This is a genomic window from Flavobacterium sp. SP2, from assembly GCF_057626655.1.
In genome coordinates, this window is the sequence record NZ_JBVHBT010000006.1 from 57,672 (window position 1) to 115,342 (window position 57,671).

Genomic DNA, 57,671 nt, shown 5'->3' on the forward strand with positions numbered 1-57,671 from the left:
TAAATCGAATGAAACTGTCACATCGGCATTAATAACAACTATTGCTTTTTTCTCGAAAGAAATAATATCTAGTAAATATTTTTTTTGATCTTTATAGGTCATAACTTCTGCAAAATGGCCTTCAGTTACAACTAATTTTCCCACATTTTTTATTTGTTGCTGAATAAGATTGGTATCATATTCTACCGTTGAATTTTCGCTACTTTTGGTAAATAATTGATAGGCTAAATATACAATTACAGCAATCAAAATTACAAAAACCCATTTGCGAGATTCGGTTAAAAACTGCATCAAATTTTGAAAAAAAGAAGGTTTATTGTTGGGAGTAATTGCTGGCATAAAATACTTATTAGTTTATACGAAAGTACAAAATCTTATGCCAATAATAGAGACTAACTATTATATTAAATTGTTGTTTTTAGCTTTTTGAATGGCTTCCAATTTATTATGAACTTGTAATTTCGAATAAATATTTTCGACATGCTTTCTAACTGTTCCAGACGATAGAAATAAATTATCTGCAATAGCGCTGTATTTTAATCCTTTGCTTAGTTGTTCTAAAACTTCAATTTCTCTAGTGGTTAAATTTATATCTTCCGCTTTACTACTAACTTGAAAATCGATTGGGTTTCTAAATAATTTTAAAGTTTTCATAGCAATAGAAGGTGTCATCGTTGCGCCACCATTTAAAGTTTCTAAAATTCCTTGATGTAGTTCTATGGGGTTAACTTCTTTTAGCAAATAACCATCTGCGCCTGCTTTTATTGCATTGAAGATATTTTCATCGTTGTCAAAAACGGTAAGCATTATAATTTTTATCTGCGGATATTTATTTTTAATAATACTTGTAGCTTCAATTCCGTTCATAATTGGCATTTCGATATCCATCAAAATCATGTCTAAATTATGATTTTTATCTACTTTTTCAACTGCATTTTTCCCATCGTAAGCGGTAAATTTCACATCGAAATCTTCAAAAAAAGAAAGTTTTTCCTGAGTAGATTTTACTAAAAAAGAATTATCGTCTACAATAGCTAATTTTATCATAACAAAGAATTTATTATTGTAAATGTACCGTGTTTTTTGACTTTTAGAAATACGTACTTTTTCGTATTTACCTATCCTTCGATTATTATTTCGATTTTTGTTCCTTCAGTAGTTGATGTTAATGCAAACTTACCTCCTATTTCTTCAATTCGCTTTTGCATATTATTTAGACCGTTTCCTTTTTCAATTTCATTTTCGTTAAAACCTGTTCCATTGTCCTTTATAATAATATTTATTTTTTCGGATTGCAATCTTACATTCACAGAAATTACTTGGGCTCCAGAATATTTTATAGCATTATTTATTGCTTCTTGAATGGTTCTGTAAACATTTATTCCCTCAACAGCAGTCAATATTTTGGTTTTTAAATCGTCATCAATGGCAAACGAAAAACTAATATTCTCTTGAGCTTCTCGAGCTTTTTCTATATAATTATTAATTCTGTTTTCCAAATCTTGAAACGTAATCTGATCGGAATTCATTGCCCAAATAGTATCTCGAAGTTCAATTATTGTATCTTTAGCAAACGTACTAATGTTGGATAATTTAGATTCTAACTTCTCATTATTAATATCAAAACCATATTTCACATTATCTACAGATGAAATTATAAAGGTAAGTTGCGATCCAATATTATCGTGCAAATCTCTAGATATTGAAAGTCGTTGTTCCTGCAGTTTATTTTGATTTTCGATTTCCTTAATTGCTGTTTTCAATTGAAATTCTTGCTCTTGTTGACGGTTTTTAAGCTTCTGCTGACTGTAAAGCAAATAACCTAAAACTGCTATGAATAATGTAATGACTGAAATTATCAACAACCAAGTATTCTTTCTCTTAGTTTCAATTTCGTTCCTGAACAACTCGTTTTTGAAAAGTAAAAGCTGTTTTTCTTTTTTCTCCGATTGGTATTTTGCTTCAAATAAATTGATGGCTTTTTTAAGTTCAATTCCATTTGTAATTTTATGTAGCGAATCACTTTTTTTATCAGACAAATAGGCTTGTTCAAAATTTTTCTCTTTCACAGCAATTTGTGAATCGAATTGATAAAACCAATTTAATCGTTCAACGTCATTGGTTTTTTTATTGACTTCAAATAACTTTTGGTTGTATTGTTTTGCCAAATCGAGTTTGTTTTTTTCAATATAAACTTCAACTAGTCCAGCATAAACGTTTTCAATAATATTAGATTCGGCTTCATTTTCAATACAAATTTTTTCTGCCTGTTTTAAGATTTCGTACGCTCTATCAAATTCTCTTAAATATAAATAGGATGTCGACATAATTGCATCTGCAATCGCAATTCCCATTAAATCATTAATTTCTCTTTTGATTTTAATTGCTTTTTCACAATTTTCAATAGCTAAATGATGTTTTTTTTGCTTTTGAACTATTTTGGCAATGTTTACATAATAGACTGACAAACCGTATTCGTCTTTTAATTTACTTCTAATTGCAAATGATTTTTTTAAGTATATTTCGGCAATTTTTAAATCGTCAATCTCATCATAAATCAATCCAATATTACTCAAAGCATTAGCTTGATGTTCAAGATTTCCGTTTTTCTCAAAAATTGCAAGTGCTTTATTGTAGTTAACTAAAGCTTCATAGTAATTTCCTTTATTCCAATCTAACAATCCGATATTATTCAATGCCGAACCTTCAACTGCCAAGGCTTTACATTTTTTAGCATAAACTATTGCTTTTCTATAAAACAAATAGGAACTGTCCATTTTTCCAGAAATATCGTAGGCAACTCCTTTTAAATTATAAGCTTTTGCATAGGCAAAATCTGATTTTTTTGTTTTAGCAATTGCAAAAATCGCTTCATAATATTTTCTAGATTCTTCTAAATTTGAAAATACTTCATTAAAAAAAAGTTTGTTGTACGCCACAATTCGTACAGAATCATTAGTGCTTTTGGTAGCAATAAAAAGCAAACTATCTTTCTCCTTTTTATTTTGGGAAAAAAGACAAGCAGAAAATACTAAAAATGCAAAGAGATAAAATTTCTTCATGAAAACGATTTAGACTTTATAAACTTACAAATTTTTTGTTAAAAAATAACACAAGAAACTTAAAATCAACTCATTATTATTTTTTTGAAATTACAGAAACAAATTCGTATTGTAAATCCATAATATTTTCATCAATAGAAATTCGAGCTTCCAACAATTTATTTTTAAGTTCATCCGATAATTTGAGGTGCAACGATTGCTGTTTCTGTTCTTGCAACAAATCGAAAATAACGTTTTGAAGAGTAGTTATTTTTTCAGAATGTATTTTTTTGTTCTGTTCAAATTGATAGGTTACATAAAGTATAACACCAATTAAAACGAAGATAATGCAGATTAATAGTACAATCATTTTATAAGTATTTAGAGCAAAATTAGAGCTTGTTGCAAGAATTAGAAATACGAATAATGTCGTATTTTATGTCTGTAAAAAATATTATTACTACCAAAAAAAGGCTTTAAAACGAATTTCACAGCCTTCCATAACACTATCTAAAAAACCCTTAATTATTCACTTTTATTTTTTCAACTTTCTTCTTTTTAAAAGCAAAAATAAATTCTCCATCGGCAGTAATGTCAATTCCATCGCCATACAATGGACTTCCTCCTTTACCCTTAGACTGTACCGAACCTTTGGTTTCTCCGTTGGTCATGTCAATACCGTAAATAATATTTTTACTATTACGCTGATCTCGCAAAAAGAAATTTCCATTTACATTGTACCACTGGTCAATTCCTCTTAGTTTTTCGGTTGCATAGGTTCTTTTGCCATCTTTCTTGAAATAAGCAGCCAAACCTTTTTCTGAAATCACTACAACTTTATCACCAAAATCAATAACGTCACTGGCTTTTCCAACATTGGCATCACTATGTTTTACATCAAATAATTGTTTTCCAGTTGCAATTTCATAGCTGTAAAATTCGTCGCCATCACCAACAAATACTGTTTTGTCTTCATCAATGATAAAATCTGTAATTCGTTTGTCAAATTTCTCAGATCGCCATGCTGTTGTTCCAGTTGTATCATCAAGAGACAAAACACTATTTTTTTGCGCTTTATAATCATCAAAAATATAAGGAACCCATTGTTTGGCACTTCCGCCACCAACTCCTCCTAAAGCCATAACTGCGCCAGTTGTTCCAGTTGATGCTTCTTCCCATCGGTATTCTTGCACCTGAACTTTTCCACCAACTTGAACCATAATTTTGTCTCCAGTTTTATAAATGTTTGGCATACAAAATGCACCTGTAACTTTCTCGGAAGTCCATAATAATTTACCAGATTGTAAATCGTGCTTTTCTACATATTTAGTTCTATCACGGTTTCCAAGCATCACGATATAAACTGCATTTTCTGTAAATAAAGGATCTGCAAGTGTTCTATAAATCTTAGTTCGCTTCTTGTTACCCAGCAATCCATTTCCAGTAGAACCTTTATCCATGTCGTTTTCGTAAACTGCTTCCCAAAGTTTTTGACCATTTTGATAATCAAAAACCTGCAATCCATTCAAGTAAACGAAGATTTTATTGTCTTTTATCCACATATCAATAATGGCACGACGCGTTACTAATTCTTTTTCGACTGTTCCTACGAAAGTTGCATCCCAAAGTATATCACCGTTTGCTGCATTTAATCGAACCATTTGATTTTTAAATCCTGCAAATAAAGCACCCAAAGCTGTTGGCTTAAAATTGATCATTATGATTTCGTTTCTCTTGGCATCGTACACATATTTTCCAACGCCACCTTTAAATCGGTTGGTTTCCCAAATTTTTTCTCCAGTATTTGCTTTTACCAAAATAACCGATGCTTTCTGCGAAATTAAGAAGGCATCCAATTCGCCAATATATTTTACCGTTTCCAATTCGCCTTCGTCCTGACCTTCTTCTGCTTTGGTTCCTTTTTGTATCAAATTTTGATATTCCTCAGAATTCCACATCTCTTTTCCTGTTGTCAAATCCAAAACAGCCACTCGATCTGAACCCAAACTACGTTCGTCAAACAGAAAAACATAACCGCCGTTATCTTTCCAGATTACATATTGGTATTCTGATTTATTGGTTTTGTTGGTTGTCAATTTATTGTAGTCGCCATTCCAGATTACTTTTCCTGTGTTGTCCAATACCGAAGCTGAATTGTCGTCAGTTCCAATAATGTAGTTTCCTTCACCGCTGCAAAGTGCAAGTCGCGTTGCCTTATTATCAAATTCAGATTCCCAAACTGTGGCAAAACTACCCGATTTTTTTCCTGCACCTGATTTGCCTTTTACTTTGTCTAAAAGTTTGCCAAATTGTGCTGAACTTGGCAATGTCGACATCAAACTAATGACCAACATTACTACTGTGATTTTTTTCATTATGTTTTGTTTTTAGGGTTTTTGGTTACTATTTAAAATGTAATTGTATAGCGAATTTTGTAGCGTTGCTGTTTCTTAAGTTTGAATCGAAATTTATGATCCAGAATATAATCTGACATAAAATTGATAAAATCTATATTTTTTATTTCCGATGCTACTTTAAAAAATGTGGATACTTTTCCGTTTTGAATTACACCAATATCTACAATCATTTCGCCTTTAACATCGGCAAACTTTTTACTTTTCCTTTTTGTAAAATCTGCCGAATGAAAGACCTCATCTATTTCTGCGATTACCGTTTCCGAGACAATTTCTTCATCGGTCAAAACTGGTCTTTGAGAAAATCCGCTGTAGGAATAAAAAAACAGGAAGAGAAAAAACAATCCGATGTGCTTAATTTTTAACATGGAAAATTGATTTAGTTACAAGACAAACCTAGAACTAAATCGAATAGGAAGAAATACGTAGAATATCGTATTTTTAGAATTTAATGTGATTTATTTTTTCTTGAACACTGGTAATCTTATGGTTAAGATTGTTCAAAAATTTCTGATGGCCTTCAGAATCCGCATTAAATGGTCGGTGTAAAAGTGATTTCTGAATGGAACAAACCTCGTTCATTATTGCAAACTCGGTTTCTGAAACATAATTTTCAAAGAATTTGATCCAGATATAATCAATTGCTGTTTGACTTGGATGCAACATATCATCAGCATAAAATCGATAATCGCGAAGTTCATCCATCATGATTTCGTAGGAAGGAAAGTAGTTTGCAGATTCTAGATTACAGATTACAGATTGCAAAGCAGTAATTAAATGCGCTTTACTTCTCTGATTTTCTACAAAACCATCTTTGATGTGACGAACTGGAGAAATGGTAAAAATAAAATTGCAGTCTGGATTAATTTTCTGAATTAAATTGATTGTATTTTCAATTGATTTTTCGATAATTGCTACCGATAAAATTTCTTTGTCAAATTGGTTTTGAGGTACTTTATGACAATTGGCGACAATGTTTTTTGAAGATTTATTTCGATAAACCCAACTCGTACCGTAAGTAATAATTATATGTGTTGCATTGGAAATTTGATTGAAAGTATCCGATAAAATCGAATTTAAATTATTTAAAAATTCTTCTTTATTTTCATTTGACAATTCGGAATGCACTTCGTAACAATGCCATAAATCATTATGCAAAAAAACATCATCTTCAGTAAATTGAATTTTATTGACAATTCGAGTAATCAATTTTTCAATTGAAACTGGATTGAAAATAATTCCAAACGGATTGGTTGTATTCTGAAATTTAAAATAATCAAATTTAGCACCCATATTTTCCGCAAAACAAGAACCCAAAGAAACTATCTTTGAAAAATAATCTATTTGATTTTTATGCTTGTTAATCGGTATTTTGGTAGTAAAGTTCATAAATTACATTTAAAACAAATTTAGATTTTTTTCAGAAAAAAACCCTCTCAATTTGAATTATTTGAAAGGGTTTAAAAGATTTGAATTCGACTAACTTACTTTAATCGTAATTTATTGGTAGATATATTGTATGCTTTCATTAAGAATACCCGAAGTTGAAGTACTCATAGTAAGCGGATAATCATCTGAATTATAGGTATAAGTATAATTATTAGTATTTGTAAAAGTTCCACTAGTTTGCACTCTAGTCAACAAATTATGAGCCACACCTGCATTATCTGAATCGGAATAAGCTGCAATTTTATCATATCCTTTGATGTTTTTATAAGGATGGTTTTTTGTATCGTACGTGTATGTGTAAGTTGTATCACTACCAAATCCAGATGAAGACACTTCTGAAGACACTTCACCATTAGAGAAAGATATAGTTCTGGTTGTACCTGGAGTAGTTTGAGAAACTGAATCACCAAAGTAAGAAACACCCGACACCGTTCCGTCAGCATTATAAGTGTAAACTTCTCTATCGCCATCATCATTTACAAAATCAACACTTACATAAGAGGTAAGCTTACCATCTGCATTGTAAGTATACGTTACTTTTTCTTCTAAGAAATCGGCATCGTCATAAAATTCAATTTTGGTAATTAAGTCGCCTGTATAATAAAACTTATCATAAGAATCGTCGTCGTCGTAAGAAATTTTGGTAAGATTAGTACCACTGTAATTATAGGTCATTGTATACGAACTTCCATCAAAAGGATCGGTTACAATTTCTTTTACCAACAATACCTCACCACTAGATGAAGATGAGGAACTATCGCTTGAACATGAGGCTAAAAAAAGTAGTAATGAACTGCAAGCTAGAACAAATTTTTTCATTGGCATAGTTTTAATTATTTGAGATACAAAGAAATGAAAAGAATTTAATTATTGTATTTTATGTAACTTAAATTTTAAAAAAATAAGCACTATTATGCACAAAATTTTACTCTTTATCTGAAAATTAAATTAGTAATTTTGTGCATCTTAAAATAGTTTAAATGAATCTCTTATATAGTTATATCAAAAAACATAAAATGCTTTTGTTCATCGCCTTACTTATGGCGGCTATTAACATTTGCTTTAGCTTGTCCGACTCCATCATTACCGGAAAATTAATGCAAGATTGCGGCGTTGGAATTGGCAAATACAAAGGCAATGAAATGGGTTTCATTAAATCGGTTGCTTTTTGGCTCGGATTATCCCTTGGCGCAGCCATGATTTCTAGAATTACCAAAAATTTTCAAGATTATTTCACCAATATAGTAATTCAACGAACTGGCGCCGAAATGTATACCGACGGAATTAAAAAATCGCTCGATTTACCTTACGAACAATTTGAAGACCAACGAAGTGGAGAAACTTTAAGTAAATTAACTAAAGTTCGTCTGGATTCAGAAAAATTAATTACGCTTTCGATTTCATTGATATTTCAAACGGTGATCGGATTTATTTTTGTCATCGTTTATGTTTCTAGAATCGATTACAGAATTTCGATAATCTTCTTAATCACGGCTCCAATTATTGCATTGGTAAGTTCGTATTTGGGCAAAAAGATTAAAATAGTTTCTAGAAAAATTGTCACTCAAACCAATGCTTTAGCTGGTTCTACTACTGAAAGTTTACGAAATATCGAATTAGTTAAAAGTTTAGGTCTCACCTATCAAGAAGAAAAACGTTTAAATTTAAACACCTTAAAAATTCTACAACTTGAATTACAAAAAATCCGTTTCATTAGAAGTTTGAGTTTCATTCAAGGAACAACTGTTCATTTTCTCAGAACCTGTGTAGTTTTTACGTTGTATTATTTCTTGTTTGGCGGCAAAATTATAGTGGGTGATTTACTGACAATGGTCTTTTTTACCTTCTTTATTTTTGGCCCTTTGCAAGAATTAGGAACATTTATTATCGCTTTGAATGAAACCAAAGTATCGATGGAAAACTTTAAGGAATTGTTGAATGCGCCAAAAGAATACCGTCCTAAAAATGCTAAAAATGTAGGAGCAATAAAATCGTTACACTTTTCAAATGTGAGTTTCAAACATAAATCGGCGAAACACAATGCGGTTGAAAATATAAATTTTGATATAAAACAAGGTGAAACGGTTGCGTTTGTTGGACCTTCTGGAGCTGGAAAAACCACTTTAGTTAAACTTTTGGTTGGTTTATATCCGCCAGAAAAAGGAAATGTACGCTACAACGAAATCGATTCTAAAGAAATTGATTTATTAGACTTGAGAAAACAACTCGGATTTGTAACTCAGGACGCGCAATTATTTAGTGGAACAATTCGTGAAAATTTATTGTTTGTAAAACCATCTGCAACCGATCAAGAATTGCTTGAAGTGTTACACAAAGCAAGTTGCGACAAATTGTTAGAACGTGCCGAAGACGGATTGAATTCAACTATTGGTGAAGGCGGAATTAAAGTTTCTGGAGGAGAAAAGCAACGATTGTCTATTGCAAGAGCAATTTTGAGAAATCCGAATTTACTGATTTTTGACGAAGCAACTTCGGCTTTAGATTCAATTACAGAAGAAGAAATTAATGCAACCATTAGAAACATATCGGATCAAAATAGAATTACTGTTTTAATTGCGCACCGATTGTCAACCGTTATGCACGCCGATAAAATTTTCGTTTTGGAACAAGGTCAAATTATTGAGCAAGGCAAACACGAAGCTTTATTGGAAGAAAAAGGTTTGTATTATGCAATGTGGCGTCAGCAAATTGGTGAACGAAAATAAATTTTAAAATGTTTAAAAAAGAATATTTACATCCAAACGAAGGTTTCTCACAAGTTGTAGTCATTGAAACTGATGCGACTACTACATTACATATTTCTGGACAAATTGGAGAAGGAAACGATTTAGAATCGCAAACCATTTCCACTTTTACAAAATTAGAGTTGTTATTGAAAGAAAGCGGAGCAAGTTTTGAAGATGTGGTAAAAATGAATACTTACATTGTAAATTTCAATCCAGAAGTTGATTTACCGATTTATAGAAAAGTTAGAAAAAAATTTATAGGAACTGGAAGTTATCCAGCAAGCACTTTAGTTGGTGTCACTATTTTAGGAAATAGAAATTGGCTTATCGAAATTGATGCTATTGCCGTAATCGCCAAGTAATTTTTTACAAATAACAGTAAATTTAGCGTTGTTAGATTTCTGAAATTAATTGAACGATCGTTTATTTTTATACTTTTAGCAAATTATTGTTCGCTACACTTAAACACCTACTTATGAAAGTGATTACACAAATTAGAATTTTAGTTGTATTTGTTTTTTTCATTGGAAAAATTACTGCTCAAGAGAATAAGGCGATGCAATTGTCGTTCAATCATATTGCTTTGTCAGTAAAAAATGTGGAGGAATCAGCACATTTTTATTCTTCAGTTCTTGGTTTAAAAGAAATTACTAACAAGACTAAAAAGGAAGGAATTCGTTGGTTTTCTTTAGGTGACGACAAGGAATTGCATTTGGTTTCAACAGTTAAAGAACCTATTGTTTTGAACAAAGCCATTCACATTGCCTTTACAACCACAAGTTTTAACGAAGTAATTTTGAAGTTACAATCATTAAAAATAGAATACAACGATTGGGAAGGAATTTCAAATAAAATTACCACGCGCGCTGACGGAATAAAACAAATTTACATTAAAGATCCGAATGGGTATTGGATAGAAATAAATAGTGCTTCGGCACAATAAAGACAAAACCCTCTCAAATTTGAAAGGGTTTTGTTTTTACTTTTTTTATTTTACAAAATCAACCGCTTTCTCCAAAGCCTCTTTAATTCCGTTTACATTTTTACCTTTTCCAGATGCGAAAAACGCTTGTCCGCCACCATTTCCGTCGATGTATTTTCCTAATTCTCTAATTACATTTCCAGCGTTTAAAGATTTTTCAGCTACCAATTCTTTCGAAATATAACAGTGAATATTTGGAGTATTGTCTTCAACAGATGCTAAAAACACAAATGAATTTGGTTTTGAAGTTCCTATTGCCTGAGCTAAATCTTTAGTTGAGCTCATTGACAAATCGACTTGTTTTGCTAAAAAGTTAATTCCGTTGATTTCCTGAAAATCAGCAACTAACGTATTTTTTAATCCGTCAACCTTTTCTTTTACTAATTGCTCAATTTGTTTTTTCAACTTCGCATTATCGTCTTGTAATGTTGCTACCGATTTCAAAATATCCTGTGGATTCTTCAACGTTTCTTTGATTTCTGCCAATGTACTTTCTTGATTTCTGTAGAAATCTTTCACAGCAGCACCAGTAATAGCTTCGATACGACGAATTCCTGCAGCAACAGCACCTTCCGAAATGATTTTGAAATGCCAAATATCAACCGTATTTTTCACGTGAATTCCACCACAAAGTTCTTTGCTTTCGCCAAATTCAATCATCCTTACTGAATCACCATATTTTTCTCCAAACAAAGCCATCGCTCCTTTATCTAATGCATCTTTTATTGGAATATTTCTGTGCTCTACCAATTGTAATTGTGCTTCAATTTGAGCATTTACACTTGCTTCAACCTGACGTAATTCTTCATCAGAAACTTTAGAAAAATGGGAGAAGTCAAAACGCAAGTAATTAGGATTTACCAACGAACCTTTTTGCTCCACATGCGTTCCTAAAATGGTTCTCAAAGCCAAGTGCATCAAATGCGTAGCCGAGTGATTTTTGGAAGTTGACGTTCTTAAATCGGTGTTTACTTTGGCAACAAAACCAGCTTCAACATTTTCTGGAAGTTGTTTAGCAAAATGTAATATTAAATTATTTTCTTTCTTAGTATCAATAATATCAATCGTTTCGTTGGCAGAAACTAGTGTTCCTTTATCACCAACTTGTCCTCCACCTTCTGGATAAAATGGTGTGTTGTCTAAAACTATTTGATATAAAATTCCATCTTTTTTAGAATCTACTTTACGAATTCTTGTGATTTTTACTTCATTTTCGGTTTGGTCATAACCAACAAACGGTTGAGCATTTTCAGCTGAAAACACTTTCCAATCCTCAGTAAAAACTTCTGAAGCTGCTCTAGAACGTGCTTTTTGTTCTTGCATTTTTTCATTAAACATAGCTTCATCAACACTCAAACCAACTTCTTTAGCTAACAAAACAGTCAAGTCATAAGGAAAACCATAAGTATCATATAATTCAAAAGCCATAAAGCCAGGGAAAACTTTATCATTATTTTCTTTACTCAAAAATTGTTCAGAATACAATTTAAAATAATTTATTCCTCTCCCTAAAGTTCTTAAAAATGATGCTTCTTCCTCACGAATAACATTTGCTACAAATGATTGCTGTTTTTTTATTTCTGGGAAAAATTCGCCCATTTGATTAGCCAAAACTTCTACTAATTGATTAATAAAAGGTTCGGTTGTATTTAAAAATGAATATCCGTAACGTATAGCACGACGTAAAATTCTGCGAATTACATAACCTGCACCAGTATTGGATGGCAATTGTCCATCAGCAATAGCGAAAGCAACGGCACGAACGTGATCCACAATTACACGAATGGCAATGTTGGTTTTGTTTTGTTCTTCTTGTATTGACAAGTCACGACTTATCATTGCATCGTTTGAAGTATATTTTAATCCTGTAATTTGCTCCACTTTTTCAATTAGCGGCGTAAAAACATCGGTGTCATAATTGGAAGTCACATTTTGCATTGCCATACACAAACGCTCAAATCCCATTCCGGTATCAACGTGTTGCGCTGGTAATTTTTCTAAAGAACCATCAGCTTTACGGTTGAATTCCATGAAAACGTTGTTCCAAATTTCTACCACTTGCGGATGATCGGCGTTTACTAAATCTCTTCCAGAAGTTGTCGCTCGTTCTTCATCGGAACGAATATCAATGTGAATTTCGGAACATGGACCACACGGACCTTGATCGCCCATTTCCCAAAAGTTGTCTTTTTTATTTCCTAAAATAATTCGGTCTTCCGATACATATTTCTTCCAAATATCAAATGCTTCTTGGTCAAACGGCACATTTTCGGCTGGATTTCCTTCGAAAACAGAAACGTACAAACGGTCTTTATCTAACTTTAGAACTTCGGTTAAAAATTCCCAAGCCCAAGCCAATGCTTCTTTTTTGAAATAATCACCAAACGACCAGTTTCCAAGCATTTCAAACATAGTATGATGGTACGTATCAAAACCTACATCTTCCAAATCGTTGTGCTTTCCTGAAACACGAAGACATTTTTGCGTATCAGCTATTCGTGGACTTTTTGGTGTTCCATTTCCTAAAAAGTATTCTTTGAATTGCGCCATTCCCGAGTTGTTGAACATCAAGGTTGGATCATCTTTTAGCACGATTGGCGCCGATGGAACGATTAAATGTCCTTTACTTTCAAAAAAATTGAGATAGGCTTTACGAATGTCTTGTGATTTCATTATTTTGTATTTTCTGATATTTTTTTTAATTCTTGTAATGCTAATGGAAAATTTTCTTCCATGTAACTAATGTATTCTGGAACGCAATCAATTTCTGCAGTAACCGTTGTAATTCCGTCTACTTCGTTTATTTTATAGGTTTCAAAACTTCCTGTCCAACGTTCAGCTTCGGCATCGATTGGTACTTCTTTTAAATCTTTTAAATTTCCAATGTGTTTAAAAATGATTAATTTATTTGGAATTAGATAAAATACATCGCTATACATTCCGTCAAAGCTTGGAGCAATAAAATGAATTCGGCTTCCCAATTCTATTTCACCTGTAAAATAAGTTCCTGCACAAAATGGCGTTGTCCAATCAGTATACGATTTTTTATCCCACATTTTATTCCATACAACTTCGTCAGCTGCATTAATTTTTTGATTGAAAATCAATTTTTTAATGCCGTAAAGATAGTTTCTCAAATTGGTTTTCACAATGGCATTCCAACCCATTTCATAATTTGCTGGCGCAAAATTTGGTCCGCCATCAGCAAAGTTTTCTAAACCTTCGTGAGTCAAGGTAACTTTTACTTTCGCATTACCAATTTCCTCAATTTCCCATGTAACAACCGAACTTCCTTTGGATTGTTCAGGATGTTTCCAGGTGTGTTGGAACAACCTATTTTCTTCAACTTTTAGAATTTCACCCTCATGAAGATATTCTTTCTTTTCTCCTTCGTAAAATGAAAATTGGCTTCCCACTTTCAATACAAAATTTGGAATAGTAAAATACCAAACTTTCATAATTTCAGAATCCGTAATTGCTTCCCAAACCATCGATTTGCTTGTGTCAAAAACAGCCTCTACTTTTACGAAATCCATAGCGTTTAATTTTAGTTAATGAAATTATGACAATTTAAAGATAAAAAATAGTTTAGATTGAAACATTTCTTAAATTTGTTCGTATAACCATTATTGCTCTTAAAAGATTACAAAAATAGCATAATTTAAGAAATGTCGAAGAAAGTTAAGTATTATTACGATACAGAAAATTTGGCTTACCGAAAAATCAAACCTCAAAAGAGAACAAAAATTGGTTATGCCTTGTTATTCCTACTTGCATCAGCTTTGTTTGGTTTTTTGTGTTTTGTAGTTTTAATGAATACTCCTTATTTTGAAACACCAAAAGATAAGATTCAAGCTAGAGAAATTGAAAACATGAAATTGCGCTATGCTATTTTGAATAAAAAAATTGAGAATATTAACGAAGTAGCGTCAGATTTGGAGGAAAGAGACAATAACTTATATCGAGTTTATTTCAATTCGGCTCCAATTTCGGAGGAAAAAAGAAGAGGAATTATCGACCGAAATCGCTACAAAGAATTGGAAGGATTCAATAATTCTGATTTGGTAATTAGCACCTCTGAAAAAGTAGATGCAATTACGAAAGCCTTATCAGTACAATCGAAATCGTTGGACGAAATTTTAAAATTGGCTAAAGCAAAAGATAAATTATTGAGTGCTGTTCCGGCAATTCAACCAGTTAAAAATGAAGATTTAAAGCACATGGCATCTGGATTTGGATACAGAACCGATCCATTTACTAAAGCAAGAAAAATGCATGAAGGAATGGACTTTACTGCCAAAACTGGTACGCCAATTTATGCTACTGGCGACGGTGTTGTGAGAAAAGCGGACAACTCGCTGTCTGGTTATGGAAATCATATTGAAATTACGCATGGATTTGGATATTTAACTTTGTACGCCCATTTAAGCAAGTATAAAGCACGCCCAGGACAAAGAGTTAAACGTGGTGACATTATTGGTTATGTAGGAAGCACAGGACGAAGTGAAGCGCCGCACTTGCACTACGAAGTTCATAAAGATGGAAAAGTAGTGAATCCGATAAATTTTTATTACGGAAATATTTCGGCAGCAGAATACATAGCAATTTCAAAAATTGCCAATCAAGAGAATCAATCATTGGATTAACGATTTTCGATTGCTGATTTTCGATTTTTGAAAACATATTTACTTCGAAATCAAAATCAGATTGGAATTTGGACAAGAGCGTTAGCAAACAGGCGTAGCAATTTATTAATTTGGAATTTAAAAATTATGCACATAGAGTTATCAAAAGATAAATTATATTTTAGTATTGGCGAAATTGCAGAAGCATTTGGTGTAAATGCCTCACTGATTCGTTTTTGGGATAAAGAATTTGACATTTTGAAACCCAAGAAAAATGCTAAAGGAAACCGAATGTTTACTCAAGAAGATGTGAAGAACTTACAGTTGATTTTTCATTTGGTAAAGGAACGCGGATTTACATTAGAAGGTGCAAAAACACATTTGAAGGAAGGACAGAAAAAGACGTTAGATAAATTTGAAATAATTTCAAAATTAGAATCGGTAAAGGCACAATTATTGAGTATTAAGAATTCAATTTAAAACAATAAATAAAAACAAAACTTAAAATTAGAAATTATGAGAAAATTTTTGCCTTGGATAATTTTAGCCGTTGTAGTAATCATTGGTTACTCTTGGTTTAAAGGAATTAACAATACAGCAGTAACATTAAATCAAGACATTGAAGAAGCTTGGGGAAATGTTGAAACCACTTATCAAAGACGTAACGACCTAATTGTAAATTTGGTCAAAACAGTACAGGGCGCAGCAGAATATGAAAAAGGAACATTAGAAGCGGTTGTACAAGCTAGAGCAAATGCAACTAAAACTGTGGTAGATCCAACTAATATTACACCTGAACAATTAGAAAAATTCAATCAAAATCAAAGTGCGCTTTCAAGATTGTTGGTTACCGTTGAAAGTTATCCAAGTTTACAAGCTAATCAAGGATTTTTAAATCTTCAAGCAGAACTTACTAGTACAGAAAATCAAATTCTAACAGCTAGAACACGTTTTAATGAAGCTGTTAAACCATACAATACCCACATTAAAACATTTCCAAACAGTTTGTTTGCTGGTATTTTTGGATTTGCAGAAAAACCATATTTCAAATCGGTTGAAGGTGCTGAAAAAGCTCCAAATGTAGAATTCAATTTTGATAAAAAAGAAGCTAAATAACCTATAAAATGTCAAAAGTAGAAGATTTTTTATCTAAAAACGAAGAGCAAGAAATTGTTGACGCTATCCAAATAGCTGAAAAAAATACTTCTGGCGAAATTAGAATTCATATAGAAAAATCGACTTCCACAGATTCGTTTACGCGTGCTGTGGAAGTTTTTCATCTCTTGGAAATGGATAAAACTAAAGATTCTAATGGCGTTTTAATTTATGTTGCCGTGAAAGACAAGCATTTTGTTATTTATGGCGACAAAGGAATAAACGAAAAAGTAGCTCCAGATTTTTGGGATACTACTAAAGACGTGATTCAATCGCATTTTAAACAAGGTAATTTTAAACAAGGTTTAATTGACGGAATTTTAAAAGCTGGTGAACAATTGAAGCACCACTTTCCGTACCAAGAAGATGACACTAACGAATTATCGAACGAAATATCGAAAGGATGATACAAAATACACAAAAAAAATCGTTCTTAATTCCGCTATTATTTTTAGGACTTTTGCTTTCGCAAATGGGTTTTTCCCAATTTACGATTCCGCCGAAACCCGACTTTCAAACTTCGGTTTACGATTATGCCAATCTTTTAAGTGCTACTGAAAAAACGCAGTTAGAAGAAAAATTAGTGCGCTATTCTGATTCAACTACAACCCAAATTGTAGTAATTACTGTGAATGATATTAAAGGAGAATACATTGCCACGGTTGCAACCAATTGGGCGCAAACTTGGGGAATTGGCGATGCTAAAAAAGACAATGGCGTTTTAATTCTTGTAGCTAAAACAGAAAGAAAGATATGGATTTCTCCTGGTTATGGACTTGAACATTTACTTATTGCTTCAGTAAATGCCAATATAATTCGAAATATTATTTCTCCTGAATTTAAAGCAGGAAGTTATTACAACGGATTGAACAAAGGTGCTGATGCAATTTTTGATGTTTTAAAAGGTAAATTCAAAGGCAAACGTGTTGAAAAACAAGACGACGGCGGCATTTTTCCTATACTTTTTTTTATTGTAGTTTTTGTAGTAGTAATGATTATTGCATCGAAACGAAACGGTGGAAACGGTGGAAATTCAGGTACTAATTTTGGCGGACCAAGTTTATTAGATGTTATTATTCTTAGTAGTTTGGGACGAGGAAACGGCGGTGGCTTTGGAGGTTCGTCTGGCGGTGGTTTTGGAGGTTCTTCTGGTGGCGGATTCGGCGGCGGATTTGGCGGTGGTGGATTTTCAGGCGGTGGCGCTGGTGGTGATTGGTAATGAAATTAAGATTATAAAAAAACTCGTTTAGAAAATCTAAACGAGTTTTTTGTTTTATTTAAAATCTAAAGGTAATTTTAACTCTACACTTATGGGTTTACCGCCTCGTTTGGCACTTGTCCATTTTGGAGAAAGTTTTAAAACTCTGAGTATTTCGGTGGCAGATTCAATATCGAGAAATTGTAGTACTTTACAATTTTTCAGCTCGCCATTTTCATTAATTGTAAAGGCTACTACCATCTTTCCTTTTTTAGTTAATTTGGAGTAATCGAAATTTTCACCAATAAACTTGTAAAAATTATCTAAATCACCACCTTTGAACTTTGGATTGATAAGGTCACCTGACAAATAAACTTCATCTTCTCCTCCTACTTGTGCAAAAGTTGTACTAGGTAGTAAGAACAACAATAAACTAATGATAACGTATTTCATAACTAGATTTATTATGGAATATTTAGGTACTTGTGTGTTTGCAATGAAACACGCCATTTTGGATTGTTCATTACATAATCTACTATTAATGGTGTTATTTCTTCTTTCTTACTCCATTCGGGTTGCAGAAATAATATGGCATTTGGGTTGACCAACTGTGCTTGCTCCTCAGCGAAAATAAAATCATGTTTGTTATAAATTATGACTTTGAGTTCGTTGGCATTATCATAAACTGTTGGAGTTGGAAGTTTGTTTTTCTTAGGCGACAAACAGATCCAATCCCAAGTTCCTGAAAGTTGGTAAGCACCAGAGGTTTCTATATGCACTTTTAAATTTTTGCCTTTTAGTTTTTGAGTCAAAACGGTCATGTCCCACATGAGTGGTTCGCCGCCAGTAACCACAACTGTATCAGCATATTTCTTAGCGTTTTCAACAATAAGATCTGTTGCCGTAGGTGGATGCAATTCGGCATTCCAACTTTCTTTTACGTCACACCAATGACAGCCAACATCGCAACCTCCAATTCGAATAAAATAGGCCGCTGTTCCTGTATGGTAACCTTCGCCTTGAATGGTATAGAATTCTTCCATTAAAGGTAGCATTTCTCCTTTTTCAACGGCTAATTGTGTTTCTCTTTTAAGCATTATTTTTCTTTACTAGTTTGCAAAGGTACGTATTTTGGATTTTAATTTAAGTGTTGTGCGTTTCTAATATTTTTATGAAAATGATAACTCTTTAGCCCTGATTGCAATGGTAGCTCACGATGGTATCGTGACTACAAGTGGAAAGCAGGAATTGCGCTGGTCGAAATGCCAAATGTTAATGCTCCTAAAATAAAAAAACCGATAGTTATGAGCTATCGGTTTTTAGTGAAATTATAGATGTGTTATTTTAATATTTTAACAGAATCTAATGCGTATTTATTAGCTGGATCAATTGCTAGCGTTTTGTTGAAAAACTCTTTAGCTTTAGCTTTATCGGTATTAGCATAGATGGCTGCCATGTTGTTGTAAGCTTCTATGATTTTGGCTTGATTGGCTTTTTGATCTTCTGGAGTTTTTGCCATAATCAAGTCGATGAATTTTTGATAATTTGCAACAACAACATCGTCTTTTTCTAAGGTATTGTTGATTCTAGCTTTGTAAATATACGACTCGGTATATTCTGGCGAAGCTGCAATAACTGAATCTAATGCTTTATCTCCTTTATCTAGAGCAACTTTATCCACTGTTTCTGGAGTTTTACCTCTGTTTTCAGTGTACACACACAATCCGTAATAAATATTGTCTTCTAAGAAATTTTTAGAATTAGGATTTGTTATAGCAACTTCAAATATACTTGCTGCTGCACCATATTGTTTTTGTGCAAAATAGGCTTTTCCGATTGCATTCAATTCGTTGGCAATTGTTGGTTCTAACTCAACAGCTTTTTTAATTTCAGCAACTGCTGCTGTGAAAGCTGGCATGTCGATAGTAACACCATCAGCACCGATTGCTTTTTTAGCTTTAGATAAACCTAAATAATAGTAATCTTTAGCAATAACTTTGTTTGTACCTTTAGTAGTAAACTCTGTCAAGGCTGCAATTGCTGCATCGGTATTACCATTCTCATAAGCAGAATATCCTAGGTAACGTAAAATTCTTGGGTTTACGTTATCAATTTCTTTCATTTTGTTGGCTTCAACTTCTAATGCTTTGTAATCTTTTGCAAGAATTAAAAAGTCGGCATGACGCATACGAGAAGACAATGAATAATCAGTCAAACTTAGGTATTTTTCATAATAACCTAACGATTTTTGAATGTACTCAGTATATTTTTTTGGCTCAATATTACCCCAAATATAATAGGTTTCAGCTAGCTCACGATAAACTGGTCCGTAATTTTGATTTAATGCAATTACTTCGTCAAAAGCTTTTATTGAAACATCAAATGCTCTTGCTCCTTTATACAAAACACCTTGTTGCATTTTTGCTCTTAATAAAGAATTATCAACTTCATATGCTTTCTTATATGCAACTATAGCTTCATTTTGATTTTTATCACCATAATGTGCATCGCCTAAAGCTAACAGAACTTGAGCATCATTTGGATTGTTAGCTTTGGCTTTATTCAAAACCTCGATAGCACTTTTAAAATCAGGATTTGCAGAATTCATGTAAGCACGTGCCACATAAATATATTCTTCTACATCTTTTTTCTTAGTATCTTTAATTACTGCATCAAACTTAGCTTTTGCATCAGCTGTTTTACCATTATCTAGATCTAAATGACCTAAACCTATTGTATTAAATTTTGCACCTTCAGTAGCTGCAAGACCTTTTTGGAAATAAATTTTAGCTGAATCTTCAACATTTTGTTTCAAATAAACATTTCCTAATAAAAATGCAGCTTTACCATTAGAAGGTTTTGCGCTAATAATGCTTTTTAAAACTGTTTTTGCCTTTTCATATTGTTCAGCATCCAAAGCCTTTTTGGCTTGGTCTATATCTTGTGCTTGACTTACTGTGGCAGAAGCTATCAATGCAATGCTGAAAATTTTAAATTTACTCATCTTTTCTATTTTAATTTTACTTCTTTTCTAATTGAACTCTTGTTACTATTTGTCGGCTTGGAACTCGAGCTGGAACTAATCCGGATTTTAAAATTATTCTCTGACCAATTTCTCCACCAATAAAAGAAGAGAAACCCATTCCTAAACCTTCATAACCTTGACAATTGATAATATACAATTCGCGTGCCAAAGGATATTTTTTTGTAGCTATATTGTCTTGACTTGGGTAATAGTATTGATTATCAGAACCTTTAACGCTTAATATTTTTAATTCATCAACAATGCTTTGCATATTTGGATTGGGTTGGGAAAGCCAATTTACACCCACAACACCAATCATCCCATCATTTTTAGCAACATATTCAATTACTTCTTCATTGGTCTTAAACGAAAAAACACCGTCTTCTGGAAGTTTATCTATTTTTGCAAGATCCGAAAGATATCGTACCGTACTTGAATTAGGATTATCAAAAACCAATCCTTTTATTCCGTTTTTAGTGCCTTTCAAAAAAGAAATTACATCTGCTAATGCAATGATAGTATCGCTTGTTTTTTTGTTTTTAACAAAAGCTATTGCATCGGTAGCAAAAGGTGCTGTTCTTGGCTTTATGTTTTTATTGCTAAATACTTTCTCTTCCTCTTTGGATAGTGTTCGAGATAATACTATAATTTGTGCTTTATTGCTAACCAAATCGTTAACTGCCTCTTTCTCCGATAAAGAAATCAAATTAATTTTTGCTTTGTATTTGCTTTCAAAAACAATTTTCTCATCATCGACAATTGGCAAAATGGTTTCATCTACTAATACTGAAACAGTACCTTCTAATATCGAATCGTTACCTGGTTTAGAAGTATCTTTCTTTTCGCAAGAAATAACGAATCCAAAAACAAGTGCTACCGGTATTATGAAATATTTAAAATATCGTTTCATGCTAATTGGTATTTGAATTAAAGAATCTCAAAAATCTAAGAAAAGAATAACCTATTAATAATACCCCAAAAGCTACTCTATACTTAGTATCCATAGCAATTGGAAATTGCTCCCAAAAAATGATAATTAACCCAAGTGTTAAATAAATCAAAAAAAACAATATTCCTATAAATAGAAGAAATCGCTCTTTAAGCGATTTCTCCTTGTATTTATTAAGCAAATCTTTAATCATTATTCAGCAGGCGCTTGAATAGTAATTGGTAATGAATAAAGAACTCTTACTTTTTTACCATTTTGTTCTCCAGGTGTCCATTTTGGACAAGATTTTAAAACTCTAATAGCTTCTTTACCTGTACCATAACCAACATCTCTAGTAACTTTAATATCTGTTAAAGATCCATCTTTTTCAACAACGAAAGAAACAAATACTTTTCCTCCTTTAAAACCTTCATCTTCTGGAGCTTGATATTTATCACCAACAAATTTATAAAACTTTGCCATTCCACCAGGAAAATCTGGCTTAGTTTCAATACCAGCTAAGTTATAAACACTGTTGTCTTCCGTAACCGCAGCCTCTTTTGGTCCGTCACCAATTGGTCCTAAAGTTGCTGGTGCATCTGGATCACCTTTGATATTCTCATCACCAACTAGTTTCTTTTCTAATTCTTTTACCTTTGGTGGCTCTTCGGTTATTTCTTCCTTTTTAGCAACAACTGGTTTAACGAATTTCACTTGATCCACTTTTGGAGGTGGCGGTGGTGGTGGTGGAAGATTTTCTTTAGGCTTTTCTTCTTTTGGTGGCAACTTAATGGTTACAATTTTCTTGTTTAAGTCGGCTTCGTCATCAGCAGAAGAATTACCAATAAGGTCAGCAATAACTGGAGTTGCAATAGCAAAACCAAATATAAAAGCACCAATAATTAAAGATCTAACTAAAGTTTTAGAGTTTTCTTTACGCAATTCGTAAGCTCCATAACTTTTGTTACGTCCTTCAAAAACGAGGTCTAACCATTTTCCGTTTAATAGGTCTAATTTCATTTTTAATTGTATTTTAATAATAAGCTAAGCCTATTTTTTTTCTACTAATTTTAACTCTTCAGGAGTTATATCGTTAACAATTGCAGAAGTCTCAACTCCAGAAATTGCCATTTCATCTAAAATATCAACTAAATTTCTGTACGTTGATTTTTTAGTTGGTTTAATAATTACGATCAAACCTTTTTTCGGGTCACCAGTAAGTTGTGGAACTTCTTTAACCAATTTTAAAACTTCTTTACGAATACCATTTTTTCCGTAAGTATCTGCTTTTGGTCCAGCAATTGGTGCATTTAATAATCCGTGAAACCATTGAATTTGATTGTTTTCACCAAGAATAATGGTTAATGTTCTACGCTCATCAACTTTTATATCTTTTACTGGTTTATCATCCTCTTGCTTATCTGGTAATGCTAAGTTCATCGACTGTGGTTTAGACAAAGACGTTGTAAGCATAAAGAACGTAATCAAAAGGAAAGCCAAATCTACCATCGCTGTTAAATCTACTTTCGAGTTTTGTTTTTTACTTCTTACTTTACCGCCTTTTTTACCACCACCGTCGCCGGTATTTAATTCAGCCATTTTGTATCTTAATTAAATATTAATAGTCTTTACTTCTTAAACCAGTAACCAAATCAAACGTGTTGATTTTTTGGTCTTGTAAAATATCCATCACTTTTTTGATTTTTGGATATTCTAACTTGGCATCTCCTTTGATAGCAAAATCCAATTCGGTTCCGTCTGGATTAAGTTCAATATTGGCTTGTCTAGCTGTATAAATCCAATCTTTAAGTTGGTTGTTTATAGAGTCAAACGGCACACCTGGCTGCGTTCCTTCAACATTTCTGTCAGAACTATTCATTTTCAATAGTTGACTTAAACTTTGTATTGGAACACCAAAGCTTTCTAGTAAAGCAAACTGATTTTTTTCATCCTCAGTAAACGGTACTTTATATTTCTCACTCATCAATTCGAGTGTTCTTTTACGTATTTCTCTACCTTTTAAATCAAAAAATATGTTTTCCTTTCCTTTCCCTACCGTTACAATAACTAACTTGTCTGAAGCTAATTTTTTCTTGTTGGTAGAACTTGGCGTATCCACATTAATTGGTTCTGGCACTTTTGCAGTTGCCGTAAGAATAAAGAAAGTAAGCAAAAGGAAAGCCACATCACACATGGCAGTCATGTCGATGGACGAGGCGTTTTTCCTTGTTTTTATTTTTGCCATTTCTTTTTTATTTTATAATTATTTTACAATAAAACTGTAAAACGATATATTATTTTAAACTTCCTCTTAATCTTCTGTATGTATTAACGATAGTTGTACCAGCTTCGTCAATAGAGTAAGTTAAAGTATCAATTTTAGAAGTAAAGAAATTGTACATTACAATTGCTAAAGCAGAAGTTGCGATACCAGTTGCTGTGTTGATAAGTGCTTCAGAAATACCAGTTGCAAGTGCAGCTTGATCTGGAGTTCCAGCAGATGCTAATGCACCAAACGCTTTAATCATACCTGATACAGTTCCTAACAATCCACCAAGTGTTCCTAAAGATACAAGTGTAGACAAGATAGTCATGTGTTTCTCCAACATTGGCATCTCTAATGTAGTTGCTTCTTCGATTTCTTTGTGAATCATTTCAGCAGCTTCTTCGCTATTGAAACCTTCTTTTTTAACATCTTGGAATTTTACTAACGCTGATTTAATTGCATTTGCAACTGAACCTTTTTGCTTATCGCAAGCATCAATAGCTTCTTCGATATTACCGCTAGTAACATTACCTTGTACTTTTCTCATAAATGCATCTAAGTTTCCTTTTCCTGCAGCTTTAGAGATTACAAAAAATCTTTCAAAAGAAAATACGATTACCATTAAGAACATACCTAATAATACTGGTACGATTATTCCACCTTTGTAAACCATTCCTAAAGTATTCAATGGATGTCCAGTTTCAGAATTTCCACCTTCAAAGTTTGAACTTGCACCCATGATGAATTTCCAAATAATTGCTCCAACAAGAATACATGCTACAATGATTAGTCCTGTAACCATTCCACCGCCATTTGATCCATTTTCTTTTTTAACGTTTGCCATTTTTTAAAATTTTAATAGTTTTTAATAATTTATAATTTATTTGAAATAAACTTGAATAGGAGCAAATTTAATTTTTTACTTCAAATAAAAAAACTTTTTTTACTTTTTATAACATTGAGTTAACCTAAAATTATTGAATAATGAATAAAGACCGCATTTAATTTCAAAATCATCAATAAAATAAAGCTGTATTTTAATCCTTTAGCTCAACTATATCGTTATTATTTTGAATAACGTAAATTTTAATGCTTTGGTATAATGGAACGTATTTAATTGTTAAAAAATGTTCTTTTTGAGGTAAGACTCCGCAAATACAAACACTAGAATAATCAAAAAATGTTATATTGCACCTTATTAAAGTAGTCTCTATTCCTAAAGCAAAAATCATGAGCAACAAAGAAAATTTTATTACCCACATAAATAATGGTTACACAACTAAAGGCGAAAGTATTCTTCTTGGCGCAGCAATTTTAGACGGCGAACCAATTGGAGCAACATCAGTAAAGATTCCGTTAAAGACCTTAAACCGTCACGGGTTGATTGCTGGAGCTACTGGAACTGGTAAAACAAAAACCATACAAGTACTGTCTGAACAACTTTCTTCGTTCGGAATTCCAGTGTTGATGATGGATATAAAAGGTGACTTTTCTGGAATTGCAAAACCGGGTGAAGAAAAAGCTTTTATAACAGAACGTCACGAAAAAATAAATATTCCTTACACAACATCAGCTTTTCCAGTAGAATTAATGACACTATCGGCTCAAGATGGCGTTCGATTGCGAGCTACTGTTTCTGAATTCGGACCGGTTCTATTTTCAAGAATATTAGATTTGAACGATACGCAATCTGGAGTTGTTTCGGTAATTTTCAAATATTGCGACGATAAAAAAATGCCTTTATTGGATTTAAAAGACATTAAAAAAGTCCTTAATTATTTAACTGAAGAAGGAAAAGACGAAATTTCGGAAGAATACGGCAAAATTTCAACGGCTACAACCGGAACCATTCTGAGAAAAATTATCGAGCTGGAACAACAAGGAGGTGATTTCTTTTTTGGAGAAAAATCATTTGAAATTGATGACTTAATGCGCATCGATGAAAACGGAAAAGGATACGTTAACATATTACGATTAACGGATATTCAAGACAAACCAAAATTATTTTCGACTTTTATGCTGAGTTTGTTAGCCGAAATATACCAACAAATGCCAGAGAAAGGCGATGTAGAACAACCTGAATTGGTCTTATTTATTGACGAAGCGCACTTGATTTTTAATGAAGCTAGCGATGCCTTATTGGATCAAATAGAAACCATTATCAAATTAATTCGTTCGAAAGGCGTTGGCGTTTATTTTGTAACGCAAAATCCAATGGATATTCCGAAAGGTGTTTTAGCACAATTGGGTTTGAAAATCCAGCATGCTTTACGTGCTTTTACAGCAAATGATAGACAGGCAATTAAACAAACGGCAGACAATTATCCTACATCTGATTATTATAAAACAGACGAAGTTTTAACCTCGTTAGGAATTGGTGAAGCTTTTGTAACCGCTTTAAACGAAAAAGGAATTCCAACGCCGCTTGCTGCAACAATGCTTCGAGCGCCAATGAGTAGAATGGATGTATTAGAAGCCAATGAAATTGAAGAAATTAATGCCAAATCGAAACTGGTAAAAAAATATCAGGAAGAAATTGATAGAGAAAGTGCGTACGAATTACTAAATAAAAAAATTGAAGAAGCCGTAACACAAGCTGAAGAGCAGGAAGAAGAAAAACCAAGAAAAAGTAACGAACCAAGTACAGCAGAAGTAATTGGAAAATCGGTTACGAAAGTAGTTACAAGTGCCAGTTTTATTCGCGGTGTTTTTGGAATATTAATGAAAATATTTAAAAAATAGTTTTTTTATGAAATCGTATCTCACCATAGGATTACTGATACTTTCAAATGTTTTTATGACGCTGGCTTGGTACGGACATTTGAAATTTAAAGAACTTAAATGGTTTGAAAACGCTAGTTTAATAACAATTGTATTGATAAGTTGGGGTTTGGCTTTGTTTGAATATTGCTTTCAAGTTCCTGCAAACAAAATAGGTTATGAAGGCAACGGCGGTCCATTTTCGTTATTGCAGTTAAAAATAATTCAAGAAGTCATCACGTTGGTGATTTTTGTGATTTTCTCGTTGTTATTTTTCAAAAATGAAACATTAAAATGGAATCATCTTGTCGGAATGTGCTTTCTAGTCTTAGCGGTTTACTTTATATTTAAAAAATAACTTCAGCCTTCTACTTTTAATGAATAAAAATGCCGAACCGATTTACTAAATAAGATTTATAAAAATGAAAAAATATTTGATTCAAAAAACACCGTTCGTTGTACCAACCACAGACGGAAAGTTAATAGAAGAACATCACGGAATTCCAACAACTGGAAATAAAAACATTTCGATTGCACACATGATTGCGCCACCAAAATGGAGCGAACCGTTTCAAACTCCAGAATTTGAAGAATACACCTATATTATTTCTGGTAAAAAGCAATTTATAATTGAAGATGAAATAATAATTTTAGAAGCTGGACAATCCATAAAAATTGAAGCCAATACACGAGTTCAATATTCCAACCCATTTGACGAGGCTTGTGAATATATTGCAATTTGCACACCAGCTTTCGATTTTAACAAAGTGCATCGAGAAGAGAATTAAATATCAATTTCAATCTCAAAAATCAATTTCAATCTTAAAAATCAATTTCAATCCTAAAAATCAATTTCAATCTCAAAAATCAATTTCAATCCTAAAAATCAATTTCAATCCTAAAAATCAATTTCAATCTCAAAAATCAGTTTCAATCTCAAAAATCAAATAATAACTTTTTTTTATATTGACTTTTGAAATCGATTTTTGAAATTGATTTTTGAAATTGATTTTTGAAATTGATTTTTGAAATTGATTTTTGAAATTGATTTTTGAAATTGAATTCATACTTTAAGCTTTTCCAAAATCAAATTTTCGACGGCAACACTATTCCATTGCTCTTCGATATTTTCCAATTGCATCACTTCCTCCATGATTTTATTTTGAAAATCACCAATAGCTAATGCTTCTGAGTACGGTTGCAAACTAAACGTTACACGGCTGTATAATGGCATCCACTTATCCGGATGTTTGTCTGAAAACCATTTTTCAATCTTTTTTTGAAGCAAGAAATTGGCATCAGCTGTTTTTGAACTCATTTCTATAAAATTCTTCTCGGCAAGTTCGGCAATTGCATCGGCATTGGGTTTTCTAGACTTTTGATATTCCTCAAAAATTGTAGTCCAATCGTCGCCATATTTAGCGATCATTTCATTTAAAATTGTGATGTCTTCAAATCCAGCATTCATTCCTTGACCGTAAAACGGAACAATTGCATGAGCCGAATCGCCAATTAAAGCAACTTTATCGGAAAATGTCCAAGGATAACACTTCATTTTAACCAAATAACTAGTTGGGTTTTTAAAGAAATCTTCAATCAAATCGGGGATTATTTCTTTGGTATCTGGGAAAAAATTTTCGAAGAATTGAGCTAAATCGGTTTCAGTTTTTATTTTATCAAAAGAATTTTCTCCTTCAAATGGCATGAATAAAGTACACGTAAAACTTCCGTCAAGATTGGATAATCCCATCAGCATAAAATTTCCTCTTGGCCAAATGTGCAACGAATTTTTATCAATTTTATGACTTCCATCGGCATTGGCTGGAATATTCAATTCCTTGTAACCAATTTTCATGAATTCCTGTGAATAATCAAACATCGATTGGCGTTGCATTCTATGTCTGATTCTCGAAAAAGCACCATCAGCTCCAAATACTTTATCGTATTGCAAATCGGTCCATTCACCTCGCTCGGTTTCTCCTATATGCAAAGTTGCAGTTGCCAACGTAATGTCCCAAATGCGCTGTTCAAAGAAAAACTCAACACCAGCATCTTCTGCTAAATCAATCATTCTACGGTTAAGAACACCACGTGAAAGCGAAAATATGGCATCGCCTTCATTTCCATAATTCTGAGCCACAAACGTTCCGTCTTGCAAATGAATCCCGCGTTTGTCAACTGGAATTCCAATTTTCCTAATCTCGTCCTCAAGTCCAATATCTTCTAGGGTTTTCCATCCTCTATTAGACATTACTAAATTTATAGATCGACCCGAAAATTCTACCGTTCGAATGTCTTGACTTCGGTCAAAAACATGCACGGTATGCCCAAGTTTTTTGAGATATATTGCCAACAATGTTCCAACTAATCCGGAACCAACTACAGCAATTTTTTGAGGAGTTTGCATTTAAATAAAATAAGCAGTTTGGCAAATTTATTGAATTTTTAGGTGGAAAAATCATTTTTTAAATATTTATAAACTAAATACCAAAAATATTTTGTTTAATCTTTTTTATAATTTATTGAACATTTTATATATTTGTAAAAAAATTACATGAAAAATTTCACCAGACTGCAGATTAATGAAATGGATAAAATCAGAAGATTGAACCTAATTAATTCATGTACTGGCTATAAATCGGCGAATTTAATTGTTACTAAATCAAACGAAAATATTTCAAATGTCGCAGTGTTTAGTAGTATAACTCATATTGGTAGCAATCCGCCCATGCTTGGTTTCATCACGCGACCGCTTACCGTAAAACGCGACACCTACAACAACCTCAAAGAAAATCCCTACTTTACCGTCAACCATATTACAGAGGCTATGATTGCCGATGCGCACCACACTTCGGCAAGTTATGATGGCACGGTTTCAGAATTTGACAAAACTAATTTAGTTGAAGAATTTAAAGAAGGTATAGACATTCCGTTCGTAAAAAATAGCCCAATTCAATTACTATGCAAATACATTAACGAATATCATATTACTGAAAACGACACCGTACATATTATAGCAACAGTTGAAAATATATATTTTGAAGAAGAGTTACTTCACAAAGATTATTGGTTACAACTCGACAAAGGCAAAATTGTTACTGTGAATGGACTTGACGGTTATGCATTGCCAACACTACTCGATCGATTTGAATATGCGCGAGTTGACAAACCCATAAAATCAATTAAAAATGGCGCATAAAAAAGTAAACCTACCAAGTAAAATATGCGTTGTTTGCGGTTTACCATTCAATTGGAGAAAAAAATGGGAGAAAAACTGGGACGAGGTAAAATATTGTAGTGAAAAATGCAGAAGAAGTAAGAGTTAACAATCAGTCTCCAACCTTCAATTTTAAAATAATTTAAAAAAACTTAGAGTCTAGCCGACTTTGAAGCAAAAAAACATATGAATAATCTAGTTTGGTTTAGAAACGATTTACGAGTTCAAGATAACAATTCACTTTTTCAAGCTTGTAAAAAATCTGGGAAAGTAATAGGTGTTTATTTTCTCGATCCAAGAAATTTTGAAACTAATAAATATGGTTTTAAAAAAACGGAAAAATTTAGAGCAAAATTCCTTTTGGAAACGCTTCGAGATTTGAAAAACAATTTGGCAACGAAAAACATTTCTCTTTTGATATTTCATGATTTACCTGAAAATGTTTTCCCTAAATTAATTTCTGATTATGAAATTTCTAAGGTTTTCCTTCAAAAAGAATGGACAAAAGATGAAGTCAAGGTTAATTTAAATGTCAAAAATCAGAATCCTGATTTAGAATTTATAGAAGTTTACGATCAATTTTTATTTCATCCGGACGACATTCCGTACCAAGAGTTCAGTAAAATTCCTGAAGTTTTTACCGAATTCCGAAAGAAAAGTGAAAAGGAAAGTAAAATTCGTCCTTGCATTGAAATCAATGCAAAATCATCTGATAATTTAATTGATTCGTCTAATGTGATTCCGAGTTTGGAAGATTTGGGATTGGAATCATTTAAATTGAATAAAAATTCGGCTTTTCCGTTTCGTGGTGGAGAAACTGCAGCTTTGAACCGCATAGAAAATTATTTTTTTGAAACCGAAAACCTGTCAGAATACAAGAAAACCCGAAACGGATTGGTTGGCGAAAGTTACAGCTCCAAACTATCGGCTTGGTTAGCAAATGGGAGTATTTCGGCACGAACAATTTACTGGGAAATTCAAAACTACGAACGTGAAATTTGTAAAAATGAAGATACGTATTGGTTGGTTTTCGAATTAATTTGGCGCGATTATTTCAAATACATTTCACTAAAACACGGCGATAAAATTTTTAAATTAGACGGAATTTTAGGAAAAGAATACGAGTGGAAATTCAATGATAAAGCACTTCGCCAATGGATTAACGGAAATACTCGCGAACCATTTGTCAACGCCAACATGATTGAATTGCAACGCACGGGTTTTATGAGTAATCGTGGCCGACAAAACGTGGCGAGTTATTGGGCGAAAGAATGGGAACAAGATTGGCGGGTTGCCGCAGCGTATTTTGAAAGTATGTTGATTGATTATGATGTGCATTCTAATTTTGGAAATTGGATGTACAATGCCGGAGTTGGAAACGATCCGCGCGATAGAAAATTCAATATAAAACGTCAGGCAGAAATGTATGATGGCGATGGAAAATTTCAAAAGCTTTGGTTGAATCCGGATTTGTTTTAATAAGACTTCACTATTATTTTTACACTAATTTCACGAATTCTCACAGAAAACTTGTCATTTTGACAAACTAAATAGAAAATAGAAATCAATAAAAACTTTGCGACTTTGCGTCTTTGTAGCAAAAAAATAAATAAATGAAAACACTTCGACTTATTCTTGGCGATCAATTAAATATAAATCATTCATGGTTTTCAAATACGGATGAAAATGTGGTTTATTTTATGGCGGAATTGCGTCAAGAAACCGATTATGTTAGACATCATATTCAGAAAGTTGTGGCGTTTTTTCTTTCGATGCGAAATTTTGCCTCCGATTTAAAAGCTAAAAATCACAACGTTATTTATTTTGAAATTTCAGATGAAAACAATCCGCAGGATTTAGAAAAACTGATTACTCAACTAATTGAAAAGCACGATATATCAAAATTTGAATACCAATTGCCAGATGAATATCGATTGGACGAACAACTGAAAGCCATTTGCGAAATGCTAAAAATAGCATCAGAAGTTTATGATTCGGAACATTTTTATACATCACGATTGGAATTGAAAGCTTTTTTTGAAGGTAAGAAAATGCTATTGATGGAAAATTTCTATCGCATGATGCGTAAAAAACACGATGTTTTAATGCGAGGCGAAACTCCAGTAGGAAATCAGTGGAATTTTGATCACGACAACCGATTGAAATACAAAGGTCAAGTTCCGATTCCGGACGCTAAAATATTCACAAAAAATGTATCTGATTTACTTCTTCAAATTGAAAAAGCGGAAGTAAAAACATTTGGTAAAATTGACGAAAACAACTTTGTTTGGCCAACATCACGTTCAGCATGCTTAGAACAAGTACACTATTTCTGCAATCATCTTTTGAAACATTTTGGCGATTATGAAGATGCCTCGCACACTGACGAAAAATTTCTTTTTCATTCGCGATTATCGTTTGCTATGAATTCCAAAATGCTTTCGCCAAAAGAAGTAGTAGATACTGTTGTAGACTATTATTTTGAACATGAAGACGAAATTAAGATTTCGCAAGTTGAAGGATTTGTGCGTCAAATTTTGGGTTGGCGTGAATATGTGCGAGGAATTTATTGGAAAGAAATGCCCAATTATTCCAAAATGAATGCTTTAGAAAATCATAATACATTACCCGATTTTTATTGGACAGGAAAAACCAAAATGAATTGCATGCAAAAGGCGATTTCGCAAAGTTTGGAGGAAGCTTACGCGCATCACATTCAGCGTTTGATGATTATTGGAAATTTTTCATTGCTTACACAAATGCATCCCGACGAAGTTGATGCCTGGTATCTTGGCGTATACATTGATGCTATTGAATGGGTAGAATTGCCCAATACTAGAGGAATGAGTCAATATGCCGATGGTGGAATTTTGGCTACCAAACCTTATGTTTCTTCTGGAAGTTACATCAACAAAATGAGTAACTACTGTACCAATTGTCATTATTCGGTAAAAGATAAATTTGGAGAAAAAGCATGTCCTTTTAATACCTTATATTGGAATTTTCTGGATGAAAAGAAGGAGTATTTTGCTAAAAACCAACGTATGGCAATGATGATGAATCTCTTAAAAAAGATGGATTCTGAAGAAATATATAAAATTAAGGTCAAAGCCAATGAAATAATTCAAAATCTTGATAATTATTAATTTCTTTAATTATAAAAATTCACCATGTTGTGTAATATCCAATCCTAATTCTTCTTTCTCTTGACTAACACGCAAAGGAGTAATTTTATTTACAATATAAAACAATGCATAAGAAGCCGTAAACGCAAAAATTGAAACACCAATTAATGCTGTTACTTGATTGATAAATAAAGTAGTTTCGCCAAAAATCAACCCTTGATCAATCAATGCAGGATTGGCTGCTTTAGAGGCAAAAACTCCAGTTAACACCATCCCTGTCATTCCTCCTACTCCATGACACGCAAAGACATCAAGTGCATCGTCAATTTTTCCTTTGGGAAATTTACTAACAGCAAGATTACTCACAATACTACTAAAGATTCCTATAAAAATAGAATGTGGAATACTTACATAACCAGCAGCTGGAGTAATCGCTACCAAGCCAACAACTGCGCCAATACAAACACCCATTGCCGAAAGTTTATGCCCTAATATTTTATCAAAAAATACCCACGCCATAGCAGCAGCTGCAGCTGCAACAGTCGTAGTGGCTAATGCTTGTACCGCCAAACCATTGGCTCCCATTGCCGAACCAGCATTGAAACCAAACCAACCAAACCACAACAAACCGGTTCCTAATAATACATAGGTAATTCGCGCTGGGTTTACTTTTTGAACTTTACGCTTTCCCAAAAAAATGGCTCCAGCCAATGCAGCCCAACCAGCACTCATATGAACAACAGTTCCGCCAGCAAAATCTAAAACACCTAGTTTAAACAAAATTCCGTCTGGATGCCAAGTACTGTGCGCCAAAGGAGTATAAATTAATAGTATGAATAAAACCATAAATAGCATGTAAGCCCAAAATCGGATGCGTTCTGCAAAGGCTCCAGTGATGAGTGCAGGAGTGATTATAGCAAATTTAGCCTGAAACAAAGCAAACAATAAAAATGGAATTGTTGGAGCCAAACTCCACGCAGTTGTTGTACCCACATTTTGAAACAATAAATTCGGCAACGGATTTCCGACAATTCCACCTATGGAAGGTCCAAAACACAATCCAAATGCAATAACAACCCACAGCACAGTTACAATTACCATTGCCATAAAGCTTTGCAACATGGTGCTAATTACATTTTTTTTACCCACCATTCCGCCATAAAATAAGGCCAATCCTGGAGTCATCAAAAGTACCAAAGCACAAGCAACTATCATCCAAGCCGTATCTCCAGTATCAAATTGTACAGGATTAACTTGTATCGGATTTGGATTTATAAAATAATTAGAAAAAAATGTTAGTATAAGTAAGGTAGCAAGTAGGATGCTTAAAATAATTTTTCTCATTATAAATAATAAATTTTTTTTTAAAAATATAAATATTTACCAAAATACCCGTATGAAGTGATCTAATTTTTCAAATTTTTACATATTTTTCAATAATAGCCCTTAAATTTTATAGGGTTTGTAAAAATTTTTATCAAAAAAGAAGCCAGCTTTCTACAATCACCATTACGGATGAAAAATTAATTTAGTTGAAGTGTTAATTATTTCATTTTTATTGAGCTTCATTTTTCTAAACTTTCCTTCGATATACATTTTTGATTGATCGTCATAATGTTTACTCATGGGATTTCCAGATTGTCCTGAAGGAAGAATACTCACACTGTTCTCTACATCCGAAAAATCAATAATTCTTCGAGTTGATGGACCAGCTTTTACCTCATTGACCTTAGAATCAGTGTACGTAAAAATCATGTTATTAATTACTTCATTAGAACCAGCTACTTCAAAAGGTCCAACATTGAAAAAATTCCGTAAAGCTTTTACTTTCCCTATCGGATGGTTGAACTCTAAGGTATGAACTTTGCTCCAAGTCCAATTGTTCATATCATTTCCTAATTGTTTTTGCAAAGTAGAAATCGCATCTTGAAACGATTTTTTTAGAATCATGTCTCGAGTTTCTTTTTGGTTTGGAGTTTTGAGATTATCCCACCATGGCGAAAGTGCATTTTTACTTTGATTTTCAATAACTTGCTTCATAATATGAGTTCCTAAAAAGAGATTGAATTTTTCTGTACCCATTTCATCTTCAAATGTATTTTTTAGATAAAAGTAAACCCACTTATTGAAAAGTGTTGGAGCAATTTCATTTGAATTATTAGTCCCTTTCCAATTCTTCAATAAAGTCAAAGCTTGCGTTTCATTTGCGGAAGCGGAATTGTCTATACTAGAAATCCAATTCAATACAATTTGCGATGAAGTTGACGACGTGTTATCGGTAATCATTTTCTGAACATCAGTAGAAGTCCAATTGTTTTTTGAAGCTAATAAATTATCAATTCTAATTGCTCTGTCTTTCGGCAAATAATAACCCGGATACAAATAATTATTTACTGCTTCGGGCTGATTATTTGAAGAATAAACGTAATTCCATGACGGATTTATAGCTCGAGGATTTTCGGAAAAGGGTAGAAACTCTCTTTTATTGTCTGCTTCTTTTGCTCCATTTAGAATGAAATTAGGATTTACAGATTGGTCTAATTTGTACAATTTTCCAGAGGTTATCCATGCAATATTATTTTTGGCATCGCCATACATCACATTCAAACCAGGCGCATGAATTAAACCAACACCTTTATAAAAATCATCTAAATTACTGGAATGGCATAACGAATAAACCGCTTGCAGAATTTGGCTTTTTTGTTGTGTGAAAATCCACGACATTGAAATAATTTTGTCTTTAGGTAAATTATCAATTAGTCCGTTCATAACTGGACCATTTTTCGTACTTCTTACTTTTATCTTCACATCAGCACTGTCTTTGACTTTAATACTTTTTGTGATAGTTTTAAAATCTTCAAATCCACCAACTGTCTTATACTGGTTTGAGTTATTAGGATTTTCGGTAGTTTCAAACAAATCCATATCGTCGTTTTCAAACATTGTCAAACCATAAGCATAGTTGCGATTATGACCTAATAGTGGGTATGGCGTTCCAGCTAAATAATATCCATACATTTCGTAAGTTGGCGTTACAATATGTGCTTCAAACCAAGTTCCTGGCTGTGAAAAACCGATATGCGGATCGTTGGCAAAAATAACTTTTCCACTTTCGGTTTTGGCGCCACCAATTACCCAACTGTTGCTTCCAATAAATTGTGGAACAGGCGCTTTCTCTAAAAGACTTGCTACTGATTTAGAAATCTCGGAATACTCAGTTGCGGAACCATTAAAATTTTTTATTTGCTTAGTTCCAAATGAGCCGTCAATGCCGAAATCTTTTAAATATTCAGAGCCGTATTTATTTCTGATGTCTGTTATTAATGGATCTGACTTTTGAGCCATCGCAAAGCTAAATGACATATAACCATAAATATTAAACACATCTTTTATGGTTAATTTTTGTTTTTTAATACCTAAAATCGTATATTCTATAGGTGTTTTTCCTTTTTCGATGTACTGATTTATTCCATTAAGATACGCAATTGTAAGCTTATACGCTTCTGAATTTTTATCTAATTGCGCAATTGCAATTTCTGATGCTTCTTCGATACCCAAACCAGAGAAAAATTTATCATTTTTCAACATAACTGAACCAAATATTTCAGATAATTTTCCTGGTGCAATTCGGCGCATGAGTTCCATTTGCCATAAGCGATCTTGTGCATGAACATAACCTAAAGCAGTCATGGCGTCTTGTTGCGAATTGGCATAAATATGTGGTACTCCAAAATCGTCAAAATATACGGTAGTTTCGGTTTTAATAGTACTTAACTGAATTTCACCTTCATATTTAGGCTTTGTATATTGCAAGTAAAAAAAAATAAAAACAGATACTAGTAAGATAATTGAAAGAATAAATACAAGAGCTTTTTTAAATACCTTCATTTGACGCATAAGATTTTATCAAATGTAGAAAAAATATCTCATTAATATTAGTTGTAAAAAAGGAATTGAATAAAAAAGTGGGCTTAAATTCTATCGAATTTAAGCCCACTAACTATAATTAACTCAAAAATTTATTATTTTTTCTTACCGTCAATAATTGCTCCTGTACCAGCACCAACTCCAGCACCAGCTAAACCACCAATAATAGCGCCTTCGCCTTTTTTCTTGCTAATTGCAGCACCAGTTATTGCACCAACTCCGGCTCCAATAACAGCACCTTTGGCTGCGCCACTCCAACCTTTTTTCTTGGTTGTTGTAGTAGTTGTAGTGGAAGAAGCTCCATTTTGATGTACGTATACAACTTCTTTCTGTTGTTTTTGTTCTTCAACTTTTGCCATTTCTAAATTCATAGAATCGATGATTCTTTGTTTAGCAATTTCAGTTTTCATAGAATCAATAACGGCTTGTTTTTGATCTTGAACTATACCTTGTTTGTCAGCGTTTTTACATGACACTAACATTATTGATGCGCTTAAAAATACATATACTGCTTTCATAATTTTAATATTTAGGGTTATTACTTATTGTTTTACAAAGTAACAACCCATTTATGATTATAATGTTATATAATTATTTTTGAAATTTACATTATTATAATAATTAATGCGACTGAATTCCAGCCTTTAAGATTTGTCCAAAAGTGTACATGTCTTCAAAACTGCAATACAATGGCACTGGTGCAAAACGAATAACGTTAGGTTCGCGCCAATCGGTAACGACTCCATTTTTCATTAAATAATCAAATAAACTTCGTCCTTCACCATGAAAAAACACAGACAATTGGCAAGCTCGTTCTTCTTGATTTGCAGGTGTAATAATTTCGAAATGACCTTTTACTTCTTGATCAATTTCATGTAAAATAAATTCAAGATACGATGTAATGAGGTTTCTTTTTTGGATTAATTTATCCATTCCTACTTCGTCAAAAAGTTCAACCGATGCTAAATATGGAGCCAAAGACAAAATTGGTAAATTGCTTACTTGCCAGCCATCGGCGCCATGAACAGGCTCAAAATTGGGTTCCATTTTAAATCGTCGTTCTTTATTATGACCCCACCAACCTGCAAATCTTGGCAAATCGTTATTGAAATGATGTTTTTCATGAATGAAACATCCAGAAGCATTTCCTGGACCAGAATTCATGTATTTATAAGAACACCAAGCGGCAAAATCTACATTCCAATTGTGTAGATCCAGTTTTATATTTCCAGCAGCATGAGCCAAGTCGAAGCCAACATAAGCACCAACTTTATGACCCGCTTCGGTGATGGTTTTCATATCGAAAACTTGACCGGTATAATAATTTACACCTCCAAATAATACTAATGCAAGTTCATCTCCAACTTCATTTATTTTCGCAATAATATCTTCCAGACGAATATTGTGTTCTCCTTCTCGTCGTTTTATTTCGATAATTGCATCTTCTGGTTTATAGCCATGTGCATGAACCTGCGATTGGAACATGTATTGATCTGATGGAAATGCTTTTTCTTCACAAATAATTTTATATCGGGTTTTGGTTGGTCTATAAAAAGACACCATCAATAAATGAAGATTTATTGTAAGGGTGTTCATGACCGTTACTTCTGACGGTTTTGATCCGATAATTTTACTTAATGGATTGGCAAATCGTTCGTGATAATCCCACCAAGGTTTTTCGGCATAAAAATGACCTTCTACGGCTAAGTTTGCCCAATCGTTCATTACTTCGTCTACATAACTCTTAGTTCGCTTAGGTTGTAAACCCAATGAATTTCCGGTAAAGTAAATTACGTTTTTGCCATTGTGTTGCGGAAAAATAAATTCGTTTCGGTAGTGGCTTAAAATATCTTGTGCATCAAGTTGCTGCGCAAATTCTAGTGTATTTTGAAATGTCATTGTGCGTTTTTTAGTGTGGTAAAAATATAGAAAAGTTTAGGAGTTTAAAAGTTTAATTGTTTTAAAGTTACTAACTATTTCTTAGAAATTTTAATTTCACAAAAGACATAACTCTTTAGCCCTGATGCTACAATTGTTTGAGCTCTTCATTTTATTTTTTTTAAAATGAAAGCGAGTTGTAGCAGCAGGAATAGGGATTGTTGAAAATGCCTTGCTTATGGCTCCAAAAAAAAATCCCACCGCTGCCGATGGGATTCTATTTTTAATATTGAACTATGATTATAAGATCAACATGGCATCGCCGTAAGAATAAAATTTATATTTTTCTTCTACTGCTATTTCGTAGGCTTTTTTCATCAAGTCGTGACCGCAAAATGCTGATATCATCATTAATAATGTTGATTTTGGTGTGTGGAAATTGGTTACCATAGCATCGGCAATACTGAAATCGTGTGGTGGAAAGATGAATTTGTTAGTCCATCCATCAAACGGATTTAAAGTACGCTGCGATGAAACAGCACTTTCTAATGCACGCATTGAAGTGGTACCAACACAACAGATTTTTTTCTTTTTGGCTTTGGCATTATTAACAATATCGCAAGCTTCTTGGGTGATTTTTAGCTCCTCTGAATCCATTTTGTGTTTCGATAAATCTTCAACTTCTACTGGATTGAAAGTTCCTAAACCTACGTGAAGTGTAACTTCGGCAAAGTCGATTCCTTTAATTTCAAGTCTTTTTAAAAGGTGTTTAGAGAAGTGTAAGCCTGCAGTTGGCGCTGCAACAGCACCTTCTTCTTTGGCATAAATGGTTTGGTAACGTTCGGCATCTTCTTCGGTTACTTCACGATTGATGTATTTTGGGATTGGAGTTTCTCCAAGTTCTGTAAGTTTGTTTCTAAATTCTTCATAAGAACCGTCATATAAAAAACGTAAGGTTCTACCACGAGAAGTTGTATTATCGATAACTTCGGCTACTAGTGAGTCGTCGTCTCCAAAATACAATTTATTTCCAATTCTAATTTTTCGAGCTGGATCTACAAGTACGTCCCAAAGTCGTTGCTCTGCATTTAATTCTCTTAGCAAGAAAACTTCGATTCTTGCACCAGTTTTTTCTTTGTTTCCGTACATTCTTGCTGGAAAAACTTTGGTGTTGTTCAATACAAAAACATCGCCATCATCGAAATAATTGATGATGTCTTTAAACATTTTATGTTCTATGGTTCCTTTTTTTCTATCGATAACCATCAAACGAGATTCGTCGCGGTTTTCAGCTGGATATTCGGCTAATAATTCTGCTGGTAAATTGAATTGAAAATGAGATAATTTCATTTAAGAGAGTTTAAAAGTTTAAGAGTTTAAAAGTATAAGGTAGTTTCCTGTAGACATTTAAAATTCAGTTTGCAAATATACGATTGTGAAATAGGCGTTGTCAAGTGTTTTGACGTTTATTTTGAAAAGATTCTCAGTTTACTAGATTTAGGCATTAGTAGATTCAATAATATCGAAACCAACACTTTGTAAATCCTCCCAAAAAGTTGGGTACGACTTAGAAACTACCTCAGCATCTTCAATTATTATGGGAACTTTTAATGCTAGTGGCGCAAATGCCATCGCCATTCGGTGGTCTTGATAGGTTTTTATTGCAACGTTATCGTTAATTTTTGATGACGATTTTAATGTCAAACTATCGTTGGTTACCGATATAATTGCTCCCAACTTTGAAAGTTCTGATTTTAATGCTTCCAATCTGTCGGTTTCCTTTATTTTTAAGGTGTGCAAACCTGTTAAATGACATCCAACACCTAATCCGAAACACGTTACAGCAATGGTTTGAGCAATATCTGGGCAATTGTTTAGTTGCAAATTGTGAGTTGTAGTTGGTGAATTTGCGACTTTATGTAAAAGGATTGTAGTATCTTCAAATGAAGTTTCGACACCAAAGTTTTTGTAAATTGCTACTAATGCCGAATCGCCTTGAAGACTATCGTTTTTATAGCTTGAAAGTCTTACTTGTGTCCCAAGTTCTGAAAGTGCAACGATAGAATACCAATAGGATGCCGAACTCCAGTCGGATTCAATTAAGAGTTTTGAATTGGGAATAATCAGTTTTGGTTCTACCGAAATAACATTGGTAATAAATGAAGTTTGCACACCAATTTCGTTAAGCAACGCCAAAGTCATTTTGATGTATGGAATAGAGGTTATTTCACCTTCTAAGGTTAATTCTAATCCGTTTTCGAGTTTTGGTGCTATTAGTAAAAGTGCCGAAATGTACTGACTGCTAACATTTGCTGGTAGCGAAACTTTATTTTGTGTCAACTTTTTCCCTTTTATCTTTATGGGCGGAAATCCATCAGCTTCTTCATATGAAATTGCTGCACCTAATTGATTTAATGTTTCAACAAGTATTTTTATCGGACGTTCTTTCATTCGCGAAGAACCAGTTAATACAACTTCCTGATTTTCCTGAATTGCAAAAAAAGCAGTTAAAAACCGCATGGCCGTTCCTGCATGATGAACATCTACTAGTAATGATTTTTGACTTTTGATTTTTGATTTTTGAAGTGCATCAGCCATCACTTCCGAATCATCAGAATTGGAGGTGTTTTCTATCGAAATATTTGGATATAAAGCTTGCAACAACAACAATCTGTTGGTTTCAGATTTACTTCCGGTTATTTTAACTTTTATCTTTTGACTTTCGACTTTCGACTTATTTAATTGTAAATTCATTATTTTGTAACGACTTTTAATCCGATTATTGATATTATTAAAGTGCTGATGAAGAAAACGCGCCAAAAAGTTGCCGGTTCTTTAAAGATAAAAATTCCCACAAGTACGCTACCAACTGCTCCAATACCTGTCCAAACGGCATAGGCGGTTCCAATTGGTAATTCTTTGCTGACTTTTACTAATAAAACCATACTGATTGTAAGGCACACCAAAAATGCCAAATACCAAAATAGCATTGCATTTCCAGTTGCTTCTTTGGCTTTGCCTAAACACGTTGCAAAAGCAACTTCGAACAAACCAGCAATTATTAGCACTATCCAGTTCACAATTATTTCAATTTTTCGTTGTTTTGATGTCTATCGTGGTCGCGGTTGGTTTTCACGTCTAATTTTTTATCAAAAGCAGCTTGAAGGTCTATTCCGGTTTGATTGGCAAGGCATAAAACTACAAAAACTACATCGGCAAGTTCTTCACCTAGGTCTTTATTTTTATCAGATTCTTTTTCAGATTGCTCACCATATCTTCGGGCTATAATTCGGGCAACTTCACCTACTTCTTCGGTAAGTTGTGCCATATTGGTAAGTTCGTTAAAATAACGAACGCCGTGGTTTTTTATCCAATTATCAACTTCTAGTTGGGAGTTTTTTAGGTTCATTTTAGATTATTTTTCTACAGTTACAGATTATTTAAAACAGCATAATCTTTACAACAAAGATACAAATGCAACTTTAATAAATAGGAGAAATGAAGCCTAATGAATACAAATGATTATATTTTTTTCAATATTATTTTTTCTTTTTGCTTATCAAGCATTAGCTTGTAAAATTCTTTTAAGTTGTCGTATTGATTAGCTTGAATGACAGATGAATTAATCTCGAAAATCACATTGACACTAATTTGCTTTTCTTTATTTATAGTTGAAAAAATAAAATTAGTTTGTTTATCGTCTAATGCAATCGTAAATGATTTAGGCAAACTTTCAACAGCATATCCGTCTGGAATTGTAAATATAAAAGTGAATTTATGTTTTAAAGGAAACGCAAAATCTACAGGATAGGCTCGATTTTCTTGCGTAAAGGGATTTTGTTCCATGGCAAAATAGAGCATTGGCGAAAAATATAATTTTTCTCCTATACTTTCTACTGCATCATTTTCGACAAAAGAATAAATTTCTACAATCGGTTCATATAGTAATTTATCATTTTTGAGTTCATAATTAGTAATCTCAAGTCCTGAATTCTTAATTTCCATTTTTTCTAAATACGATTCTTGAGAAATACCAGAATAGTTTTGTCGAAATTTTAGTGCATTGTAATCAAAATGTTGCTCTTTAATTTGTCCAGAAATTTTACCATCTGTAGTTAAATTAGCAACTAGATTCATGTTATACAGTGAGTTTACAGTTGGGGTCAAATTTACTTCTTCCGATGAACCATCTCGATTAATCAGCCTTCCTTTATCATTTAAATCTCTTGTTGGAAGAGTATTAATAGTGCAAAATTTATCGGTTGCATCAAGTAGATACTGTTTTCCATCTACTACAACTGAAGCAATAACATAATTAAATCGGTTACGATTTGGAAACAACGCAATTCCATTTTCTCTAGTACTGAGCAAAACTGGATTAGCTTCTAATCCGCCCATTTTTAACATTGCAGTTAAAATCAAATTAATTTCGGCCACATTTCCAGTTGATTCTGAATACGCCTTTTCAACGCCATCTCTAACATAATATCCATATTTACCATTCCAATTCATTTTGGTTTTTACAAATTCGTAAATCTGTTTTAATTTATCGAATTTTGATTCAAACTTTTCATTTATCCGTTTTAAATCAGTTACGAAATACTCCCATTTTTTTAATTCGGCACCAAAGTTTTTCTCTTCATAGATAGATTTCGCAACACTTTCCCATGAAGTCGCAATTTGCTTTACTGGTTCATCAGGATATTGAATTGTTTTGAGTTCGTGTTCGATTTTTCCATAGTAATCGTTGATGTTACTCACATAATTTTCTTCAATTAAGGCAGGAATATTAACAGCCTGATAAATAGTTTTTACTTGCTGATACGAAAATTGTTTAGTAATATTATGCTCATCCATATACGATTGCGACTCTTGCTCAATCTTGTCTTTAAGACTTACTTCTACATAACCCGACTTTATAACTTGATACAAATAAAAACCTGGTATTTCTGTTTGAAATTGGGCAAAATCTACTGGAATATTATATTGATATTGAAAAACGGGTAACTCGTTTATATTTTGCGATTTAAATTCATATTCAAGTTCTATAATCGAGCCTTCAACCACATTAGGAAATGTAACCATTTTGGTTTCCCATTGATCGTTTACTTTTCCAATAAATTTACTTTCTTTAGCTACTTTGGTTTTTGTAATTTTTCCATTATCTAAATTATAAGTATAGGCTTTAGAAATTTTAACTTGTTCGTCTTCTAAATTTTTATAGCCAACATAGTACGGAATTTCAAAATTTGCCCACTGCAGACCTTCTTTTTTATAAATTTTCAACTTAATGGAGAATTCGGTTATAGTTGAAAAACCATCTTTGTTAGAATATTTATAAACCGTTCGCGCTTTTTTAAAGAGAATTGCTGCACTAGCAGATGTATCTGTAGGATGCACTTTTTGCTCAAGTTCTTTTACCGTTACTTTTCCTAATTCTTGTTTTTGTGCAAGTCCTATCCACACAACGAATAGACTAAGCAGCATAAAATAATTTTTCATTTAGATTTTTTTTAATACTATTCTTTCAAGTTCTTTAGAAACCATTTCGTCATAAAATTTTTTTACTGTTTCATAATACCCTGATTCAATTGTAGATTGGTTAATTTCTCTTGTATAAGAAAGTTGTATTTGATTTCCACTATTGGTTATGATGTACTTAAGGCTTCCTAAATTATCTGACATTGTAGCGAACGCATTTTTAGGTAAATTGTCAACCTCAAAACCTTCTGGAATTTTTATAGTAATATTAAATTTATTTTGGGTTGGGTAAACAAAATCAATCGGATAGTTTCGATGCTCATTTTTGAATAAATTCTCGGTAGTTGCCAAAAACAGCAATGGAGAAAAGTACATTTTATCATTAATAACCTCTACAAGATTATTTGAAGTGAAGCTATAATTTTCAATTAATGGCATTGTAAGATCGAGCTTATTGTCAACTGAATATTCAAAAATTTCAATTTCAGAATGTTTTTTTTGTAGTTGTTCAATTACGCTATCATCATTAATTCCGACATTCTTTTCTCTAAAAACAAAGGCATTATAGTCGTAATATATTTCTTTACACTTACCCGACAAATCTCCTTTTTCATTTATTGAAGCAATGATATTAACGACATCTTTAGAATGATAATTTGGTGATAAATCTATTGTTGTTGACGATCCATCTTTCTTAATTATCCTGCCAAACCAATTTAAATCTCGTATTGGCAAGACATTAAATAGTGAAAATTTGTTTGTTGCATCCAACAAAATTGTCTTTCCTTCCAATTCTACACAAGCAATAACATTATTGAACGAATCTAAGCTGGGATAGGTTGCGATTCCGTTAGACCTTGTACTCACAAGTGCTGGATTGGCATTAATTCCGGCATACTGAAGCATTGAAATTAATATTAAATTTATTTCTGCTGAATTTCCAGTGCTGCTTTTATATGCTTTTTTTACTCCATCGCTACAAAATTTGCTTGTCGTATTATTCCAGCTCATTCGCGATTTTACAAAATTAAAAATTACTGCAGCTTTGTTTTCATTTCCTGAAAAACCCTGTAATAATTGATTCAAATCATTCTCAAAATAATCTGTTTTTGAAATTTCACCACCAAATTTTTCATCTTTATCTATTGTTTTCGATACTGATTCCCAGTCGAATGAATACGATTTATAGTTGGAATTAGGAAAATTGGTTGCAGACAATTCATGCTGCAGAGAAAATCGATAATTATCTATGTTATTAACTAAAATTTCATCTTCTAATGCAGGAATGTCTTGCATAACATAAGTTGTTAGAATTTCATCAAATGTAACATTATCATAAAAAAAGTATGACTTAGTTACATAATCATTACTCCTACCCTTAGATTGTAAAACTAAATTTGCTGGTTTTCGTTCAGAATTAATTATGGGTTGTCTAGCGCCTTTAAGTCTTGCGGTGAAAATATAACTCTCAGGAACTATGGTGGTAAATTTAGAATACTTTACAGGAATATTTTTTTGAAATTCCCATTCTGGAATATAATTTTCATCCGGAGAAGTGATCCTAAACTTGAACTCTATTATTGAACCTTCTTTTACGTTAGGCAACGTAATACTTTTTTTTGAATAAAAATCATTTACTTTTTCGGTAAACTCTCCATCTTTTTTCACTTTAGATTTGACAATTTTGCCATTTTCTAAATTATAGGTAGTAGCATCAACAACAGATACTAGACCATTTTCTTGCACACCTGAAAAAAAATTTACAGATTGATTGGCATAATTATATCCCTCTTTTTTATAAATCTTAATTTTAGTTGTTATTGTCGTTATTAACTCTAGCCCATTATTACCAGCATATCCAAAACTAGTTTCGCCAATGGTAAATAATACAACGGCTACTGCAGAAGTATCGCTTGGATATTTTTTTTCAAGAAGCTCGTTAACAGTAACATTTCCCAACTTATAATTTTGCGAGTAGCAAAAATAAAATTGAAGAGTAAAGAAAATGAAAAGCAGTATTTTTTTAAGCATGATAATCGCTATATTTTTTTCAGTACTATTTTTTCATTTTGCTTGTCAACCACCATTTTAAAAAACTCTTTTAAAGAAACATAATCTTCTTGAGCAATTATGGAAGTATTAATATCTAAAACTGATGCTACTTGAATTTGATTGGCAGTATTGGTAACAGTATAAGAAAAAGTTCCTGCTTTTAAATTCATTGAAAGTGAAATCGGTTTAGGAAGACTCTCTACTTGATAACCATCCGGTATTGTTACAGAAACCATGTATTTATCTCTAAACGGAAAAGAAAAATCAACAGGATACTCTCTGGTTTCTTGTTTGAATGGATTTTCTTTGAAAGCATAGTATAACATTGGAGAAAAATAAATTTTATTGCCAATAATTTCGCTAACATTAGAGCTTTTCAGTGTATATTTTTCGACAACTGGTTCGGTCAAAGTAGTATTACTAACTTCATATTCACTGACTTCCAATCCATTATAATGTTCTTCAATTTTTTCAACTACGGCATCATTTGAAGTGCCTGCAAAATTATCGCGATAGCGTAGTGCGCTATGATTACTGTATTGTGTTCGCACTTTTCCAGAAATAGCACCACTAGCGTCCATACTTGCTAACATATTGGTGGTTTCATAGGATAAATTTTTAGGCAATAAGTCAACCAAATCGGAAGTTCCATCTTTTCGAATTACTCTTCCAAACCAGTTTAAATCTCTTGTTGGTAAAACATTTGGCAATGCTATTTTACTTGTAGCATCCAATAAAACTAAAGTAGCATTAACATTTACAGCTGCAATTACAAAGTTATAAGCCGTGCGACTCGGAAATAGTGCCACTCCATTAGCACGTGTACTAACCAAAACTGGATTAGCGTCTAATTTTGCAAAGCGCAACATGGAAACCAGCATTAAATTTATTTCGGCAGCATTTCCTGTTTTGTCATCGTAAGCTTTTTTTACACCTCCATCGCACAAGTAGCTGTTGTATTTGTCCCAAGTCATTCTGTTTTGAACATACGAAAAGATAGTCGCAATTTTTTCTTCATCAGTTGTCAACCCTTGAAGCAACGTTTTCACATCGTCTTCATAATAGTTTGATTTATTTAATTGCTGACCAAATTCAGGATTTTCATAAATGTATTTGGTCACATCTTCCCAAGTAGTTGAATACGATTTAAAGGTTTGCTGTGGCATTTGCGTTCCTGAATGTTCATGTTCTACAGCCGCCGTATAATTATTGATATTATTTACATACGATTCTTCATTAATTGCAGCGATATCATCCAATTTATAAGTAGTTCGATTTACGAAATAATTGATATTCTGAACGTCGTGTTTGTATCCTCCATAATTCGCTGCTAGAGGTGTTTTTTCATCAATTCGTATCGATTTATTCAATCGGTCTTTTTCTTCAGTTGGAAAAAGAGTTCCTTTTCTATACACATTATAAAAAAAATACTCTGGAATATCGGTAACATAACGCGAATGGTTTACTGGAATAGATTTTTGAAATCTCCAATCTGGAAATCGAGAAATATAAGGTGATCGTATGGTATACTTATATTCTATAATTGAACCTTCTTTAACATTGGGCATTGCCAATTTTTTAGAACTCCAAAACTTATTTTTGACTTCAGAAAATTCGTTTTCTTTTTTAGTTTTTGTTTTTTCAATTTGTCCATTCACTAAATTATAGGTAACACTTTTACTAAAATCAACCGATTCTGGATCAGATCCTGGGCTGTAAAAAGCAACTTCTTGGTTCGCCCATTCATAACCTTCTTTTTTGTATATTTTTATTTTAGTTTCAACTTCAGTTATCAAAGTAAATCCTTCTCCTTGTTTAAATTCGAAAAAAGTATTTCCCTTTTCAAAAAGTACAGCGGCTACTGCCGATGAATCTTTAGGATGTACTTTTTCTTGTAACTCTGCCACCGTCACATTGCCTAATTCCAGCTTTTGAGAAAAGCAATCAATACTACCAAAAGCTAATATTACAAATGCATATAAAGTTCTTTTCATAATAATTTATATTTTGGTTAAAACAATTTTCGAATTGTCAATTTTAGCGATTTGCTCTCTAAATTTTCTATAATTTTCATATTCCAACTTATCATACAATCCTTTGTTTAAGAGCAAGGAGCGTTTGTATAAAAGTTTGTTTGGTGCAAGGGTTACAATCTCCATTTTATAAGTTCCAAACTTATCCTTAACTTCAGCATTTTCAGGTTTAGCATCCAATTTTAAACCATCAGGAATTAGCACTTCTATTTCATCCTCGTCATAAAAACCTCTTGGAATTTCTAACTGATTTTTTCTAGTTCGGTAGCGTTGCGGAATGTTGATACTTTGATTAAATAAGTTAATAGGCAACATCATTATCCCACCGTTATTTTTACCATAACCTACAGCGCTAATTTGCAAATCTTCTGTAAACTCAACCTCATCCTTATTATTATTGAACTTTATTTTATCTAATTTCAAATTGTTAATCCAATAAAAATGTGATTTATAATATTCATCAACATCTTGTTTGGATTTTCTTTCGAATAGGTACACATTGTCATACTGAATACCTCTGGACTTAATTTTTGCAGTTCCAATTACCGAACCTTCAGCATCAAAAGTATAATTCCCTTTAGTAATTTGCGAGCTGATTTTTTCTGAATAATCGTTAGTTTTAACTATTTCTCCTTTCTCGGGTTTTATCAATAAAGCATATCGATTATCTGTAAAATCACCTTGAAAACCAAAGGGTAAAGTCTGACTCGTACATTCTAAAAAAATGAGCTTATCGTTATTTGGAATCGCCAAGATAACGTGATTCCCTTGCATGGCAACAAAATCTTTTTGAAAATCTTTAACGCCACTTGCGCCATAAATTTCGGTGTAATAGGATGGTACTCCAACAGTTTGAAGCAATACGCGTGTATAGTTTGTCAATGCTTTACAATCGCCATAACCTAGGCGATCTACATCTTTGGCTAGCATGGGCTTCCAACCTCCTATTCCCAATTGAATGCTAACATAACGCGTTTTATCTTGTACATATTTGTATACAATTTTAGCTTTTTCTATCGGATTGGTTTCGTTTCCTACAAGTTCTTTGATTTTATTTTGAGATTCTATCGGAAGTTCTTCCGTATCTTTTAACAACGAATTGTAAGTCCAAGCACCATAATCTTCCCAAGTTTTGGCTGTGCCTTCAACACCTTCAAGATAAAACTTTTCCAATCCAAATTTTACCGATGGTAAGATTTTATCTGGCGATGGTGCATAATCTTCGGGCTTTTCGGCTGCAATATTTTCTGCAATAAAAGAAATAATATTGGCTTGTTCTGTTTTAGTTATCGCTTTTTCATCAAAATTAATTTCCTTGTATTTAAATCCTAAACCTGGTGGATAATGAACTGTAATTTCTGATTTCTGAACACTTTCGAAATAATCATCAACAATATTCCAACTAGGAATAAAAGCCGTATTTTGAGTTTTTACTTCACTTTCAAAAGCTACAGTAAACGGATAGGCACTTGGCGTATATTCTAAAAAGAGGTATCGTCCGTCGGTAAGCATCGAAAAACCATCGGCCACACTTTGATCTTTAAAATCACTTTTCTTGATTTTCTTAATTTCTTTACCAAAAGCATTATAAATCGTGGCTTGAATCGAAAGGATTTTTTCTGAATTGCTGTAATATTGTTTCGCATCAATATTATTAATACCCTTAGAATTTAAAACCGTGATTACTTTTGAGGTTTTAACCACCATTTCTTTTTGCGATACAATCGTCACATCCACAATTTGATTCCTGATGATACTGTTGGCATTGTCTTGAAGATTTGCAGGTATAGCAAGTGCTGCGTAATTGCTGTTTTGAGCCTGAGACGAAAAACTAAAGCACAGCAATGTGAACAAGAAAAAGAGAGACTTCATGTTGGTTGGTTTTACCAAAAATAAGAATTTTTCTATAAATAGTGTACTTTACTCTTTATTTTTTGTGTCAATTATTATAGTAACCGGTCCATCGTTTACCAATGCTACTTTCATGTCGGCTCCAAATTGTCCAGTTTGCACTTTTTTTCCCATTTCAAGTTCCATTTGTGCCACAAAATTCTCGTAAAGCGGAATGGCAATTTCAGGTTTTGATGCTTTGATATAGCTTGGACGATTTCCTTTTTTAGTTAATGCATGCAACGTAAATTGACTCACGATTATCATATCGCCGTCGCAATCTTTTACAGATAAATTCATAACGCCGTTTGCATCACCAAAAATGCGAAGATTTGCTATTTTAGAAGTAAGCCAATTGATGTCTTCTTGATTATCAGTATCTTCAATACCTATTAAAACTAACAGTCCGTGTTGAATTTCGGCCACAATTTTAGAATCGATGGTTACAGATGATGATACAACTCTTTGGATTACTGCTTTCATGATAGTGGTGAATTGTGAGTTCTTAATTCTTAATTCTTAATTTCTAATTCTTAATTCACAATTATTTATTTCTAGTTTCATCACTTGCAATTCGATCATCATTGTAAATATCGGTTCGGTAATTATCATCGTCGCCTTCGAGAATTTTTAGATAACTATTATAGCGCGTCCATGAAATTTTATCTTTTTCTAATGCTTCTTTAATAGCACATTTTGGTTCTTCTTTGTGCAAACAATTATTGAATTTACATTGGTCTTTCAATTTGAAAAACTCTGGAAAATAACCGCTTATTTCTTCTTTTTCCATATCAACAATTCCGAAACCTTTGATTCCTGGTGTATCAATAATTTTTGCTCCAAAACTCAAGTCGTACATTTCCGCAAATGTTGTAGTGTGCTGTCCTTGCATACTTTGCTCTGATATAGTTTTGGTTTTTAGATGCAAAGTTGGTTCCATTGCGTTGACTAATGTAGATTTCCCAACGCCCGAATGGCCAGAAAACATAGTGGTTTTGCCAATCATCAATTTTTTTAACTCGTCTATTCCTTTTCCTTCAGTAGAGGAAACTCTCAGGCACTTGTAACCAATTTCTTGATACACGTGTTGCATGTACAGTTGTTCGTCTAAAGTAACATCATCTAAGGTATCAATTTTATTAAAGACCAAAATGGTTTCGATACCATAAGCTTCGGCTGTAACTAAAAATCGATCTATAAAATTAAAGGTTGTAGGCGGATTGTGAACGGTTATCAATAAAAAAACATAATCAAGATTGGATGCTATGATGTGCATTTGATGCGATAAATTCACCGATTTTCGAACTATATAATTTTTACGATCATGAATATTATGAATTACACCAGTCACTGTATCTGACGATTCATCTAATTCATAATCTACAACGTCACCAACTGCAATTGGATTGGTACTTTTAATTCCTTTCATACGGAATTTTCCTTTGATGCGACATTCCATAAAGTCTCCTGCTTCGGATTTTACGGTATACCAACTTCCTGTAGATTTATAAACGATTCCTGTCATGTAGCAAATTTACGATTTTAGATTTTAGATTTTAGATTTTAACAAACAAAAAAAAGGCTGTTTAAACTAATAAACAGCCTTTGTAAGAAATTAATCTCTTAATATCATTCTTCCTATTTTATCTTTAGACTTTCTCGAAGCATAGATTAAATATTCGATTTCTGATTTACGATTAAAAACACCCGGTCTTAAAACCAACTCGTTTTTTATTACTTCTTCTGGATCTTTTCTAGTAATTTTTCCTTTATCGTCAAATACAAATAAGGTTGGTACAGCATTGTTATAATTTCCTAATGATTTGATTTCCTCGATATCGGTAATACCTTTATTCTTTGGATTATCATTAAAAAGAATATTCAACTGACCGTTTCTGTAAATTGGAATAATACTTAAGTATTCTGGACCTTTACCCATAACTCCTAAAGGAATTGACAATCCAAGAGCTACACTAAAACTTCCGCTAGAGCTTCCAGCAAAAAAGTTAAAAGAAGCAACTGTTATTGTCGCACTTTGTTCTTTAGCTACAACATTACTCCATTCCAACGAACCATCCGGACTTAAACAAGTAACGATAACCTCGTTCATAGTATAGGTAATTGGTTGTAATCCAAGCGGACCAATACCTTGTTTTTGTCCAACATAAATCATTTGATATTCTGAAAGCACAATTAATCCGCCATCATTTTTTTCAATAATGGTGTGAATGTTATACAATGGCTTTACATCTTTACCTTTTTTAGCGCGTCGTTCACCTAATAATTTGACTTTGGTTTCATAATCAAATTCATTGAATTTTACATTCTCAATATTGTTGTTAGACAATTTGATAGTTATGTTATAAATACCTTTCAATTCTTTGTTGGCTTTTCCATTCTCGCGAACGCTAGAGTAAAAACCGGTCAATTGCAATGTGTTTTTGCTAGTAGCAAGCATTTTACAATTGATAATTTCTTTATCAATTACATCTACTTTTACTACTTCTTTTTTATAGTTGTTGTCTTTTTTAAACAAATGCAACTCAATTTTTTCAACTTTTTCTTTTTTCTTTTTATCGCGGTAACCTTCGTTTACAACCAAGAAAATATCGTCATTATTATTCAAATCAAAATCTGAAATGGTAAATTGATAATCCTTTTTATTATCATCATACGTTACCTTATCTTCGGTTTCGAAAGCCATTTTAAGCATTTCATCAAAGAACTTGATTTCATACTTCATCGCATCTTCTTTTTCGAATAAGGCCGTATGCATAACTAATAGCATTCGGTTGTCTGGAGAATTTTTCAAATAAAAACCACCTCTGTCCGATTTATTAGCAACTACCGATTCGAAAAGTGTTGTAAAATTTGAACTCAAAACTCCCGATTCGCTAATTGGAATTCCAACCAAGGTAAACGTTTTATCTTTTCTGTAATACACGCTTCCAATTGCATAAAGCTTGTCGCCAAGTAAAACAATTTCTTCAAATTCTAGTTCTTTGTCTTTGATTTCAGGAAAAACAATTGGGTTTAGCGAAACTTGTTTCATCGCTTTAGAATCGAAAATTTTTAAAAAATAATTATCTTTTCCTTTTAATACTAATGTGTAAATTTTGTTATTGGCTTCACCAATAATTTTGACAATTTTACCTTTGTCATCGGTAATTTCTTCGCCATAAGAGACGTCAATCTTGTCAATTTTATTTTGAGCGTTCATCGAAGAAGCGCATAAAATAAAAAAGGCAAAATTTAGGATTAATTTTTTCATTTAAAATAAATTAGGTTGGGTTTTAAAACTTGGTAATAATACAAAAAAACCTACAAAAGAATTGTAGGTTTTAATTTTTATTTTTAAAAATTTATTTTGATACATTTAGTTGTAAAGCAATTAGCTATCCGTTTATAACTTTTTCCTGATGACTGATACTTTCTTGGTGAATTGCTTTGAAAATTCTAAGTATAAATTCTTCGCTCAGTCCTTTCTCTTCGCCGTCCAAGATCATCTTTCCCAGAATTTCATTCCAACGCTTGTTTTGTAAAACCGCTACATTTTTGGCTTTCTTTAAAGCGCCTATTTGCTCGGCTACTTTCATTCTGTTGCCTAAAATCTCTAATAATTTACTATCTGCGATATCAATATTGGCACGAAGTTTAATCATTTCGGTATTGTAATCGTCTTCTTCAGTAGTACGTTTTTTAACTTTTAAATCTTCAAAAATTTGTTTCAAAACCGTTGGCGTAACTTGCTGTGCCGCATCGCTCCATGCATTATCAGGATCGGTATGGGTTTCTATAATTAGCCCATCGTAATTCAAATCCAATGCCTGCTGAGACACTTCCTGAATCATATCGCGACGACCAGTAATGTGTGACGGATCGATAATTAAAGGTAAATCAGGAAAACGACTTTGCAATTCAATGGCAATTTGCCATTCGGGGATGTTTCTGTATTTCGTTTTTTCGTAGGTTGAAAATCCTCTATGAATTACACCAAGTTTTTTTATTCCAGCATTATACAATCGTTCAACACCGCCAATCCATAAAGCCAAATCTGGATTTACAGGATTTTTTACTAATACAATTTTATCTGTTCCAGCCAAAGCATCGGCAATTTCCTGAACTGCAAATGGGTTTACCGTTGTTCTAGCGCCAATCCATAAAACATCAATATCATGTTCCAAAGCCAGTTTTACGTGTGCTGCGTTGGCAACTTCGGTCGCCATTAATAATCCAGTTTCGGTTTTGGCTTTTTGTAACCATTTTAGTCCAATGGCGCCAACACCTTCAAATCCTCCCGGTCGTGTTCTTGGTTTCCAAATTCCGGCGCGAAAAATCGACACGTCAGAATCTTTCAGTTCATGTGCAATTTTCAAAACCTGTTCTTCGGTTTCTGCACTGCAAGGTCCGGCAATTACCAACGGATGACTTAATTTGAAATCATCCAACCATTTTTTATTTTCACTTGTAATTTCCATAGCGTTATATCTTGTGTAAAGTTATTGTTTTTTAAAGAATTCTATTTTCTTAATTTGTAATTTTTAATTTGTAAATCTGGCAATCGCTTCTTGAATTTTTTCTTCGGTAACACAAAGTGAAAACCGAATGTAACCTTCACCATTGCTGCCAAAAATTGTTCCTGGTGTTAAAAATAGATGTTGCTCTATTAGTAATTGATCAATAAATGCTTCCGCAGATGAGATGTCCGCCGGAAGTTTCGCCCAGACAAATAATCCGACGCTATTTTTATCGAAAGTGCAATTGAGTTTTTCTGCTAACTTGAAAATTAAATTTCTGCGTTTGTTATAAATTTCATTTTGACTTTCAAACCATTCTTTTCCTAACTTTAATGCTTCAATTGCACCTTTCTGAATGCCGTAAAACATACCGCTATCCATATTGCTTTTTACTTTTAAAATGGCATCAATCAACGTAGCATTTCCTAAAACCATTCCAACGCGCCAACCTGCCATATTGAAGGTTTTAGACAACGAATTTAATTCTAAAGCAATGTCTTTTGCGCCATCAACTTGCAAAATTGAAATCGGATTGTCGTTTAAAACAAAACTGTACGGATTATCATTTACAATCAAAATTTGATGCTTTTTCCCAAATGCAATCAGTTTTTCAAATACTTCCAAATTTCCGTTGGCTCCAGTTGGCATGTGCGGATAGGAAACCCACATTAATTTCACCTTTGACAAATCGGTATTTTCTAATGCATCAAAATCGGGAAACCAATTGGTAGCAGCAGTCAAATTGTAATAAACCGCTTTTGCCTGAACCAATTCGGTTACCGAAGCATAGGTAGGATAACCTGGATTTGGAATTAAAACTTCATCACCTTCGTTTAAAAAAGCAAGCGAAATGTGCATTATGCCTTCTTTTGAACCCATTAACGGAAGCACTTCTGAATTAAAATCCAAAGCAACACCAAATTGGTTTTGATAAAAATCGGCCATTCCTTTTCTAAGTTCGGGCAAACCTTGATAACTTTGATACTCGTGGGCTTTTTCGTCAAATAATGCTTTCTGAATGGCTTCAAGTACCGATGCGTCTGGAGCCAAATCGGGACTTCCAATTCCCATATTGATTATAGGTTTTCCTTCCGAAATTAACTGGCGTACTTCACGGAGCTTTCTAGAAAAATAGTATTCCTCTACTGAATGTAATCGGTTTGCTGTTTGTATCATTATCATAAAATTCAATGTCAATTTCAATTACAAATTTCAATTTTAGAATACTTCGTATTTATTGATTTTTGTTATTGCAATTGTTTTTTGTTATTGTCTTCCGTTTTTGTATTCGCCAAGGACTTTAAAATGCGTTGTCATTAATTCTAAAATCTTTTTAGCTTTTTCGTAATGTTTGTATTTTTCAAAAATTACATCTACAAAAAAAGAATATTGAAAAGGTGTTTCTATGATTGGCATCGACTGGATTTTGGTTAGGTTTAATTTGCAATTGTTCATCACATTCAAAACTGTAGCTAAACTTCCAGCAGTATCGTCCAATTCAAATTTTACTGAAGCTTTGTTTATCTGTTCCTTCGGCAACTCTTTATTTTGGGTTTTTACTACAACAAATCGGGTTTTATTACTTTGCACCGTATGAATTCCGGCGGCAAGAATTTCCAAATCGTATAACTTTGCCGCAATAGGAGCCGCAACAGCACCAATTCCTAGAAGTTGTTGTTCTTGAATTCTGCGAGCGGTTTCGGCAGTATCGCCACTTTCTACCAATTTAATGTGCGGATAGTTGCTAAAAAAAACGGCACATTGCAATAAAGCAATTGGATGCGAATGCACTTCGGTAATATCCTCAATTTTCTGACCTTTTAAAACCATCAAGTTCATGTGAATATCTAGATAATGTTCGCCTATTATGTGAAGATTATTTCGGTCAATCAATGCATAATTCGGAATTATTGAACCCGCAATTGAATTCTCCAAAGCCATAACGCCTTTATCGGATTTATTTTCTACCAGCGATTTTACCAATTCGTCAAACGACATGCATTCGTCCAAATCGTTTTCACGCTCAAAATATTCCTGCGCTACTTGATGGTGAAACGAGCCTTTGATTCCTTGAATGGCTATTTTTATATTTTCGGTATCCATAATTTATATCAAAAAAAAAATCCCGATTTGCATCGGGATTGTATCTTTTAGTTAGTGAATTTAATTTCTGACAAACAACTATATGACAATCCCTTTCTGTTTCCAGAAAAAATAAAATGAATTGTTATAATAAGTTGCAGTGTGAACCATTTTGTGTTTTTGTATTCGGCTAATTTAGAAAATATAATGTAACAATTATAAAATTAAGTAAAAATATTTACGCTAACGTTTTCGTATTTCTTAGTTTCCTCGTAACTTTTTTACTCGTGTTGGTGTATCTACACCTTTGATGATACTTTCTGAACTAATTGCGATCGACTTGATTACTTGCGTCATATTTTCTAAGTCTAGCGTTGCAACCTCATCAGAAAGTTTATGATAATTGGCTTCTGAATCCATTTTGGAAGTTGAAATAGTATGTGCAGGAACGCCTAATGCTGCCAAACGCGCGTTGTCTGATCTATAAAAAAGTTGTTCTGCCGGATAAGGATCTTCGTAAAAATTGAACGTAGAACCTTTTAAATTTCTTTGCAAAATAAGACCAAAATCAGATTTTTCGAATCCTGTAATGTAACAAGAGTTTTTGCCCCATTTGCTTTCAGTACCAATCATTTCAATGTTGAACATGGCAATAACACTGTCTGGATCGATGCTTTTAGAGAAAAATCCTGATCCAAATCCGCCGACTTCTTCACCTGTAAAAGCTACAAAAATTAGAGTTCGTTCGTTAGCATCTAATTGTTTGAAATAATTGGCTAGCGTAATCACTGCGGTAACTCCCGATGCATCATCGTTAGCACCATTGTACACTTTGTCGGCTCCAGATTCTACCATTCCTAAATGATCGTAATGTGCTGA

The 57,671-nt window shown here is 32.9% G+C and carries 53 protein-coding genes (2 of these 53 cut by a window edge); 15 read left to right on the forward strand and 38 right to left on the reverse strand.

Annotation, left to right across the window (positions count from 1 at the left end):
• From ACZ098_RS12785 to ACZ098_RS12820, 8 genes are all read right to left on the reverse strand, one after another.
• Positions 1 to 291, reverse strand: the beginning of a protein-coding gene (locus tag ACZ098_RS12785) for a DUF4230 domain-containing protein (protein WP_487312338.1). The gene continues 348 nt to the left of window position 1, outside the view; the window shows 291 of its 639 coding nt (coding positions 1-291); it begins with the start codon at positions 289 to 291; the stop codon falls past the left edge of the window.
• 108 nt (positions 292 to 399) lie between these two features.
• Positions 400 to 1,047: a response regulator gene (locus tag ACZ098_RS12790; RefSeq protein WP_487312144.1), complete on the reverse strand. Its 648-nt coding sequence runs from the start codon at positions 1,045 to 1,047 to the stop codon at positions 400 to 402.
• 71 nt (positions 1,048 to 1,118) lie between these two features.
• Positions 1,119 to 3,062 (reverse strand): tetratricopeptide repeat-containing sensor histidine kinase, encoded by a 1,944-nt coding sequence (locus tag ACZ098_RS12795; RefSeq protein WP_487312145.1) that lies wholly within the window; start codon positions 3,060 to 3,062, stop codon positions 1,119 to 1,121.
• A 76-nt stretch (positions 3,063 to 3,138) separates the two neighbouring features.
• On the reverse strand, positions 3,139 to 3,411 hold the full coding sequence (locus tag ACZ098_RS12800; protein ID WP_487312146.1) for a hypothetical protein: 273 nt from the start codon (positions 3,409 to 3,411) through the stop codon (positions 3,139 to 3,141).
• A gap of 151 nt (positions 3,412 to 3,562) precedes the next feature.
• A complete protein-coding gene (locus ACZ098_RS12805) occupies positions 3,563 to 5,416 on the reverse strand; it encodes an outer membrane protein assembly factor BamB family protein (protein WP_487312147.1) in 1,854 nt (617 codons plus the stop codon).
• A 32-nt stretch (positions 5,417 to 5,448) separates the two neighbouring features.
• Positions 5,449 to 5,823 carry a hypothetical protein gene (locus ACZ098_RS12810; RefSeq protein ID WP_487312148.1) on the reverse strand — a complete coding sequence of 125 codons (375 nt, stop codon included), beginning with the start codon at positions 5,821 to 5,823 and terminating at the stop codon, positions 5,449 to 5,451.
• A gap of 73 nt (positions 5,824 to 5,896) precedes the next feature.
• On the reverse strand, positions 5,897 to 6,844 hold the full coding sequence (locus ACZ098_RS12815; RefSeq protein WP_487312149.1) for a GSCFA domain-containing protein: 948 nt from the start codon (positions 6,842 to 6,844) through the stop codon (positions 5,897 to 5,899).
• A 111-nt stretch (positions 6,845 to 6,955) separates the two neighbouring features.
• Positions 6,956 to 7,723 (reverse strand): hypothetical protein, encoded by a 768-nt coding sequence (locus ACZ098_RS12820; protein WP_487312150.1) that lies wholly within the window; start codon positions 7,721 to 7,723, stop codon positions 6,956 to 6,958.
• A 161-nt stretch (positions 7,724 to 7,884) separates the two neighbouring features.
• On the opposite strand from ACZ098_RS12820, the gene ACZ098_RS12825 reads away from it, so the two are divergent.
• From ACZ098_RS12825 to ACZ098_RS12835, 3 genes are all read left to right on the forward strand, one after another.
• A complete protein-coding gene (locus tag ACZ098_RS12825; RefSeq protein ID WP_487312151.1) occupies positions 7,885 to 9,630 on the forward strand; it encodes an ABC transporter ATP-binding protein in 1,746 nt (581 codons plus the stop codon).
• Between the two features lie 8 nt (positions 9,631 to 9,638).
• Positions 9,639 to 10,013 (forward strand): RidA family protein, encoded by a 375-nt coding sequence (locus ACZ098_RS12830; RefSeq protein ID WP_487312152.1) that lies wholly within the window; start codon positions 9,639 to 9,641, stop codon positions 10,011 to 10,013.
• A gap of 113 nt (positions 10,014 to 10,126) precedes the next feature.
• Positions 10,127 to 10,594: a VOC family protein gene (locus ACZ098_RS12835; protein ID WP_487312153.1), complete on the forward strand. Its 468-nt coding sequence runs from the start codon at positions 10,127 to 10,129 to the stop codon at positions 10,592 to 10,594.
• Positions 10,595 to 10,639: 45 nt separating this feature from the next.
• On the opposite strand, the gene alaS is transcribed toward ACZ098_RS12835, so the two are convergent.
• Both alaS and ACZ098_RS12845 read right to left on the reverse strand, forming a co-directional pair.
• Entirely contained in the window at positions 10,640 to 13,306 is a 2,667-nt protein-coding gene (gene alaS, locus ACZ098_RS12840) for an alanine--tRNA ligase (RefSeq protein ID WP_487312154.1), read from the reverse strand.
• Positions 13,306 to 14,169 (reverse strand): SRPBCC family protein, encoded by an 864-nt coding sequence (locus ACZ098_RS12845; protein WP_487312155.1) that lies wholly within the window; start codon positions 14,167 to 14,169, stop codon positions 13,306 to 13,308. Before ACZ098_RS12845 ends, alaS begins: the two co-directional genes overlap by 1 nt.
• A gap of 132 nt (positions 14,170 to 14,301) precedes the next feature.
• Between ACZ098_RS12845 and ACZ098_RS12850 the strand changes: the two genes are divergently transcribed.
• From ACZ098_RS12850 to ACZ098_RS12870, 5 genes are all read left to right on the forward strand, one after another.
• Positions 14,302 to 15,279, forward strand: coding sequence for a M23 family metallopeptidase (locus ACZ098_RS12850; protein WP_487312156.1), 978 nt, complete (start codon positions 14,302 to 14,304; stop codon positions 15,277 to 15,279).
• 126 nt (positions 15,280 to 15,405) lie between these two features.
• The gene (locus ACZ098_RS12855) at positions 15,406 to 15,738 is read left to right on the forward strand and encodes a MerR family transcriptional regulator (RefSeq protein ID WP_487312157.1); all 333 of its coding nucleotides are present in this window, start codon (positions 15,406 to 15,408) and stop codon (positions 15,736 to 15,738) included.
• Between the two features lie 36 nt (positions 15,739 to 15,774).
• Positions 15,775 to 16,374: a LemA family protein gene (locus ACZ098_RS12860; protein WP_487312158.1), complete on the forward strand. Its 600-nt coding sequence runs from the start codon at positions 15,775 to 15,777 to the stop codon at positions 16,372 to 16,374.
• Positions 16,375 to 16,382: 8 nt separating this feature from the next.
• On the forward strand, positions 16,383 to 16,820 hold the full coding sequence (locus ACZ098_RS12865) for a TPM domain-containing protein (RefSeq protein WP_487312159.1): 438 nt from the start codon (positions 16,383 to 16,385) through the stop codon (positions 16,818 to 16,820).
• A complete protein-coding gene (locus tag ACZ098_RS12870; RefSeq protein ID WP_487312160.1) occupies positions 16,817 to 17,632 on the forward strand; it encodes a TPM domain-containing protein in 816 nt (271 codons plus the stop codon). The genes ACZ098_RS12865 and ACZ098_RS12870 overlap by 4 nt, the downstream gene beginning before the upstream one ends.
• A 54-nt stretch (positions 17,633 to 17,686) precedes the next feature.
• On the opposite strand, the gene ACZ098_RS12875 is transcribed toward ACZ098_RS12870, so the two are convergent.
• The 8 genes from ACZ098_RS12875 to ACZ098_RS12910 all read right to left on the reverse strand — a co-directional run bounded on the left by ACZ098_RS12875 (position 17,687) and on the right by ACZ098_RS12910 (position 24,674).
• On the reverse strand, positions 17,687 to 18,064 hold the full coding sequence (locus ACZ098_RS12875) for an energy transducer TonB (RefSeq protein WP_487312161.1): 378 nt from the start codon (positions 18,062 to 18,064) through the stop codon (positions 17,687 to 17,689).
• A gap of 11 nt (positions 18,065 to 18,075) precedes the next feature.
• Positions 18,076 to 18,708 carry a 7-carboxy-7-deazaguanine synthase QueE gene (locus ACZ098_RS12880; protein ID WP_487312162.1) on the reverse strand — a complete coding sequence of 211 codons (633 nt, stop codon included), beginning with the start codon at positions 18,706 to 18,708 and terminating at the stop codon, positions 18,076 to 18,078.
• A gap of 242 nt (positions 18,709 to 18,950) precedes the next feature.
• The gene (locus tag ACZ098_RS12885; protein ID WP_487312163.1) at positions 18,951 to 20,615 is read right to left on the reverse strand and encodes a tetratricopeptide repeat protein; all 1,665 of its coding nucleotides are present in this window, start codon (positions 20,613 to 20,615) and stop codon (positions 18,951 to 18,953) included.
• A gap of 16 nt (positions 20,616 to 20,631) precedes the next feature.
• Positions 20,632 to 21,546: a PstS family phosphate ABC transporter substrate-binding protein gene (locus ACZ098_RS12890; RefSeq protein ID WP_487312164.1), complete on the reverse strand. Its 915-nt coding sequence runs from the start codon at positions 21,544 to 21,546 to the stop codon at positions 20,632 to 20,634.
• 231 nt (positions 21,547 to 21,777) lie between these two features.
• Positions 21,778 to 22,584, reverse strand: a complete 807-nt coding sequence (locus ACZ098_RS12895; protein WP_487312165.1) for an energy transducer TonB — start codon at positions 22,582 to 22,584, stop codon at positions 21,778 to 21,780.
• 30 nt (positions 22,585 to 22,614) lie between these two features.
• Positions 22,615 to 23,163, reverse strand: a complete 549-nt coding sequence (locus ACZ098_RS12900; protein WP_487312166.1) for an ExbD/TolR family protein — start codon at positions 23,161 to 23,163, stop codon at positions 22,615 to 22,617.
• 19 nt (positions 23,164 to 23,182) lie between these two features.
• The gene (locus ACZ098_RS12905) at positions 23,183 to 23,809 is read right to left on the reverse strand and encodes an ExbD/TolR family protein (RefSeq protein WP_487312167.1); all 627 of its coding nucleotides are present in this window, start codon (positions 23,807 to 23,809) and stop codon (positions 23,183 to 23,185) included.
• 49 nt (positions 23,810 to 23,858) lie between these two features.
• On the reverse strand, positions 23,859 to 24,674 hold the full coding sequence (locus tag ACZ098_RS12910) for a MotA/TolQ/ExbB proton channel family protein (RefSeq protein WP_487312168.1): 816 nt from the start codon (positions 24,672 to 24,674) through the stop codon (positions 23,859 to 23,861).
• Between the two features lie 386 nt (positions 24,675 to 25,060).
• Between ACZ098_RS12910 and ACZ098_RS12915 the strand changes: the two genes are divergently transcribed.
• From ACZ098_RS12915 to ACZ098_RS12925, 3 genes are all read left to right on the forward strand, one after another.
• The gene (locus tag ACZ098_RS12915; protein ID WP_487312169.1) at positions 25,061 to 26,572 is read left to right on the forward strand and encodes a helicase HerA-like domain-containing protein; all 1,512 of its coding nucleotides are present in this window, start codon (positions 25,061 to 25,063) and stop codon (positions 26,570 to 26,572) included.
• A 7-nt stretch (positions 26,573 to 26,579) separates the two neighbouring features.
• On the forward strand, positions 26,580 to 26,948 hold the full coding sequence (locus ACZ098_RS12920; protein ID WP_487312170.1) for a DMT family protein: 369 nt from the start codon (positions 26,580 to 26,582) through the stop codon (positions 26,946 to 26,948).
• A gap of 64 nt (positions 26,949 to 27,012) precedes the next feature.
• Positions 27,013 to 27,378 carry a cupin domain-containing protein gene (locus ACZ098_RS12925; RefSeq protein ID WP_487312171.1) on the forward strand — a complete coding sequence of 122 codons (366 nt, stop codon included), beginning with the start codon at positions 27,013 to 27,015 and terminating at the stop codon, positions 27,376 to 27,378.
• Positions 27,379 to 27,653: 275 nt separating this feature from the next.
• Here ACZ098_RS12925 and ACZ098_RS12930 read toward each other — a convergent pair whose 3' ends face one another.
• On the reverse strand, positions 27,654 to 28,997 hold the full coding sequence (locus tag ACZ098_RS12930) for an FAD-dependent oxidoreductase (RefSeq protein WP_487312172.1): 1,344 nt from the start codon (positions 28,995 to 28,997) through the stop codon (positions 27,654 to 27,656).
• 147 nt (positions 28,998 to 29,144) lie between these two features.
• Here ACZ098_RS12930 and ACZ098_RS12935 point away from each other — a divergent pair, with 147 nt between their 5' ends.
• The 4 genes from ACZ098_RS12935 (at position 29,145) to ACZ098_RS12950 (ending at position 32,953) form a co-directional block, all read left to right on the forward strand.
• Complete coding sequence (locus ACZ098_RS12935; RefSeq protein ID WP_487312173.1) at positions 29,145 to 29,789, forward strand: flavin reductase family protein; 645 nt, start codon at positions 29,145 to 29,147, stop codon at positions 29,787 to 29,789.
• Entirely contained in the window at positions 29,779 to 29,916 is a 138-nt protein-coding gene (locus ACZ098_RS12940) for a DUF2256 domain-containing protein (RefSeq protein WP_487312174.1), read from the forward strand. Before ACZ098_RS12935 ends, ACZ098_RS12940 begins: the two co-directional genes overlap by 11 nt.
• A 77-nt stretch (positions 29,917 to 29,993) precedes the next feature.
• Complete coding sequence (locus ACZ098_RS12945; RefSeq protein WP_487312175.1) at positions 29,994 to 31,286, forward strand: DASH family cryptochrome; 1,293 nt, start codon at positions 29,994 to 29,996, stop codon at positions 31,284 to 31,286.
• A 134-nt stretch (positions 31,287 to 31,420) separates the two neighbouring features.
• Positions 31,421 to 32,953, forward strand: a complete 1,533-nt coding sequence (locus tag ACZ098_RS12950) for a cryptochrome/photolyase family protein (RefSeq protein ID WP_487312176.1) — start codon at positions 31,421 to 31,423, stop codon at positions 32,951 to 32,953.
• Positions 32,954 to 32,962: 9 nt separating this feature from the next.
• On the opposite strand, the gene ACZ098_RS12955 is transcribed toward ACZ098_RS12950, so the two are convergent.
• The 19 genes from ACZ098_RS12955 to ACZ098_RS13045 form a co-directional block, all read right to left on the reverse strand.
• Positions 32,963 to 34,276 (reverse strand): ammonium transporter, encoded by a 1,314-nt coding sequence (locus ACZ098_RS12955; RefSeq protein WP_487312177.1) that lies wholly within the window; start codon positions 34,274 to 34,276, stop codon positions 32,963 to 32,965.
• A 165-nt stretch (positions 34,277 to 34,441) separates the two neighbouring features.
• A complete protein-coding gene (locus ACZ098_RS12960) occupies positions 34,442 to 36,820 on the reverse strand; it encodes a penicillin acylase family protein (RefSeq protein ID WP_487312178.1) in 2,379 nt (792 codons plus the stop codon).
• Between the two features lie 134 nt (positions 36,821 to 36,954).
• Positions 36,955 to 37,377 (reverse strand): YMGG-like glycine zipper-containing protein, encoded by a 423-nt coding sequence (locus ACZ098_RS12965; RefSeq protein WP_487312179.1) that lies wholly within the window; start codon positions 37,375 to 37,377, stop codon positions 36,955 to 36,957.
• A gap of 103 nt (positions 37,378 to 37,480) precedes the next feature.
• On the reverse strand, positions 37,481 to 38,758 hold the full coding sequence (gene kynU / locus ACZ098_RS12970) for a kynureninase (protein ID WP_487312180.1): 1,278 nt from the start codon (positions 38,756 to 38,758) through the stop codon (positions 37,481 to 37,483).
• Positions 38,759 to 39,037: 279 nt separating this feature from the next.
• On the reverse strand, positions 39,038 to 40,087 hold the full coding sequence (queA, locus tag ACZ098_RS12975) for a tRNA preQ1(34) S-adenosylmethionine ribosyltransferase-isomerase QueA (RefSeq protein WP_487312181.1): 1,050 nt from the start codon (positions 40,085 to 40,087) through the stop codon (positions 39,038 to 39,040).
• A gap of 147 nt (positions 40,088 to 40,234) precedes the next feature.
• Complete coding sequence (aroA, locus tag ACZ098_RS12980) at positions 40,235 to 41,491, reverse strand: 3-phosphoshikimate 1-carboxyvinyltransferase (protein ID WP_487312182.1); 1,257 nt, start codon at positions 41,489 to 41,491, stop codon at positions 40,235 to 40,237.
• Entirely contained in the window at positions 41,491 to 41,817 is a 327-nt protein-coding gene (locus ACZ098_RS12985) for a DMT family transporter (RefSeq protein ID WP_487312183.1), read from the reverse strand. Before ACZ098_RS12985 ends, aroA begins: the two co-directional genes overlap by 1 nt.
• Positions 41,818 to 41,819: 2 nt before the next feature.
• On the reverse strand, positions 41,820 to 42,146 hold the full coding sequence (locus tag ACZ098_RS12990) for a nucleotide pyrophosphohydrolase (protein ID WP_487312184.1): 327 nt from the start codon (positions 42,144 to 42,146) through the stop codon (positions 41,820 to 41,822).
• Positions 42,147 to 42,259: 113 nt separating this feature from the next.
• Positions 42,260 to 44,239 (reverse strand): DUF3858 domain-containing protein, encoded by a 1,980-nt coding sequence (locus ACZ098_RS12995; protein WP_487312185.1) that lies wholly within the window; start codon positions 44,237 to 44,239, stop codon positions 42,260 to 42,262.
• The gene (locus tag ACZ098_RS13000; RefSeq protein WP_487312186.1) at positions 44,240 to 46,177 is read right to left on the reverse strand and encodes a DUF3858 domain-containing protein; all 1,938 of its coding nucleotides are present in this window, start codon (positions 46,175 to 46,177) and stop codon (positions 44,240 to 44,242) included.
• An 80-nt stretch (positions 46,178 to 46,257) separates the two neighbouring features.
• The gene (locus ACZ098_RS13005; protein ID WP_487312187.1) at positions 46,258 to 48,264 is read right to left on the reverse strand and encodes a DUF3858 domain-containing protein; all 2,007 of its coding nucleotides are present in this window, start codon (positions 48,262 to 48,264) and stop codon (positions 46,258 to 46,260) included.
• 6 nt (positions 48,265 to 48,270) lie between these two features.
• The gene (locus tag ACZ098_RS13010; RefSeq protein ID WP_487312188.1) at positions 48,271 to 50,175 is read right to left on the reverse strand and encodes a DUF3858 domain-containing protein; all 1,905 of its coding nucleotides are present in this window, start codon (positions 50,173 to 50,175) and stop codon (positions 48,271 to 48,273) included.
• A 48-nt stretch (positions 50,176 to 50,223) separates the two neighbouring features.
• Positions 50,224 to 50,676 (reverse strand): D-aminoacyl-tRNA deacylase, encoded by a 453-nt coding sequence (dtd, locus tag ACZ098_RS13015; RefSeq protein WP_487312189.1) that lies wholly within the window; start codon positions 50,674 to 50,676, stop codon positions 50,224 to 50,226.
• 61 nt (positions 50,677 to 50,737) lie between these two features.
• Entirely contained in the window at positions 50,738 to 51,718 is a 981-nt protein-coding gene (rsgA, locus tag ACZ098_RS13020; protein ID WP_487312190.1) for a ribosome small subunit-dependent GTPase A, read from the reverse strand.
• 90 nt (positions 51,719 to 51,808) lie between these two features.
• Positions 51,809 to 53,464 carry a hypothetical protein gene (locus ACZ098_RS13025; protein ID WP_487312191.1) on the reverse strand — a complete coding sequence of 552 codons (1,656 nt, stop codon included), beginning with the start codon at positions 53,462 to 53,464 and terminating at the stop codon, positions 51,809 to 51,811.
• Between the two features lie 124 nt (positions 53,465 to 53,588).
• The gene (locus ACZ098_RS13030; protein ID WP_487312192.1) at positions 53,589 to 54,671 is read right to left on the reverse strand and encodes a chorismate mutase; all 1,083 of its coding nucleotides are present in this window, start codon (positions 54,669 to 54,671) and stop codon (positions 53,589 to 53,591) included.
• 63 nt (positions 54,672 to 54,734) lie between these two features.
• On the reverse strand, positions 54,735 to 55,886 hold the full coding sequence (locus tag ACZ098_RS13035; protein WP_487312193.1) for a pyridoxal phosphate-dependent aminotransferase: 1,152 nt from the start codon (positions 55,884 to 55,886) through the stop codon (positions 54,735 to 54,737).
• A 90-nt stretch (positions 55,887 to 55,976) separates the two neighbouring features.
• A complete protein-coding gene (locus ACZ098_RS13040) occupies positions 55,977 to 56,813 on the reverse strand; it encodes a prephenate dehydratase (protein WP_487312194.1) in 837 nt (278 codons plus the stop codon).
• Between the two features lie 240 nt (positions 56,814 to 57,053).
• Positions 57,054 to 57,671, reverse strand: the 3' portion of a protein-coding gene (locus ACZ098_RS13045; RefSeq protein ID WP_487312195.1) for a M28 family peptidase. 315 nt of this gene lie beyond the right edge of the window; 618 of the gene's 933 nt are visible here — the last part of the coding sequence; the start codon falls outside the window, past its right edge; it ends in the stop codon at positions 57,054 to 57,056.

Coding starts and splice junctions, on each gene's coding strand:
- ACZ098_RS12790 (WP_487312144.1), bottom strand. CDS start 1,047: ATGATAAAATTAGCTATTGTAGACGATAATTCTTTTTTAGTAAAATCT.
- ACZ098_RS12795 (WP_487312145.1), bottom strand. CDS start 3,062: ATGAAGAAATTTTATCTCTTTGCATTTTTAGTATTTTCTGCTTGTCTT.
- ACZ098_RS12800 (WP_487312146.1), bottom strand. CDS start 3,411: ATGATTGTACTATTAATCTGCATTATCTTCGTTTTAATTGGTGTTATA.
- ACZ098_RS12805 (WP_487312147.1), bottom strand. CDS start 5,416: ATGAAAAAAATCACAGTAGTAATGTTGGTCATTAGTTTGATGTCGACA.
- ACZ098_RS12810 (WP_487312148.1), bottom strand. CDS start 5,823: ATGTTAAAAATTAAGCACATCGGATTGTTTTTTCTCTTCCTGTTTTTT.
- ACZ098_RS12815 (WP_487312149.1), bottom strand. CDS start 6,844: ATGAACTTTACTACCAAAATACCGATTAACAAGCATAAAAATCAAATA.
- ACZ098_RS12820 (WP_487312150.1), bottom strand. CDS start 7,723: ATGAAAAAATTTGTTCTAGCTTGCAGTTCATTACTACTTTTTTTAGCC.
- ACZ098_RS12825 (WP_487312151.1), top strand. CDS start 7,885: ATGAATCTCTTATATAGTTATATCAAAAAACATAAAATGCTTTTGTTC.
- ACZ098_RS12830 (WP_487312152.1), top strand. CDS start 9,639: ATGTTTAAAAAAGAATATTTACATCCAAACGAAGGTTTCTCACAAGTT.
- ACZ098_RS12835 (WP_487312153.1), top strand. CDS start 10,127: ATGAAAGTGATTACACAAATTAGAATTTTAGTTGTATTTGTTTTTTTC.
- alaS (WP_487312154.1), bottom strand. CDS start 13,306: ATGAAATCACAAGACATTCGTAAAGCCTATCTCAATTTTTTTGAAAGT.
- ACZ098_RS12845 (WP_487312155.1), bottom strand. CDS start 14,169: ATGGATTTCGTAAAAGTAGAGGCTGTTTTTGACACAAGCAAATCGATG.
- ACZ098_RS12850 (WP_487312156.1), top strand. CDS start 14,302: ATGTCGAAGAAAGTTAAGTATTATTACGATACAGAAAATTTGGCTTAC.
- ACZ098_RS12855 (WP_487312157.1), top strand. CDS start 15,406: ATGCACATAGAGTTATCAAAAGATAAATTATATTTTAGTATTGGCGAA.
- ACZ098_RS12860 (WP_487312158.1), top strand. CDS start 15,775: ATGAGAAAATTTTTGCCTTGGATAATTTTAGCCGTTGTAGTAATCATT.
- ACZ098_RS12865 (WP_487312159.1), top strand. CDS start 16,383: ATGTCAAAAGTAGAAGATTTTTTATCTAAAAACGAAGAGCAAGAAATT.
- ACZ098_RS12870 (WP_487312160.1), top strand. CDS start 16,817: ATGATACAAAATACACAAAAAAAATCGTTCTTAATTCCGCTATTATTT.
- ACZ098_RS12875 (WP_487312161.1), bottom strand. CDS start 18,064: ATGAAATACGTTATCATTAGTTTATTGTTGTTCTTACTACCTAGTACA.
- ACZ098_RS12880 (WP_487312162.1), bottom strand. CDS start 18,708: ATGCTTAAAAGAGAAACACAATTAGCCGTTGAAAAAGGAGAAATGCTA.
- ACZ098_RS12885 (WP_487312163.1), bottom strand. CDS start 20,615: ATGAGTAAATTTAAAATTTTCAGCATTGCATTGATAGCTTCTGCCACA.
- ACZ098_RS12890 (WP_487312164.1), bottom strand. CDS start 21,546: ATGAAACGATATTTTAAATATTTCATAATACCGGTAGCACTTGTTTTT.
- ACZ098_RS12895 (WP_487312165.1), bottom strand. CDS start 22,584: ATGAAATTAGACCTATTAAACGGAAAATGGTTAGACCTCGTTTTTGAA.
- ACZ098_RS12900 (WP_487312166.1), bottom strand. CDS start 23,163: ATGGCTGAATTAAATACCGGCGACGGTGGTGGTAAAAAAGGCGGTAAA.
- ACZ098_RS12905 (WP_487312167.1), bottom strand. CDS start 23,809: ATGGCAAAAATAAAAACAAGGAAAAACGCCTCGTCCATCGACATGACT.
- ACZ098_RS12910 (WP_487312168.1), bottom strand. CDS start 24,674: ATGGCAAACGTTAAAAAAGAAAATGGATCAAATGGCGGTGGAATGGTT.
- ACZ098_RS12915 (WP_487312169.1), top strand. CDS start 25,061: ATGAGCAACAAAGAAAATTTTATTACCCACATAAATAATGGTTACACA.
- ACZ098_RS12920 (WP_487312170.1), top strand. CDS start 26,580: ATGAAATCGTATCTCACCATAGGATTACTGATACTTTCAAATGTTTTT.
- ACZ098_RS12925 (WP_487312171.1), top strand. CDS start 27,013: ATGAAAAAATATTTGATTCAAAAAACACCGTTCGTTGTACCAACCACA.
- ACZ098_RS12930 (WP_487312172.1), bottom strand. CDS start 28,997: ATGCAAACTCCTCAAAAAATTGCTGTAGTTGGTTCCGGATTAGTTGGA.
- ACZ098_RS12935 (WP_487312173.1), top strand. CDS start 29,145: ATGAAAAATTTCACCAGACTGCAGATTAATGAAATGGATAAAATCAGA.
- ACZ098_RS12940 (WP_487312174.1), top strand. CDS start 29,779: ATGGCGCATAAAAAAGTAAACCTACCAAGTAAAATATGCGTTGTTTGC.
- ACZ098_RS12945 (WP_487312175.1), top strand. CDS start 29,994: ATGAATAATCTAGTTTGGTTTAGAAACGATTTACGAGTTCAAGATAAC.
- ACZ098_RS12950 (WP_487312176.1), top strand. CDS start 31,421: ATGAAAACACTTCGACTTATTCTTGGCGATCAATTAAATATAAATCAT.
- ACZ098_RS12955 (WP_487312177.1), bottom strand. CDS start 34,276: ATGAGAAAAATTATTTTAAGCATCCTACTTGCTACCTTACTTATACTA.
- ACZ098_RS12960 (WP_487312178.1), bottom strand. CDS start 36,820: ATGAAGGTATTTAAAAAAGCTCTTGTATTTATTCTTTCAATTATCTTA.
- ACZ098_RS12965 (WP_487312179.1), bottom strand. CDS start 37,377: ATGAAAGCAGTATATGTATTTTTAAGCGCATCAATAATGTTAGTGTCA.
- kynU (WP_487312180.1), bottom strand. CDS start 38,758: ATGACATTTCAAAATACACTAGAATTTGCGCAGCAACTTGATGCACAA.
- queA (WP_487312181.1), bottom strand. CDS start 40,087: ATGAAATTATCTCATTTTCAATTCAATTTACCAGCAGAATTATTAGCC.
- aroA (WP_487312182.1), bottom strand. CDS start 41,491: ATGAATTTACAATTAAATAAGTCGAAAGTCGAAAGTCAAAAGATAAAA.
- ACZ098_RS12990 (WP_487312184.1), bottom strand. CDS start 42,146: ATGAACCTAAAAAACTCCCAACTAGAAGTTGATAATTGGATAAAAAAC.
- ACZ098_RS12995 (WP_487312185.1), bottom strand. CDS start 44,239: ATGAAAAATTATTTTATGCTGCTTAGTCTATTCGTTGTGTGGATAGGA.
- ACZ098_RS13005 (WP_487312187.1), bottom strand. CDS start 48,264: ATGAAAAGAACTTTATATGCATTTGTAATATTAGCTTTTGGTAGTATT.
- ACZ098_RS13010 (WP_487312188.1), bottom strand. CDS start 50,175: ATGAAGTCTCTCTTTTTCTTGTTCACATTGCTGTGCTTTAGTTTTTCG.
- dtd (WP_487312189.1), bottom strand. CDS start 50,676: ATGAAAGCAGTAATCCAAAGAGTTGTATCATCATCTGTAACCATCGAT.
- rsgA (WP_487312190.1), bottom strand. CDS start 51,718: ATGACAGGAATCGTTTATAAATCTACAGGAAGTTGGTATACCGTAAAA.
- ACZ098_RS13025 (WP_487312191.1), bottom strand. CDS start 53,464: ATGAAAAAATTAATCCTAAATTTTGCCTTTTTTATTTTATGCGCTTCT.
- ACZ098_RS13030 (WP_487312192.1), bottom strand. CDS start 54,671: ATGGAAATTACAAGTGAAAATAAAAAATGGTTGGATGATTTCAAATTA.
- ACZ098_RS13035 (WP_487312193.1), bottom strand. CDS start 55,886: ATGATACAAACAGCAAACCGATTACATTCAGTAGAGGAATACTATTTT.
- ACZ098_RS13040 (WP_487312194.1), bottom strand. CDS start 56,813: ATGGATACCGAAAATATAAAAATAGCCATTCAAGGAATCAAAGGCTCG.